General features: G+C 74.6%; 52 protein-coding genes (2 of these 52 only partly in view). 33 read left to right on the top strand and 19 right to left on the bottom strand.

Annotated elements, in window-relative coordinates; all coding sequences use genetic code 11:
• The 7 genes in view from Ae717Ps2_RS03885 to Ae717Ps2_RS03915 are tightly spaced (at most 28 nt apart) and all read left to right on the top strand, a layout consistent with a single transcriptional unit that may run on beyond the window.
• A protein-coding gene (locus tag Ae717Ps2_RS03885; protein ID WP_075333039.1) for an acyltransferase domain-containing protein crosses the window boundary here: on the top strand, positions 1-781 show its 3' portion. It extends 668 nt beyond the left edge of the window; only the last 781 of its 1,449 coding nucleotides appear in the window; its start codon lies off the left edge, out of view; it ends in the stop codon at positions 779-781.
• Complete coding sequence (locus tag Ae717Ps2_RS03890) at positions 778-6,543, top strand: SDR family oxidoreductase (protein WP_075333040.1); 5,766 nt, start codon at positions 778-780, stop codon at positions 6,541-6,543. The genes Ae717Ps2_RS03885 and Ae717Ps2_RS03890 overlap by 4 nt, the downstream gene beginning before the upstream one ends.
• 10 nt (positions 6,544-6,553) lie before the next feature.
• Positions 6,554-7,546, top strand: coding sequence for a 3-oxoacyl-[acyl-carrier-protein] synthase III C-terminal domain-containing protein (locus Ae717Ps2_RS03895; protein ID WP_075333041.1), 993 nt, complete (start codon positions 6,554-6,556; stop codon positions 7,544-7,546).
• On the top strand, positions 7,543-8,754 hold the full coding sequence (locus Ae717Ps2_RS03900; RefSeq protein ID WP_075333042.1) for a cytochrome P450: 1,212 nt from the start codon (positions 7,543-7,545) through the stop codon (positions 8,752-8,754). Before Ae717Ps2_RS03895 ends, Ae717Ps2_RS03900 begins: the two co-directional genes overlap by 4 nt.
• Positions 8,755-8,782: 28 nt before the next feature.
• Positions 8,783-10,138, top strand: coding sequence for a cytochrome P450 (locus tag Ae717Ps2_RS03905; RefSeq protein WP_075333043.1), 1,356 nt, complete (start codon positions 8,783-8,785; stop codon positions 10,136-10,138).
• Entirely contained in the window at positions 10,135-10,920 is a 786-nt protein-coding gene (locus Ae717Ps2_RS03910) for a class I SAM-dependent methyltransferase (RefSeq protein WP_075312292.1), read from the top strand. Before Ae717Ps2_RS03905 ends, Ae717Ps2_RS03910 begins: the two co-directional genes overlap by 4 nt.
• 28 nt (positions 10,921-10,948) lie before the next feature.
• Positions 10,949-12,016, top strand: coding sequence for an aromatic ring-hydroxylating dioxygenase subunit alpha (locus Ae717Ps2_RS03915; RefSeq protein ID WP_075308022.1), 1,068 nt, complete (start codon positions 10,949-10,951; stop codon positions 12,014-12,016).
• Positions 12,017-12,169: 153 nt separating this feature from the next.
• Here Ae717Ps2_RS03915 and Ae717Ps2_RS03920 read toward each other — a convergent pair whose 3' ends face one another.
• A complete protein-coding gene (locus Ae717Ps2_RS03920; RefSeq protein WP_075333044.1) occupies positions 12,170-12,994 on the bottom strand; it encodes a helix-turn-helix domain-containing protein in 825 nt (274 codons plus the stop codon).
• Between the two features lie 102 nt (positions 12,995-13,096).
• Between Ae717Ps2_RS03920 and Ae717Ps2_RS03925 the strand changes: the two genes are divergently transcribed.
• From Ae717Ps2_RS03925 to Ae717Ps2_RS37220, 4 genes are all read left to right on the top strand, one after another.
• Entirely contained in the window at positions 13,097-13,816 is a 720-nt protein-coding gene (locus Ae717Ps2_RS03925; RefSeq protein WP_075334158.1) for an SDR family oxidoreductase, read from the top strand.
• A gap of 316 nt (positions 13,817-14,132) precedes the next feature.
• Positions 14,133-15,659, top strand: coding sequence for a Re/Si-specific NAD(P)(+) transhydrogenase subunit alpha (locus Ae717Ps2_RS03930; RefSeq protein ID WP_083702540.1), 1,527 nt, complete (start codon positions 14,133-14,135; stop codon positions 15,657-15,659).
• Positions 15,660-15,662: 3 nt separating this feature from the next.
• Positions 15,663-17,072: a Re/Si-specific NAD(P)(+) transhydrogenase subunit beta gene (pntB, locus tag Ae717Ps2_RS03935; protein ID WP_075329747.1), complete on the top strand. Its 1,410-nt coding sequence runs from the start codon at positions 15,663-15,665 to the stop codon at positions 17,070-17,072.
• A gap of 94 nt (positions 17,073-17,166) precedes the next feature.
• Entirely contained in the window at positions 17,167-17,316 is a 150-nt protein-coding gene (locus tag Ae717Ps2_RS37220) for a hypothetical protein (RefSeq protein WP_158071455.1), read from the top strand.
• A gap of 137 nt (positions 17,317-17,453) precedes the next feature.
• On the opposite strand, the gene Ae717Ps2_RS03940 is transcribed toward Ae717Ps2_RS37220, so the two are convergent.
• Positions 17,454-17,900: an ATP-binding protein gene (locus Ae717Ps2_RS03940; RefSeq protein ID WP_075308018.1), complete on the bottom strand. Its 447-nt coding sequence runs from the start codon at positions 17,898-17,900 to the stop codon at positions 17,454-17,456.
• Positions 17,901-18,058: 158 nt separating this feature from the next.
• On the opposite strand from Ae717Ps2_RS03940, the gene Ae717Ps2_RS03945 reads away from it, so the two are divergent.
• The 7 genes from Ae717Ps2_RS03945 (at position 18,059) to Ae717Ps2_RS03975 (ending at position 23,276) form a co-directional block, all read left to right on the top strand.
• Entirely contained in the window at positions 18,059-18,874 is an 816-nt protein-coding gene (locus tag Ae717Ps2_RS03945; RefSeq protein WP_020626265.1) for a SigB/SigF/SigG family RNA polymerase sigma factor, read from the top strand.
• Positions 18,875-19,158: 284 nt separating this feature from the next.
• Complete coding sequence (locus tag Ae717Ps2_RS03950) at positions 19,159-19,671, top strand: hypothetical protein (RefSeq protein ID WP_075308016.1); 513 nt, start codon at positions 19,159-19,161, stop codon at positions 19,669-19,671.
• 135 nt (positions 19,672-19,806) lie between these two features.
• A complete protein-coding gene (locus Ae717Ps2_RS03955) occupies positions 19,807-20,565 on the top strand; it encodes an energy-coupling factor ABC transporter permease (RefSeq protein WP_075308014.1) in 759 nt (252 codons plus the stop codon).
• On the top strand, positions 20,562-20,852 hold the full coding sequence (locus Ae717Ps2_RS03960; RefSeq protein ID WP_020626268.1) for an energy-coupling factor ABC transporter substrate-binding protein: 291 nt from the start codon (positions 20,562-20,564) through the stop codon (positions 20,850-20,852). The genes Ae717Ps2_RS03955 and Ae717Ps2_RS03960 overlap by 4 nt, the downstream gene beginning before the upstream one ends.
• A complete protein-coding gene (cbiQ, locus tag Ae717Ps2_RS03965) occupies positions 20,852-21,583 on the top strand; it encodes a cobalt ECF transporter T component CbiQ (RefSeq protein ID WP_020626269.1) in 732 nt (243 codons plus the stop codon). The genes Ae717Ps2_RS03960 and cbiQ overlap by 1 nt, the downstream gene beginning before the upstream one ends.
• Positions 21,580-22,428, top strand: a complete 849-nt coding sequence (locus Ae717Ps2_RS03970) for an energy-coupling factor ABC transporter ATP-binding protein (protein WP_020626270.1) — start codon at positions 21,580-21,582, stop codon at positions 22,426-22,428. The genes cbiQ and Ae717Ps2_RS03970 overlap by 4 nt, the downstream gene beginning before the upstream one ends.
• Positions 22,429-22,433: 5 nt before the next feature.
• Entirely contained in the window at positions 22,434-23,276 is an 843-nt protein-coding gene (locus Ae717Ps2_RS03975) for an SAM-dependent methyltransferase (protein ID WP_020626271.1), read from the top strand.
• Between the two features lie 6 nt (positions 23,277-23,282).
• Here the strand turns inward: Ae717Ps2_RS03975 and Ae717Ps2_RS03980 are convergent, their stop codons facing one another.
• The gene (locus Ae717Ps2_RS03980; protein ID WP_075308012.1) at positions 23,283-24,098 is read right to left on the bottom strand and encodes a crotonase/enoyl-CoA hydratase family protein; all 816 of its coding nucleotides are present in this window, start codon (positions 24,096-24,098) and stop codon (positions 23,283-23,285) included.
• 79 nt (positions 24,099-24,177) lie between these two features.
• On the opposite strand from Ae717Ps2_RS03980, the gene Ae717Ps2_RS03985 reads away from it, so the two are divergent.
• Positions 24,178-24,966, top strand: coding sequence for an RNA methyltransferase (locus Ae717Ps2_RS03985; RefSeq protein ID WP_020626273.1), 789 nt, complete (start codon positions 24,178-24,180; stop codon positions 24,964-24,966).
• Here Ae717Ps2_RS03985 and Ae717Ps2_RS03990 read toward each other — a convergent pair.
• Positions 24,954-26,546 (bottom strand): AMP-binding protein, encoded by a 1,593-nt coding sequence (locus tag Ae717Ps2_RS03990; protein WP_083695615.1) that lies wholly within the window; start codon positions 26,544-26,546, stop codon positions 24,954-24,956. The two genes, Ae717Ps2_RS03985 and Ae717Ps2_RS03990, sit on opposite strands and share 13 nt — an antisense overlap.
• Positions 26,547-26,650: 104 nt before the next feature.
• The gene (locus tag Ae717Ps2_RS03995; protein WP_075308010.1) at positions 26,651-27,859 is read right to left on the bottom strand and encodes an MFS transporter; all 1,209 of its coding nucleotides are present in this window, start codon (positions 27,857-27,859) and stop codon (positions 26,651-26,653) included.
• Between the two features lie 45 nt (positions 27,860-27,904).
• Here Ae717Ps2_RS03995 and Ae717Ps2_RS04000 point away from each other — a divergent pair, with 45 nt between their 5' ends.
• The gene (locus tag Ae717Ps2_RS04000; RefSeq protein WP_198932130.1) at positions 27,905-29,125 is read left to right on the top strand and encodes an ROK family transcriptional regulator; all 1,221 of its coding nucleotides are present in this window, start codon (positions 27,905-27,907) and stop codon (positions 29,123-29,125) included.
• 10 nt (positions 29,126-29,135) lie between these two features.
• On the opposite strand, the gene Ae717Ps2_RS04005 is transcribed toward Ae717Ps2_RS04000, so the two are convergent.
• Positions 29,136-30,872: a pyruvate dehydrogenase gene (locus Ae717Ps2_RS04005; protein ID WP_075333046.1), complete on the bottom strand. Its 1,737-nt coding sequence runs from the start codon at positions 30,870-30,872 to the stop codon at positions 29,136-29,138.
• Positions 30,873-31,068: 196 nt separating this feature from the next.
• On the opposite strand from Ae717Ps2_RS04005, the gene Ae717Ps2_RS38085 reads away from it, so the two are divergent.
• From Ae717Ps2_RS38085 to Ae717Ps2_RS04040, 8 genes are all read left to right on the top strand, one after another.
• Positions 31,069-31,224: a hypothetical protein gene (locus tag Ae717Ps2_RS38085; RefSeq protein WP_020622688.1), complete on the top strand. Its 156-nt coding sequence runs from the start codon at positions 31,069-31,071 to the stop codon at positions 31,222-31,224.
• Between the two features lie 202 nt (positions 31,225-31,426).
• The gene (gene aroQ / locus Ae717Ps2_RS04010) at positions 31,427-32,026 is read left to right on the top strand and encodes a gamma subclass chorismate mutase AroQ (RefSeq protein ID WP_083695616.1); all 600 of its coding nucleotides are present in this window, start codon (positions 31,427-31,429) and stop codon (positions 32,024-32,026) included.
• Between the two features lie 98 nt (positions 32,027-32,124).
• On the top strand, positions 32,125-33,171 hold the full coding sequence (locus Ae717Ps2_RS04015; RefSeq protein ID WP_075308008.1) for a leucyl aminopeptidase: 1,047 nt from the start codon (positions 32,125-32,127) through the stop codon (positions 33,169-33,171).
• Positions 33,168-33,914, top strand: coding sequence for an aspartate/glutamate racemase family protein (locus tag Ae717Ps2_RS04020; protein ID WP_075333047.1), 747 nt, complete (start codon positions 33,168-33,170; stop codon positions 33,912-33,914). The genes Ae717Ps2_RS04015 and Ae717Ps2_RS04020 overlap by 4 nt, the downstream gene beginning before the upstream one ends.
• A gap of 203 nt (positions 33,915-34,117) precedes the next feature.
• Complete coding sequence (locus Ae717Ps2_RS04025) at positions 34,118-34,822, top strand: GntR family transcriptional regulator (RefSeq protein ID WP_020622692.1); 705 nt, start codon at positions 34,118-34,120, stop codon at positions 34,820-34,822.
• 20 nt (positions 34,823-34,842) lie between these two features.
• Positions 34,843-35,820: an ADP-ribosylglycohydrolase family protein gene (locus Ae717Ps2_RS04030; RefSeq protein ID WP_075333048.1), complete on the top strand. Its 978-nt coding sequence runs from the start codon at positions 34,843-34,845 to the stop codon at positions 35,818-35,820.
• Positions 35,821-35,832: 12 nt separating this feature from the next.
• Positions 35,833-37,275: a cytosine permease gene (locus Ae717Ps2_RS04035; protein ID WP_075308004.1), complete on the top strand. Its 1,443-nt coding sequence runs from the start codon at positions 35,833-35,835 to the stop codon at positions 37,273-37,275.
• Positions 37,272-38,189 carry a PfkB family carbohydrate kinase gene (locus tag Ae717Ps2_RS04040; protein WP_075308002.1) on the top strand — a complete coding sequence of 306 codons (918 nt, stop codon included), beginning with the start codon at positions 37,272-37,274 and terminating at the stop codon, positions 38,187-38,189. The genes Ae717Ps2_RS04035 and Ae717Ps2_RS04040 overlap by 4 nt, the downstream gene beginning before the upstream one ends.
• A 203-nt stretch (positions 38,190-38,392) precedes the next feature.
• Here Ae717Ps2_RS04040 and Ae717Ps2_RS04045 read toward each other — a convergent pair whose 3' ends face one another.
• The 10 genes from Ae717Ps2_RS04045 to Ae717Ps2_RS04090 form a co-directional block, all read right to left on the bottom strand.
• Positions 38,393-38,878: a hypothetical protein gene (locus tag Ae717Ps2_RS04045; RefSeq protein WP_075308000.1), complete on the bottom strand. Its 486-nt coding sequence runs from the start codon at positions 38,876-38,878 to the stop codon at positions 38,393-38,395.
• 62 nt (positions 38,879-38,940) lie between these two features.
• Complete coding sequence (locus Ae717Ps2_RS04050; RefSeq protein WP_075333049.1) at positions 38,941-39,798, bottom strand: alpha/beta fold hydrolase; 858 nt, start codon at positions 39,796-39,798, stop codon at positions 38,941-38,943.
• Complete coding sequence (locus tag Ae717Ps2_RS04055; protein WP_075307996.1) at positions 39,795-40,448, bottom strand: isochorismatase family protein; 654 nt, start codon at positions 40,446-40,448, stop codon at positions 39,795-39,797. Before Ae717Ps2_RS04055 ends, Ae717Ps2_RS04050 begins: the two co-directional genes overlap by 4 nt.
• On the bottom strand, positions 40,445-41,005 hold the full coding sequence (locus tag Ae717Ps2_RS04060) for a (2Fe-2S)-binding protein (RefSeq protein ID WP_075333050.1): 561 nt from the start codon (positions 41,003-41,005) through the stop codon (positions 40,445-40,447). The genes Ae717Ps2_RS04055 and Ae717Ps2_RS04060 overlap by 4 nt, the downstream gene beginning before the upstream one ends.
• Positions 41,002-43,356, bottom strand: a complete 2,355-nt coding sequence (locus Ae717Ps2_RS04065) for a xanthine dehydrogenase family protein molybdopterin-binding subunit (RefSeq protein WP_075307992.1) — start codon at positions 43,354-43,356, stop codon at positions 41,002-41,004. The genes Ae717Ps2_RS04060 and Ae717Ps2_RS04065 overlap by 4 nt, the downstream gene beginning before the upstream one ends.
• Positions 43,349-44,134 (bottom strand): xanthine dehydrogenase family protein subunit M, encoded by a 786-nt coding sequence (locus tag Ae717Ps2_RS04070; protein WP_075307991.1) that lies wholly within the window; start codon positions 44,132-44,134, stop codon positions 43,349-43,351. Before Ae717Ps2_RS04070 ends, Ae717Ps2_RS04065 begins: the two co-directional genes overlap by 8 nt.
• Positions 44,131-45,537, bottom strand: a complete 1,407-nt coding sequence (locus tag Ae717Ps2_RS04075) for an MFS transporter (protein WP_075307989.1) — start codon at positions 45,535-45,537, stop codon at positions 44,131-44,133. The genes Ae717Ps2_RS04070 and Ae717Ps2_RS04075 overlap by 4 nt, the downstream gene beginning before the upstream one ends.
• Before the next feature lie 12 nt (positions 45,538-45,549).
• Complete coding sequence (locus tag Ae717Ps2_RS04080; RefSeq protein WP_075307987.1) at positions 45,550-46,818, bottom strand: FAD-dependent monooxygenase; 1,269 nt, start codon at positions 46,816-46,818, stop codon at positions 45,550-45,552.
• A gap of 135 nt (positions 46,819-46,953) precedes the next feature.
• Entirely contained in the window at positions 46,954-47,478 is a 525-nt protein-coding gene (locus Ae717Ps2_RS04085; protein ID WP_075307985.1) for a MarR family winged helix-turn-helix transcriptional regulator, read from the bottom strand.
• A gap of 88 nt (positions 47,479-47,566) precedes the next feature.
• Positions 47,567-48,145, bottom strand: a complete 579-nt coding sequence (locus Ae717Ps2_RS04090) for a TetR/AcrR family transcriptional regulator (RefSeq protein WP_075307983.1) — start codon at positions 48,143-48,145, stop codon at positions 47,567-47,569.
• A 175-nt stretch (positions 48,146-48,320) separates the two neighbouring features.
• Between Ae717Ps2_RS04090 and Ae717Ps2_RS04095 the strand changes: the two genes are divergently transcribed.
• Positions 48,321-49,274: an SDR family NAD(P)-dependent oxidoreductase gene (locus tag Ae717Ps2_RS04095; RefSeq protein WP_083695618.1), complete on the top strand. Its 954-nt coding sequence runs from the start codon at positions 48,321-48,323 to the stop codon at positions 49,272-49,274.
• Positions 49,275-49,355: 81 nt separating this feature from the next.
• On the opposite strand, the gene Ae717Ps2_RS04100 is transcribed toward Ae717Ps2_RS04095, so the two are convergent.
• Entirely contained in the window at positions 49,356-51,008 is a 1,653-nt protein-coding gene (locus Ae717Ps2_RS04100) for a glycoside hydrolase family 13 protein (protein ID WP_075333051.1), read from the bottom strand.
• An 83-nt stretch (positions 51,009-51,091) separates the two neighbouring features.
• Here Ae717Ps2_RS04100 and Ae717Ps2_RS04105 point away from each other — a divergent pair, with 83 nt between their 5' ends.
• Positions 51,092-52,129 (top strand): LacI family DNA-binding transcriptional regulator, encoded by a 1,038-nt coding sequence (locus Ae717Ps2_RS04105; RefSeq protein ID WP_075333052.1) that lies wholly within the window; start codon positions 51,092-51,094, stop codon positions 52,127-52,129.
• On the opposite strand, the gene Ae717Ps2_RS04110 is transcribed toward Ae717Ps2_RS04105, so the two are convergent.
• A complete protein-coding gene (locus Ae717Ps2_RS04110) occupies positions 52,122-54,176 on the bottom strand; it encodes a copper-translocating P-type ATPase (RefSeq protein ID WP_075333053.1) in 2,055 nt (684 codons plus the stop codon). The two genes, Ae717Ps2_RS04105 and Ae717Ps2_RS04110, sit on opposite strands and share 8 nt — an antisense overlap.
• A gap of 126 nt (positions 54,177-54,302) precedes the next feature.
• On the opposite strand from Ae717Ps2_RS04110, the gene Ae717Ps2_RS35960 reads away from it, so the two are divergent.
• From Ae717Ps2_RS35960 to Ae717Ps2_RS04125, 3 genes are read left to right on the top strand one after another with little or no spacing between them, the layout of a single operon-like run.
• A complete protein-coding gene (locus Ae717Ps2_RS35960; RefSeq protein ID WP_143510301.1) occupies positions 54,303-54,521 on the top strand; it encodes a hypothetical protein in 219 nt (72 codons plus the stop codon).
• A 17-nt stretch (positions 54,522-54,538) separates the two neighbouring features.
• On the top strand, positions 54,539-54,913 hold the full coding sequence (locus Ae717Ps2_RS04120; protein ID WP_060714438.1) for a cupin domain-containing protein: 375 nt from the start codon (positions 54,539-54,541) through the stop codon (positions 54,911-54,913).
• A 38-nt stretch (positions 54,914-54,951) separates the two neighbouring features.
• The gene (locus Ae717Ps2_RS04125) at positions 54,952-55,392 is read left to right on the top strand and encodes an META domain-containing protein (RefSeq protein WP_075307973.1); all 441 of its coding nucleotides are present in this window, start codon (positions 54,952-54,954) and stop codon (positions 55,390-55,392) included.
• 141 nt (positions 55,393-55,533) lie between these two features.
• Here Ae717Ps2_RS04125 and Ae717Ps2_RS04130 read toward each other — a convergent pair whose 3' ends face one another.
• Positions 55,534-55,797, bottom strand: partial view of an alpha/beta hydrolase family protein gene (locus Ae717Ps2_RS04130; protein ID WP_233147435.1) — the 3' portion only. 549 nt of this gene lie beyond the right edge of the window; only the last 264 of its 813 coding nucleotides appear in the window; its start codon lies off the right edge, out of view; it ends in the stop codon at positions 55,534-55,536.

The following is a 55,797-nucleotide window of genomic DNA, read 5'->3' on the forward strand; positions in this document are numbered from 1 at the left end:
CGGTGGCCGGGTGCGGGTGTGCTCGCCGTGGCTGGGCCGTGACGTCGCCGACGACGACCCCGTGGAGCTCATGGCCGGTGCCCTCACCGCCCGCGTGCGCATCCTGGACACGATCCGCGAGCTGCACGCTTCCGGCGCGGACGTGTTCGTCGAGTGCGGCGAGCGTGCGGTCGTCGCGAAGATGATCCAGGCGAGCGTTCCGGGCGTGCGGTGCACCGTGCCGTTGGCCGAGCGCGACGCCCCCGCCGTCCTGGCCGGGCTCACGACCGGCACCCCGTCACGGAACGGCGCGCACCCGGGTGCCCCGGTCGTCGTGCGCCCCGAGCCGACCGTCGCCGTACCCACCCCCGCGACGGACCCGCCGGCCGCGGTCCGGCCACCGTCGCCGGCCGCGGTGGCCACACCGGCGGCGCGTCCCGAGCCGGTCGAACCCGCCCCGGCCCCCTCCGCCCCGGCCCCCTCCGCCCCGGCCCCCTCCGCCCCGGCCCTCTCCGGCAGAGCCCCCTCCGCCGGGGCCCGCGACTACGACGCCGTCCTGGCGCAGTTGCGTGACCTCTACGGCGGCTACCTCGGCTACCCGCCGGACCTCCTCGGCGAGGACGACAGCCTGGAGGCCGACCTCGGCGTCGAGTCCCTCAAGCAGGTCGCACTGCTGGGTCAGGTCGCGGACCTGTTCAACCTGCCCGACCTGCGCTCGAACGCCTCGTTGCTGGGCTTCGGCTCACTGCGGCGCATCGCGGACGCCGTCGTGGCCGGCGGAGCGGTCGGCGAGGCTGCATGAACGGGCACGAGGGCTCCCCGGACGACCTGACGGGGCGGATCGCGCTGGTCACCGGCGCGGCACGCAGTCTGGGTGCCGACATCGTGCGGAGCCTGGCCCGCCGGGGTGCGCACGTGATCGTCAACTACTTCCACTCGGTCGAGGCGGCCCGGGAGCTGGAGGCGGAGCTGCGTGCCGCAGGCCGCTCCTGCGAGTTCATCCGCGCCTCGGTGGCCAAGACCGCCGAGGTGGACCGGATGTTCGACCTCGTCCGGGAGCGGCACGGTGGCCTCGACATCCTGGTGAACAACGCCGCGGCCGGCGCCTTCCTCCCGCTGCTCGACGTCGACGACGTCTACTGGGAACGGGCCTGGCGCACCAACGTCATGGGGCCCTACCACTGCGCGCGGCGGGCGGCCGAGCTGATGGACGGCCGTCCGGGCGCGGCGGTGCTGTGCCTGTCCGCCGTGGGGTCCCACCTGCCGGTGCCCGGCTACGGGCCCGGGGGCGTGACGAAGGCGGCCGCCGAGTCGCTGGTCCGCTACCTGGCGCTGGAGCTGGCCCCGCGGGGGATCCGGGTGAACACGGTCCTGCTGGGCTCGGTGGCGAGCGACATCGTGAGATCACTCGCCGACCCGGACACGATCGGTGACCGCTCCGACGACGAGCGGCTGCTCCGGCGCACGATCTCGACGCCGGACGCGGCCGACCTGATCTGCCACTTCCTGCACCCGCACGCCGGGTTCGTCACCGGGCAGACCCTCGTCGCCGACGGCGGCATCGGCCTCACCGGGATGCAGACGCTCTCGTTGCACAGCAACCTCGCCGCGCACGCCGCTCCCGTCCGGGGGACGTCGCCCGCACCCGCCGGACCGCCGAGCGGGGACCCCGAGCCGGCGGGGACCGTGGCCGGGTCCCCCTCCGAGGAGACCCGCACCGACACCGACACCGTCGCTGCCGACGACGACGCCGTCGCCGTCGTCGGGATCGGGGTGGCACTGCCCGGCGCGAACGACCGTCGCGAGCTGTGGGACCGGCTGCGCGAGGCCACGCTGCAGGCGAGCGAACCGACCGGCTTCGCGCTCGAGCACTTCCACGCCTCCGACCCCACGGTGCCCGACCGCTTCCACGCCCGCCGGGCCGGCTATCTCACCGGCTTCGTCCCGGATCCGCGCTCGCTCAGCGAGCCACACGGACTGCGCGACCACCCCGGGGTGGCACCGACCGCGCGCTGGTTGCGGCACTGCGCCGTCCAGGCACTCGACGGGGTGCGCCGCGGAGCGGGTGACCGGTGGCTCGCCGTCACCACGGGAGCGCACGACCACATCGGGCTCGGCGGCCAGGCCCCGGTGCTGGGGGCGCAGTACGCGAGCATGCTCCGCGGGGCCACGGCAGCCGACCCGGACGGTGACTGGCTCGGTGAGATGGCCGAGCACGCGGTGCTCGCCCACTACTCCGGCAGCGGTGCCGACCCGCTCATGCACCAGCCCGCGTCCGTCTCACGGATGGCACTCGGCGGGCTCGTGCCCGACGACGCCCGCCACCTCACGCTCGATGCAGCCTGCGCCAGCGGCCTCTACGTGCTCGACGCCGCCGTGAAGGCACTGCGGGAGGGCTCCTGCGACGTGGCGCTCGCCGGCGGCACCTCGGTGGCCGAGCCGACCCTGCTGACCCTGTTCTGCAAGGCCCAGGGCATCACCCCCAGCGGCCGGGTGCGCCCGTTCGACCGGGACGCGGACGGGACGCTGCTCGCCGAGGGTGCGGTGGCGCTCGTGCTGAAGACCCACGCGAGGGCCGTGGCGGACGGCGACGAGATCCTGGGGCTGGTGCTCGGCACCGGCCTGGCCGCCGACGGCCGGGGCAAGGGCATCCACGCCCCGGCCGAACGCGGTCAGGAACTGGCGATCTCCCGCGCCTGGTCCGACGCCGGTGTCGGAGCGGACGACCTCGACTGGGTCGTGGCCCACGGCACCGGCACACCGACCGGTGACGAGGTCGAGGTCCGAGCCCTGCTGGCGCGGCTCGGGCAGGGCCCGCGCACCTGCCTGCTCAGCTCCAACAAGCAGGTCTTCGGCCACACCGGTGTGCTCGCGGGGCTCGTCTCGGTGGCGCACGCGCTCACCGCGATCGAGCACGGGGCGATCCCGGCCCAGACGGACCGGATCGTCCCGCACGCGCTGCTGGACGGGGAGGAACGGCTCGGGGTGCCCGTCACCGAGGTCGACTGGCGGCCCTCGGACCGGCCACGTGTCGTCGGCGTCTCGTCGTTCGGGCTCGGTGGCGCCGACGCGCACGCCGTGCTGGCCGACCGCGTCCCGACCCCGCGGCCCGCCAGGGCGATCCCGGAGGACCTCGTCGTCGTCGGCTGGAACACACACCTGCCCGGCTCCGACCGCGACGCGACCGCTGCCTGGCTGGCGGGTACCGGGCCCGGTCCCTCGGCGGGGTTCGGCGACCCGTTCCCCGTCCCGTCGCCGCGCGAGGTGCGGATCCCGCCGCGCACCACCGCGCACATGGACCCGAGCCACCTGATGATGCTGCAGGCGGTGGACCCGCTGCTGGCGCAGCTGGGCGACGCGGCCGCTGACCTGCGTCCCGACACCGCGCTGCTGATCGGGTCGGCGCTGCCCAGCAGGCACGCCACCCGGATGGCCGTGCGGGTGCACGCCGCCGAGTGCGCCGACGCGCTCGGGCTGCTGCCCGACCCCGGCATGGTCGCGACGCTGCGTGAGCGGCTCGCGGCCGCCGTCGACGCGTCCGCTCCCGACATCAGCGAGGACGACTTCACCGGTGCCGTCTCCTGCATCGCGGCCGGCCGGGTGACCAACTACGACGACCTGCAGGGATTCGGCGTCGCCGTCTACGACCACCGGGACTCCGGCACCGCCGCACTCGACCTCGCGATGCGTCAGCTCCGCCACGGGGCCTGCGAGCTGGCGCTGGTGGGGGCCGTGAGTGTGGCACCGGTCCGGGGCTGGGACGGACATCTCGGTCCGCTCGTACCGGACGGGGCGACGATCGCGGAGGGCGCCGCCGTCGTGGCACTGGCCCGGCGCTCGACCGCCGAGCACCACGGTCTGCCGATCCTGGGAACGGTCGCGACGGCCGGTCCGGCGGCGGTGCCGCCCGCGCCCCCGGCGCCCGATCGCACCTACCTCGCCGTCGACGCGCTGTTCGCGCTGCTGCACGGTGTCGTCACCGGCCGCGGGACGATCGTCGGCGCGAGCGACCCGGCCACACCGGGCCTGCGCTTCACCGGTGTACGGCCCGCCGACGCACCGGAACCCGACATCGGTACCCGGGGCACGGTGGACCTCGTCGACATGGCCGTCCCGACCGGGGCGACCCCGCCGCACCCGGTCCCGCCGGGCACCGTCGTCGTCACCGACTCCACGGACGTCGTGGCCGCGCTGGAGGGCTGCGTCGACGTCGCCGTGTGGACGACCGACGCCGTCGCCGCGGAGGACGCGGCCGGCGCGCTCGCGGAGCTCCCGTTCGTCCCGGCCCACGTGCGGGTACTGACGCGGTTCACCGACCGCGGTGACGCCCCCACCGACGCCCTGCGCGCCGAGACGCTGCAGGACCTGCTCCTGACCACGACCCAGGCCCTGCTCCCGGCCCTGCGCAACGGCGGAACCGTCGGCGCCGCGCTGCTCGACGCCCTGCCCGGCGACCGTCCGCACCCGCTCGCCGGTCTGTTCACCGGGTTCGTCCGCTCGGTCCGGGCCGAGATCACCCAGTGCGGGGGAGCCGCGCTGCTCACCGCGTCGCCCGACGCGCTGACCGCGCTGCACCAGCTGGTCCGCGCGAGCGGCGACGCCGGTCCGCTGCACACGGTCGCGGCCCGCGGGGACGGGAGCTGGGCCCGGATGGACATTTGCCCGGACGGCGTGCCCGCCGGCCCGGGCGCGACCCCGCTGGCCCCGGGCTCGGTCGTCGTCGCGTTCGGCGGCGCACGCGGGATCACGCCGGAGCTGCTGCACGCGCTCGCCGTCCGCGTCGAGCGGCCGCACGTCTACCTGATCGGCCGCACCCCGGTCCCGGACGGCCCGCCCACCGAGCCGGCACCCCAGGCGGAGTTCATCGCCGAGCAGCGACGCCTGCATCCCGAGCTGAGCCTGCGCGAGCTCAAGGCGCGGTACGACCGTCTCGACGCCGCCCGGGAGGTACGGGCGACACTGCGGCGGCTCACCGAGGTCTGCGGTCCCGACCGCGTGCACCACCGCGTCTGCGACGTGCTCGACGGCGAGGCCACCACCGCCGTCCTCGACGAGATCCACGACCGGCACGGCCGGGTCGACCTCGTGGTGAACGCCGTGCTCGACCTGCGTCCCCGCGCGCTGCACGCCAAGGCGCTCGCCGACTTCCGGGCCGTGCGGGCCACGAAGGCCACCGGCTACCGCAACCTGAAGCACGCCCTCGCCGGACGACCACCGACGATCCTCGCCACCTTCAGCACCCTCGCCACGGTCGCGCCGGCGCCCGGCGACGTCGACTACTGCGCGGTGAACTCCTACCTCGAGTACGCCACGGCCGCCGCCGACCGGGACCTGCCCACCGGGCACCGGGAGATCGCGATCCTCTGGAGCGGCTGGAAGGACGTCGGTGTGGCCAGCAGCGTCGCCATGGAGGAGACGCTGCGGCGCAACAACATGGACGCCTACATCACGCCGGCCCAGGGGTGCGCGCAGTTCCTCTCGTCGCTGGCCCACCCGCCGGCGAACGGGCTGACGTTCTTCTTGCGCGGGCCGGAACGGGCCATGCTCGCCCGCCGGGGCATCGGACCGGACGCCCCGCCGATGCCGCCCCCCGACGTCCCGGACCCCGCCGTACCGGGTCCGGAACCGGCCTCGCCGCTCCTCGACGGCATCACGATGGAGGGCCGGTCCTGGGTGGTCGCGACGAAGACGTGGGACCCCCGCACGCTCGACGAGCGGGACGGGCGGTGGATGCGCCACCACCGGGTCAACGGCGCCGTCGTGCTCCCGGGCACGTTCGCGCTCGAGGCCGCCGCGGCCGCCGCGACCCGGCTGCGACCGGACATGGTCGTCACCGGTTTCCGTGACCTCGCCTGCCACGCCTCGGTGACGGTGCGGCCCGACGGTCCTCCCCGCACCGTCACGGTCTCCGCGCGGGTGACCACCGAGGATCCCGCCGGGGCCCGGGTCTCGGTCCGGGTCACGACGAACCGGGTCAGCGCGACCGGGAAGGTGCTCCGGTTCGGCGACCTCTGCTACGAGGCGGACGTCCTGCTCGCCCCGGTCCGCCCCCACCTCGGCCCGGCGCCGGACCTGCGGGGGCACACCCCCGTCCCGGGGTTCCGGATGCCGATCTACGACGGACATCCCGTACTGGCGCTGAGCGGGCCGTTCGCCGGGACCTCGGCCCACGCCCACGGGCCGGGCGGGACGAGTGCACTGTTCTCGTTCGACCACGCGGGGTTCTCGGCCGAGCTCGGCGGGACGACGGTGCCCTCGATCCTGATCGACGCGCTCGCCCACCTGCTGCTCGTGCCGCGGGACGGGGCCGAGGGCGAACCACCGGTGCCGGGCCCCCTCGCCGGTATCGCCGAGGTCGATCTGGGGTGTGCCGGCAACGACTGCGACCTCGCCGCTCGCCACCCGGTCGTCCGGCTCGGCCACGACACCGCGTCCGGAGTGCTCACCGCGGCCGCCGACGGCCGGGTGCTGGTCCGGGTCCGCGGCGTCACCGCCTTCTCGAGCGGCGAACCGGGGCGCCTGGTCCGTCCGGGCGCCGACGACCACCGGCCCGTCCCCGCCTGAGGAGGCACTCGTGCTCTGGTCCGACGTGAACATCGCGGGCAGCGGGTCGTGGATTCCGCCCATCCGGCCGCGGGCAGGTGCCCGGCCGGACACCCCCTCGGCGGCCGACGCCAACGGGTTCGGCTCCGCCGCCGTGGCCGCGGGCGACACGGCCGTCGGGATGGCGGCACGCGCGGCGCTGAAGGCCCTGCGGCACGCCGGTGCCGTCGGCTCCGACCTGAGCCTGCTCGTGCACGCGAGCTTCCAGGACGTCGACCACTACACCCCCTCGCCCTACCTGCTGCGCGCCCTGGGCACCACGGTGGCGACGGGGATGGAGATCGGCGCCGCGAGTGACGGCGGTGCGGCCGCGCTGGTCACGGCGGCCGAGCACCTCACCGCACGTCCGGACGCACGGGCGGCGATGGTCACCGCGGGGTCCCGCTTCCCCGCCGAACGCTGGGACTTCGTCCACGAGATCGGCTACCTCGCCGGTGACGCGGGCGGGGCCGCGGTGCTCACCCGCGCGCCGGGCCGGGCCCGGCTGGTGGCGACCGCACACGCCGCGGTGCCCCGTCTGGAGGAGATGAGCAGGGCCGCGGCCGGCGTGGCGGGCGGGGCGACGGGCCGGCGCATGGCGGTCGAGGAGACGGGGCTCGCCCCGCACGTCACCTCCCTGCAGGAGGCCACGCGCTCCTGCGTCGAGCAGGTGCTGGACGAGGCCGGTCTCGCACCGGCGGACGTCGCGCACATCGCCGTCGTCGCGATCGGGTCGGCGGTGCTGGACGTCCTGCTGTCGGGGCCACCGTTGCACGCCCGTGCGGCCGACACGAGCTGGACGTTCGGACGCCACGTCGCCCATGCCGGACCGTGCGACCTGCTGCTGGCCGTCGACCGGCTGCTCCGCGGCGGAACGGTCGTGCCCGGCGACCGCGTGCTCGTGGTGAGCTTCGGGCTCGGGTTCCGCTGGACCGCCGCGGTCCTGGAGATCACCGCGCCCGTCCCCGGACGGACCGCGGCATGACCGCCCCGATCCCCGAGTTCCCCCTGCCGCGTGCGGCCGGCTGCCCGTTCGACCCGCCGCCGGAGCTGCTCGGACTGCATGCGCGCGGACCGGTCGGCCGGGTCCGCATCTGGGACGGCAGCACGCCGTGGTTCGTCACCGGACACGCGCTGCAGCGCGAGCTGCTCAGCGACCCGCGGGTCAGCGCCGACCCCACCCACGACGGCTATCCGCACGTCACGGCAGGGATCAAGGCACGCCACGCCGACGCGCGCTCCTTCATCACCATGGACGATCCGGAGCACCGGCGGCTGCGCCGGATGCTGACCAGCCTGTTCGCCGTACGGCGGGTCGAGGCCCTCCGGCCCACGATCCGGCGGATCGTCGACGAGCGGATCGACGCGATCCTCGACGGACCGCGTCCCGTCGACCTCGTCACGGCCTTCGCACTGCCCGTGCCGACGATGGTGATCTGCGAGTTGCTCGGGGTGCCCTACGCCGACCACGAGTTCTTCCAGCGGTCGAGCCACGTGCTCATCCACCGGTACTCGACGGTGGAGCAGGTGCTCGCGGCGCAGCGCGGGCTGGTCGGGTACCTGGAGGACCTGATCGCGCGGCGGCTCACCGACCCGGCCGAGGACATCCTGTCGCGGATGGCCTCCCGGCACGTCGCCACTGGGGAGCTGACCTCGTCCGAGCTGGCGTCGATGCTCCTGCTGATCCTCGTCGCCGGTCACGAGACCACGGCCAACATGATCGCGCTGGGCACGCTCGCGCTGCTCGGCCACCCCGAGCAGCTCGCGGCGTTGCGCACCACCGAGGACCCCGCGCTGGTGGTGGGCGCGACCGAGGAGCTCCTGCGGTACCTGCCCATTGTGCACTCCGCGCGGCGCCGGGTGGCGCTGGCCGACATCGAGCTCCCCGACGGGACCACGGTCCGCGCCGGCGACGGCATCGTGCTGCCCAACGACGTCGGCAACCGCGACCCCGAGGCCTTCCCCGACGCCGAGCGGCTCGACATCCGCCGCGACGCCCGGCACCACGTCGCGTTCGGCTTCGGCCCGCACCAGTGCCTCGGTCAGCCGCTCGTGCGGGTCGAGCTGCAGGTCGTCTACGGCACGCTCTACCGCCGCATCCCCACCCTGCGCCTCGCCGTCGAGCCGTCCGAGGTGCGGTTCAAGCACGACGGCCTGATCTACGGCGTCCACGACCTGCCCGTCACGTGGTGACCGGACCCTCCGAGACAACGAGGTGACCATGCCCCGCCCCCCGTCGATCCCGCTCGCACCCGGCGCGCTGCCGGTGCTGGGCCACGCGGTGCCGCTGCTGCGGGACGCGCTCGCGTTCACCTCGTCGCTGCCCGCGCTCGGGCCGCTGGCGCGGATCCGTCTGGGCCCCTTCTCGGTCGTGATGGCCTGCGACCCGGACGTGACCCGCCAGGTCCTGCTCGACGACCGCACCTACGACAAGGAGGGCCCGGTGATCGAGCGGATCCGCGAGGTCGCCGGCAACGGCCTGTCGACCTGTCCGCACAGCAGCCACCGCCGGCAGCGGCGGTTGTGCCAGCCCTCGTTCCAGAACGACCGGTTCCCCGGCTACGCCGAGGTGTTCGCCGCGACGGCCGAGGCGAGCAGCAGCGCGTGGCACACCGGGCAGCACCTCGACGTCACCCGCGAGATGATGACTCTCACCGCCCGCGCGACCATGGAGACGATCTTCAGTGGTGAGCTGCCCGCGGATGTGGTCGACCGGAGCATCGACGACACGACGACGCTCGTGCGGGGTGTGTTCCGGCGGATGCTCACGCCGCCGCTGCTGAGCCGGCTGCCCATCCCGTTCAACCGCCGGTTCGACGAGGCCCGCGCGCGGCTCCTCGACGTCGTCGCGACGATCGTGGCGAACCGCCGCGCCGACCCCACCGATCACGGCGACCTCATGTCCTCGCTGCTGGGGGCGGTGGACGACGGCGCGACCCTCACCGATGCCGAGCTGGCCGACCAGGTGCTCACGTTCTTCATCGGCGGCACCGAGACCGCCGCGAACACGCTCGCGTGGGCGCTGCACCTGCTGGCCACCCACCCCGACGTGCAGGAGCAGGTCACGGCGGAGGCGCGGGCAGCGGACGGAGTCCGGCCGCCGCCGCTCGACGGTGTCACCGGCCGGGTCCTCACCGAGACCCTGCGGCTGTTCCCGCCCGCGTGGCTGTTCACCCGCACCCTGACCGCGGACACCGAGCTGGGCGGGGTCGAGCTGCCGCGCGGGACCGTGGTGGCCGTCAGCCCGTACCTGATCCAGCACCGCGGCGACCTCTACCGCGATCCCGATCGGTTCGATCCCGGCCGGTGGGTCGGCCGGGCTCCCGACCGCAGTGCCTACCTCCCCTTCGGCGCCGGGGCCCGCAAGTGCATCGGCGACCGCTTCGCACTGACCGAGATGGTCACCGCGCTGCACGCGGTCCTCCGGCGGTGGCGCGTCGAGCCGCTCTCCCCGGAGCCGTTCCGGCCCGCGGTGGAGGCCACCATCACCGCACGCGGCCTGACCCTGCGGGTCGTGGCACGGGACGCCGCACCGGCGGTCGGCGAGCCCTCGGCAGGGGCCGGGTGCCCGGCATGACGGCGGGCTACGGAGCGGGTCACCTCGACCACGACGAGCCGCTGGAGCTGCGCAGACTCCGGGCCCACGAGGAGTTCGCCGACGCAGGTTCCCGACGGGCCCTCGACGGACTGGACCCGATGCCCGGCTGGCGATGCCTGGAGCTGGGCGGGGGGACCGGGTCGGTGGGGCGCTGGCTGGCCCGGCGCTGTGCGCCGGGCGAGGTGGTGGTCACCGATCTCGACACCACCCTGCTCCCGACCGACGTCGCGAACCTGACGCCGTTGCGGCACGACGTCCTGCACGACGACTTCCCGGCCGCCTCGTTCGACCTCGTGCACGCCCGCGCCCTGCTGGAGCACCTGCCCGACCGGGCCGCCGCGCTGGCCAGGATGGTGGGGTGGACCGCGCCGGGCGGGTGGGTCTGCGTCGACGCCACGCTCCGCATCACCCCGCCCGGCGGCAGCCGCACCGCCTTCCACCGCTGCCTGGAGGGGCTCTCCCGGCTCGCGTCCGGCCGGATGGGCGCCGACATCGGGTGGGCCACCGGCCTGCCGCTGATGCTCGCCGAAGCCGGGCTGGTGGAGGTCGGCGTGCTCTGCACCCCCGGCGTCGTGGGGTCGACCGGCAACGCCACCAGCCTCGTGCGTGTCTCGCTGGCGCAGTTCGGCCCGCTGCTACGCGAGCACGATCTCGTCTCCGACGACGACATCTCCGACTGCCTCGCCCTGCTCGACGACCCCGGGCATGCCGACCTGCCGTTCCTGCTGATCTCCGCCTGGGGCCGGCGGCCCCGCCCGTGAGCACCCCCACCACCACGGAGGACCTGCGATGTCCGGTCTCACCCGCTACGTCCACGACGACTCCGGTCCCGCCCGCGCCGATGCGCTGACCGCGACCGCCACCGCGACCGCGCTGCCCTATCCCGACGGCTGGTTCTGCCTCGCCTTCTCCGACGAGCTCCCGCCCGGTGGCGTCCTCACCCGCACGCTGATGGGGGAGGAGGTGGTGCTCTTTCGCACCCGCGGGGGAGTGCTGCGGGCCGTGCGGCCCTACTGCCCGCACCTGGGAGCACATCTGGGGGCGGGCGGCGCGGTCGAGGGCGAGAACATCGTCTGCCCGTTCCACCGGTTCGCCTTCGACACGAGCGGGACCTGCGTGGCGACCGGCTACGGGCTGCAGCCGCCGAAGGCCGCGCTGACGCGGTACGACGTGTGCGAGGTGAACAGCTCCGTCTACGTGTGGCGGCATGCGCTGGGAGAGCCGCCGACCTGGGAGGTGCCCGCCCTGCACGGCCCGCGGCCCAGCGTCTTCCGGCACACCACGGTCGACCTCGCGGGCCATCCGCAGATGATCGTCGAGAACGCGTTCGACTTCGGGCACCTCACCCAGCTGCACGGCCTGAGCGGGCTCACCATCGACGCCGATCCGGTGATCGGGGAGCCCACCTGCACGATCCCGGTGACCGCGGGCGGGCGGGCGTTGGTCCCCAGCGCGTCCTACGAGCTGACCGTCGTCGGCCTCTCGACGTTGGCGGCCGTGGCGCGGCTCGGCCCGCTCGGTGACATGTACGTCCTGCTGCACGCGACCCCCACGGCGCCGGGCAGGCTCCACCTTCGCCTGGGCGCCACCGTGGCGCTGGAGAAGGTCCCGTTCGTGCCCGACGTCCTGGGCCGGCTGATCACCGACCCGCTCTCGCAGCTGTTCAGCCGCCTGGCGCACCACATCACCCTCCGGGACGCCGCTCCCGACTTCCCGGTGTGGAACCACCAGATCTACGTCGAGCACCCGAAGCTCGCCCCCGGTGACGGGCCCGTCGGCCGCTACCGGCGGTGGGCCCGGCAGTTCTACTCCGCTCCGGCCGGCGGGGACGTTCCGGTGGCCCCGCCCCGGACCTGACCCGGCCGACCGGCCCGGCGCCCGCCTGCAGTCGGGGCGGCTCGGCCTCGACGGGCCGGTCGGTGTCCCCTCCTGCGACGGGCGGGGTCGGCCGTCACGGGCGGAACAGCGGGCCCGCCGAGGCCGGGGGACGACGTCGAGCGGGGAGCCGCCTCAGCCCCGTGCCCGGTCCGTGGCGGCCAGCGAGCCGAGCAGCCGCAGGGCGTCGCCGGAGGCGCCCGGCTCACCGTGGTAGACGACGAGCTGCTGGCCTGGGGCCGAGCGGACGTCGAAGGTCTGCACGGTCAGGGTCAGCGGCCCCACCCGGGGATGCCGGAGGCGCTTGCGCTCCAGCGACTTGCCCCGCGCGTCGTGCGCCGCCCACAGCGCCTCGAACTCCGGGCCGCTCGAGAGCAGCCGGTGCAGGACCGCCCTGATCCGCGGGTCCTCCGGGGCGCGGCCGTGGTGGAGCCGGAACCCCGCGACGGTGTTCGCCGCGACGGCGTCCCGGTCGACGTAGAAGCGGCGGGCGGCCGGGTCGCAGAACACGATCTCCATCAGGTTCCGCGAGAACGACCAGCCGTCGAAGAGCGCATCGGCGATCTCGTTGGTCGCCAGGACGTCGAAGGCCCGGTTGTGGACCAGCGCCGGGTTGTCCGGCCACGCGTCCATCAGCTGCCGCAGCGCGGGGTCCACCCGGTCCGTCGCGACGGCCGTGGCCTTCCTGGGTGTGGCCCCCGCCAGGGCGAACAGGTGCGAGCGCTCGTCGGCGTCGAGCTGCAGGACCGTCGACAGCGACTCGAGGACCTCCGCCGACGGGCGGCGCTCGCGCCCCTGCTCCAGGCGGACGTAGTAGTCCACGCTCATCCCGGCGAGCATCGCGACCTCCTCCCGGCGCAGCCCCTGGACCCGGCGTAGCCCCGCCGAGGGCAGACCGACCGCGTCCGGGGTGATCCGGGCGCGCCGGGTGGCGAGGTACGCGCCGAGCTCCGAAGCCATGGCGCACACGGTAGGAGGTCCGCCGCGGCCGTGGGTGGGTGTGGCACACCCCCGGACGACCGGGGCCTGCCGGTGCGTGCGCGCACCGGCGACGGTGGGCCCATGACCACACAGAAGATCATCTTGGTGACGGGGGCCAGCAGCGGGATCGGGGAGGCGGTGGTGCGCCGGCTCGCGGGCGAGGGGCACGTCGTCGTGGCCGGGGCGCGCCGTACTGACCGGCTCGCCGCGCTGGCCGACAGCGCGGAGGGCGCTGTGGAGGCCGTGCGCGTCGACGTGACCGACCGCGACGACGTCCGGGCGTTCGTCGACTCCGCCCGGGAACGACACGGCCGGGTGGACGTCCTGGTGAACAACGCGGGCGTGATGCCGCTGTCCCGGCTCGACGCCCTGCTCGTCGACGAGTGGGACCGGATGGTCGACGTGAACCTGCGCGGTCTGCTGCACGGCATCGCCGCGGCCCTGCCGGTGTTCACCGAGCAGGGTGGCGGGCACTTCGTCACGACCGCGAGCATCGGCGCGCACCAGGTCGTCCCGACGGCGGCGGTGTACTCGGGCACGAAGTACGCGGCGTGGGCGATCACCGAGGGCCTCCGCCTGGAGAGCGACCCCTCGATCCGCGTGACCACCCTGACCCCCGGCGTGGTCACGTCCGAGCTCGCGGACTCGATCTCCGATCCGGACGCCGCGGGCGGGATGCGCACCTACCGCGCCCACGCGATCGACCCCGATGCCATCGCCCGCGCGGTGTCCTTCGCCCTCGCCCAGCCCGAGGACGTCGACGTCAACGAGATCGTGGTGCGGCCCGCCAGTCAGCGCTGACCGCTCGCCCCGGCGCGGGCCCGCGCCGGCCCGGTGCCGCCCGCGCCGTGGTCGCGCGCCGGCGGCGCCGGGACCGGGTCCGCGTTCCCCCCGCCCAGCACATCGGAGGGGCTGCGAGCTTCTTCCCGGCGCTACGCTGCCGCCCACGTCAGCCGTGCCTCGCCGGGGTACCGGTCCGGCCTGTGACGTAGTCGTGACTGCACGCGCCCGCTTCCGGCATTACCTTCCGAAAGACCCACGACCGGTGCGAGCGACGAGGCACGCGCAAGATCGAGGAGAGTGCATGAGCGACAGCCCTGAGCCGTCGGGACCGGTGATGCGGATCGGTGTGGCCGCGGAGTCCGAGCCCGAGACGCGCGTGGCGATGAGCCCCGAGACGGTCGCGAAGGTGGTCGGTCTCGGCTACGCCGTCACCGTCGAGTCCGGGGCCGGTGCCCGGGCCGGGTTCACCGACGAGGCCTACGCCGAAGCGGGCGCCGACGTCGCCGACGGCCCCGTCTGGGACACCGACGTCGTGGTGCGCATCAACGCCCCGCAGTCCGACGAGATCGGCAAGCTGCGCGAGGGCTCCGTGCTGATCGCGATGCTCGCGCCGCGCTTCGAGGAGGAACGCACGGCCGCGCTCGCCGCCCAGGGCGTCACCGCCCTGTCGATGGACGCGGTGCCCCGGATCTCGCGGGCCCAGTCGATGGACGTGCTGTCGTCGATGGCGAACATCGCGGGCTACCGGGCGGTGATCGAGGCGGCCCACGTGTTCGGCCGGTTCTTCACCGGTCAGGTCACCGCCGCGGGCAAGGTCCCGCCGGCGAAGGTGCTCGTGGCCGGGGCGGGCGTCGCCGGGCTCGCCGCCATCGCCGCCGCCAACAGCCTGGGCGCGGTGGTCCGGGCGACCGACCCGCGCTCCGAGGTCGCCGACCAGGTGCGGTCGCTCGGCGGGGAGTACCTGGCCGTCGAGGTGGAGCAGGAGGCGTCCACCGACGGCTACGCCAAGGCGACCTCGGCGGACTACGACAAGCGTGCGGCCGAGATCTACTCCGAGCAGGCCGCGGACTGCGACATCATCATCACCACCGCTCTCATCCCGGGGCGGCCCGCGCCGAAACTGATCACCGCCGCGGACGTGGCGTCGATGCGCCCGGGCAGCGTGGTCGTCGACATGGCGACCTCACAGGGCGGCAACGTGGAGGGGTCGGTGGCCGGCGAGGCCGTCGTCACCGACCACGGCGTGACGATCATCGGCTACACCGACCTCGCCGCCCGGTTGCCCGCGCAGGCGTCGCAGCTCTACGGCACGAACGTACTGAACCTGCTCAAGCTGATGACCCCGGAGAAGGACGGGCGGCTCGCGCTCGACCTGGACGACACGGTGGTCCGTGGCATCACGATCGCGCATGCGGGGGAGACGCTCTGGCCCCCGCCCGAGGTGAAGGTGAGTGCGGCGCCCGCGGCCCAGCCGGCCGCCGAGCCCGTGGCGACGGAGCCGGAGAAGCCACGGTCCCCCTACACGGGGCTCGCCGCCGGCGTCGTCGGCGCGGTGGCGCTGTTCGCGGTCACGGCACTGGCCCCGGCCGAGCTCGCAGGGCACCTCACGGTGTTCGTGCTGGCGATCGTCATCGGCTTCTACGTCATCGGCAACGTGCACCACGCGCTGCACACGCCGCTGATGTCGGTCACGAACGCGATCTCCGGGATCATCGTCGTCGGCGCGATCCTGCAGATCGGCACCGGCGGCGACGCCCTGGTCATCGGGCTCGCCGCGGTCGCGGTGCTGCTCGCCGCCATCAACATCGTCGGTGGCTTCGCGGTGACGCGCCGCATGCTGCAGATGTTCACGAGGAGCTGAGCCGTGCAGACGTGGACCACTGCGGCGTACCTGATCGCCGCCATCCTGTTCGTGATCAGCCTCGCCGGGCTGTCGAGGCACGAGACCGCCAAGTCCGGTGTGCTGTTCGGCATCACCGGCATGACCATCGCCCTGGTCGCCACCGCCGTCGTCGCGCTGGGGCAGGCGTCCGGGCTCGGCGTCGCGCTGCTGCTCGCGGCCGTCGTCGTCGGTGCGGCGATCGGGCTCTGGCGGGCACGCGTCGTCGAGATGACGGGCATGCCCGAGCTCATCGCGCTCATGCACAGCTTCGTCGGCCTCGCCGCGGTGCTGGTCGGCTGGAACGGCTTCCTGGAGGTCGAGGCCGGGCACCTGGTGCTGGAGGGGCCGCTGCTGGGCATCCACCACGCCGAGGTCGCGGTCGGGGTGTTCATCGGGGCGGTGACCTTCACCGGCTCGGTGATCGCCTACCTGAAGCTGTCGGCGAAGATCAAGTCGGCGCCGCTGATGCTGCCCGGCAAGAACGTCCTCAACCTCGGCGCGCTCGTCGCGTTCGCGGTGCTGACGGTGTTCTTCGTCATCACGCCGCAGATGTGGATCCTGGCCGTGCTCACGGTGCTGGCGCTGCTGCTCGGCCTGCACCTGGTCGCCTCGATCGGCGGCGGTGACATGCCGGTCGTGGTGTCGATGCTGAACTCCTACTCCGGATGGGCCGCCGCGGCGGCGGGCTTCCTGCTCGGCAACGACCTGCTGATCATCACCGGCGCGCTCGTCGGGTCCTCCGGTGCCTACCTGTCCTACATCATGTGCAAGGCGATGAACCGGTCGTTCATCTCGGTCATCGCCGGCGGCTTCGGGGCCACCTCCTCGGCGGCCGCGGCGGTGGAGGGCGAGCACCGCGAGATCGACGCCGACGGCGTCGCCGAGCTGCTCGCGAACGCCGAGAGCGTCGTGATCACCCCCGGCTACGGCATGGCGGTCGCCCAGGCCCAGTACCCGGTGGCGGAGCTGACCCGGTCACTGCGCGACGCCGGCGTGAACGTGCGCTTCGGTGTCCACCCGGTCGCGGGACGGCTCCCCGGCCACATGAACGTGCTGCTCGCCGAGGCCCAGGTGCCCTACGACATCGTCCTGGAGATGGACGAGATCAACGACGACCTCGCCGAGACCGACGTCGTGCTGGTGATCGGCGCCAACGACACGGTGAACCCGGCCGCCTCGGAGGACCCGGGCTCGCCGATCGCCGGGATGCCGGTGCTGCGGGTGTGGGACGCCAAGGACGTGATCGTCTTCAAGCGGTCGATGGCCACCGGCTACGCGGGCGTCCAGAACCCGCTCTTCTTCCGGGACAACACCCAGATGCTGTTCGGCGACGCCAAGGAGCGCGTGCAGGACATCCTGGCCTCGATCAAGAGCCTCGCGAGGACGGGCTGACCGTCGGGCGTCTTCACCCGGGCGGGGCGCAGGTGTTACCGAGCCGACTCCTGCGCTCCGCTTGCCCGGAACGTCCGGTGGGCACCCTGTGACCATGAGTGAGAGCAGCACGCAGCACGCGAACGAGACCTGGCCCCACCCCGAGAGCGAGCAGGCCCGACACGACGGGCGCTACACCCCGGTCGCCCGCGGGGGCCACCGCGGCCACCGGTCCGACGACCCGTCGACCGCCATGTGGGACTGACCCGACCCCACCGCCCGGTCCGCGACGGATCGGGCCCGATGAGAACCGGTCGCCGTCACCCGCCCTCGGGCGTGGGGTGCGGCGACCCTGTCGTTGCGGGGCCTGTCGTTGCGGGGCCCGTCGTAGGCCCGGGCGTCTCAGGACGCGGGGGTGCACAGCCCCGGGCAGCGGCCGATCCGGCCCCGGAACGTGACGGTGGTCCCGTCAGGACCCGGCTCCACCCGCACGTCCTCCGCGACCGCCTCGATCATCCCGATGCCCCGTCCACGGTGGCCGGGGTCGGTGGGCGGGTCGCGCCAGCACCCGCGGTCGCTGACCTCCATCCGCACCCGGTACCCCTCGGCCTCGCCGTGCAGCAGGACCGTCGCGGCGCCCTCCGAGCCCGTGTCCTCCGAGCCGGCGGCCCCGTAGGCGTGCTCGATGCAGTTGGACACGGCCTCGTTCACCGCGAGGACGAGGTCCTGCACGGTCGGGCACTGCTCGTCGGTCCCGCACAGCGACGCGAGCCACCTGCCGGTCTCCCGGCGGGAGCGACCTGCCGACGCGGGTTCGACGGGCAGCTCGACACGCAGAGTCGGGGGCATGGGGCAGCAGTACCCACCAGGTCGCCGTGCAACTCATCGGAGTGACCGCCGATCGAAAATGTCGACCAGGTCACGCGAAGTTCGACGTGCGGGCCCGCGGCCCGCGGCCTACCGTCGATCGGTGATGGCAGTCGATCGTTGCCGGCCGCGGAGACGGCATGGCTGAGCCGAGTACGGACGCGGACACCCGCCCCGACGAGTACACCCACCTCGTCGAGCCTCTCCGTGCCTTCGCGGCCGCCGGCCCCGGGGACCCGGAACGGGAGCGGCTGCGCTCCGAGCTGGCACAGGGCTTCCACCCGGTGGTCCGACACATCGCCGGGCGCTACCGGCACCGCGGCGAGCCCGTCGAGGACCTGGAGCAGGTCGGCGCGATCGGTCTGCTCAACGCGCTGGACCGGTTCGACCCGGACCAGGGCACCCCGTTCCTGGCCTACGCCGTCCCCACGATCACCGGGGAGATCCGCCGGTACTTCCGCGACCGCACCTGGTCGATGCGGGTGCCGCGGCGGCTCAAGGACATCCAGAGCCGCATGACCCGCGCCCAGGAGGAGCTGGCCTCGCGGCACGGCCGCGCCCCGAAGGTCTCCGAGCTCGCCGAGCACCTCGACATCAGCCGGGAGGAGGTCATCGAGGGGCTGCAGGCCCAGGACTCCTACCGGTCGGACTCGCTCGACAAGCTCGTCGGCGACACCGACAACCCGCTCGGCGAGATCGTCGGGGGGATCGACGCCGGGATGGACGCGGTCGAGGCCCGCGAGTCGCTGCGCCCGGCCCTGCGCAAGCTCCCCGAGCGGGAGCGGACCATCCTCATGCTGCGGTTCTTCGGCAACCAGACCCAGACCCAGATCGCCGCCCAGGTGGGGCTGTCGCAGATGCACGTGTCGCGGCTGCTCGCCCGGGCCCTGGTGACCCTGCGCGGTCATCTCGCCGACGACCAGGACCAGCACGACGGGGTCCCCGAGGCGGGCTGACCGCCCTCCCGCTACGACGGTCGGGTGCCCGCGATGGTCCGACCGGGGCAGCCGGGCCGGTCGTCGTTGCCTCGCCGTCACCTAGGCGTTTCCCCGCCGGTCTCCGGGGGCACCCTGTCGTGTTCCGCGCACGCCGCCGCCCGTTCACCGGGTCGCGGTGCCGCGCATCCGACGATGTCGGCGAGACCGTCGTCCCGCGACCCTCACCTCAGCGCCCGGCCGGTGTCCCCGTCGGCCGGTCCCGCGTGGTGCCGTCGGTCGCGAGGACAGGAGAGGACCCGGGTATGGCCGTGCAGGAGAAGAAGTCCGTGAGCAAGAAGAGCACGAAGAGCAAGAAGGGCAAGAAGAGCGGCCGGGAGGCCGTCGAGGCCGCGAAGGCCGAGACGAAGAAGGCCCGCCGCGCGGAGGAGAAGGACGCGGAGAAGGCCGTCCGCGCCGCCCGCAAGGCCGAGAAGAAGGCCCGCGAGCAGGCGAAGGCCGCGCGTGCTGCGCAGAAGAAGGCGGCGGCTGCCGAGAAGAAGGCCGCCGCGAAGGCGAAGGCCGCGCGGCTGGAGAAGGTCGCCCAGCGCGACGCCGCCGCGAAGGCGGAGAAGAAGGCCCGGAAGCTGGCGAAGGAGCGGGTCGTCGCCGGGCAGCCGGGCAGCGGTGTCGGTACGCCCGAGACCACGCCCGCCGAGCGGGAGCAGCGCCGTCGTGAGGCCGAGCAGGCGGCCGGCCGGCTCGCCGCCGCGGCCGAGCACAAGGCCACCGCCGAGCGCCCCGCCGAGGTGCACCACACCAACGGCGCGCGCGTCTGACCACCGAACAGGACACCGCAGCACCGGCGACGCCCGGACCCGGCCGGGTCCGGGCGTCGCCGTATGTCAGATCCTGCACACCTGTCCGGATATTCAGGCTTGCACGAGCCAACGGCGGGACCGTAACGTTCGCCCGTGCACATCGCCGAGGGCTATCTCCCGCCGCTGCACGCGGCGGCCTGGACCGTCGTCGCCGCGCCGTTCGTCGTGCACGGCGCCCGGGCCGTGGTACAGCGCGTGCGCGAGGATCCGGACACCAAGCTGCTGCTCGCCGCGGCCGGCGCGTTCACCTTCGTCCTGTCCGCGCTCAAGATCCCGTCGGTGACCGGGTCGTCGTCGCACCCGACCGGCACCGGGCTGGGCGCGGTGCTGTTCCGACCACCGGTGATGGCGCTGCTCGGGACGGTGGTGCTGTTCTTCCAGGCCGTCCTGCTCGCCCACGGCGGGCTGACCACGCTCGGCGCCAACGCGTTCTCGATGGCGATCGCCGGGCCGTGGATCGCCTACGGCGCCTACGTCGTGGTCCGCAGGCTCGGGGGGTCGCTGGGGCCCGCGGTGTTCGCCGCGGCCTTCCTCGGTGACCTCGGCACCTACACGATCACCAGCGCGCAGCTGGCGCTCGCGTTCCCCGACCCCACCTCCGGGTTCGGCGGAGCCTTCGTCACCTTCGCCTCGATCTTCTCGATCACGCAGATCCCGCTGGCCGTGGCCGAGGGGCTGCTGACCGTGCTCGTCGTGCGGCTGCTCGTGCGCATCACCCCGGACGAGCTGCGCCGCCTCGGCGTGCTGCGTCCGGCCACGAGCACGGCCACGACGACGAGCACGACCACCGACACCGGTGGCGCCGCCCCGGCCGCGACCGCGCAGGGCCCGGAGAAGGAGGCGTCGGCGTGAGTCGCTCGACCGTCGTGAACATCCTGCTGGTCGTCGCCGTCGTCGCGTTGTTCGCGGTGCCGGTGCTGTTCGTGCCCGGCGAGTACGCCGGGTCCGACGGCCAGGCGGGTGAGGCCATCGAGGCCACCGGCTACCAGCCGTGGTTCAGCCCGGTGTGGGAGCCGCCGTCGGGCGAGATCGAGTCCGGGATCTTCGCGATGCAGGCCGCGGCCGGCGCGGGTGTGCTCGGCTACTGCATCGGCGTCGCCCGCACGCGCAGCCGGGAGAAGGCCGCCCGGCAGACCTGATGCTGCTGATCGACGAGACCGCCCACGCCAACCGCTGGCGGTCCCGGCACCCGGGGGAGAAGGCGTTCCTCGCGCTGGGGCTCCTGCTGCTCGCGGTCGTCCTCCCGCCGTGGCCCGGTGCCGTGCTGACCGGTGGCGCGGCGCTGGTGCTGCTCCTGGGTGGGGCCCGGGTGCCGTGGCGGACCGCGCTGCGGCTGCTCGCCCTGCCGCTCGGGTTCGTCGTCGTGGGGGCGCTGCCGCTGCTGGTGACCGTGGGCGGGGACCCGTGGCTCGCACTCGCATCGGGCGGACCGGCCCGGGCGGCCGCGCTCGTCGGACGCTCGCTGGCGGCGGTGGCCTGCCTGATCCTCTTCGCCGCGACGACGCCGCTCGCGGACACCCTGCCGCGGCTGCGGTGGGTGCCACCCGCCGTCCTGGAGATCACCCTGCTCGTCTACCGGATGCTGTTCCTGCTGCTGGACTCGCTGACCGCGGTCCGGGAGGCCCAGTCCCTCCGGATGGGGTTCCGGACGCGGCGGACCACCTTCCGGTCGCTGGCCGCGCAGGGGAGCGCGGTGTTCGTCCGGGCCTTCGACCGTGCCCGCCGCCTCGAGGCGGGCCTCGCCTCCCGCGGCTACGACGGATCGCTGCGCGTCCGGGTGCCCGCCCGCACCGTCTCGCCCGCCTTCGTCGCGGCGAGCGCGGCGCTGCTCGTCGCCGTCCCGCTGACGGCACTGGTGGTCCTCCCGTGACCGCGGTCCTGGAGGCCCGCGGACTGGTCTTCGCCTACCCGGACGGGCCGGTCGTGCTCGACGGGGCGGACCTCGCCGTCGACCCGGGGCGCAGGCTCGCCGTGCTCGGACCCAACGGCGGCGGCAAGACCACCCTGTTCCGGCTGCTGCTCGGGCTGCTCGCCCCGGCGGCCGGAGAGGTACTGCTCGACGGTGAGCCGGTCCGGCGCACCCGCCGCGGGCTGGTGCGGCTGCGCGAGTCCGCCCAGCTCGTCCTGCAGGACCCCGACGACCAGCTGTTCTCCGCCGACGTCGCGCAGGACGTGTCGTTCGGGCCGCTCAACCTCGGTCTCGACGGGGCCGAGGTCGACGCCCGGGTGCACGACGCGCTGGCCGCCGTCGGCATCGCCGACCTCGCCGACCGGCCGACGCACCGGCTGTCGTTCGGACAGCGCAAGCGGGTCGCGATCGCCGGTGCCCTCGCCGTCCGGCCCCGGGTGCTGGTGCTCGACGAGCCGACCGCGGGCCTGGACCCGGCCGGGGTGGAGGAGCTCGTCGTCGTGCTGGAGGACCTGCAACGCGCCGGGACCGCGGTCGTGCTGTCCACCCACGACGTCGACCTCGCCCACCGCTGGGCCGACGACGTCGCCGTCGTCGCGCGGGGGCGGGTGCGGCGCGGTCCGGCGGCCGAGATCCTCGGCGACGCCGCGTTGCTCGCGGACGCCCGGCTCGGCCCGGCGTGGGCACCGGCCGTCGCGCGGCTGCTCGCGCTGGTGGGCCTCCCGGGCACGACCCCGGCCACGGCGGCGGAGCTGCACGAGGTCCTGTCGGGACTTGCGGCCAGGGAGACACCGGCGGGAGGGTGAGGTCCATGACCGTCCCGGAACCCGCACCCGTCCCGGTGGACGAGATCGACCTGACGCTGCCCAACCCGGCGCGGATCTACGACTACATGCTCGGCGGCGGCCACAACTTCGCCACCGACCGGGAGTTCGCCGAGCGCCTGCTCGTCGCGCTGCCCGACACGCGGGAGCTCGCGCTCGCCAACCGGGCCTTCCTCGGCCGGGCCGTGCGTGCCTGTCTCGGCCGGGGGGTGCGCCAGTTCCTCGACCTCGGCTCCGGCATCCCCACCGCCGAGCCGGTGCACGAGATCGCCCACCGTGCCGACCCGACGGCGCGTGTCGCCTACGTCGACGTCGAGCCGGTGTCGGTCGCGATGAGCCGCCAGCTCCTGACCGGTGTGGAGGGTGCCTCGATCACCGCGGCCGACCTCACCGACGTCGAGGCCGTGCTCGCCGCCCCGGGCGTGGCGGGCCTGCTCGACCCGGCCGAGCCGGTCGCCGTGCTCGCGGTCTCGGTGCTGCACTTCGTCGGCGACGACGACCTGCTCGGCGCCCTGTTCGACCGCTACGCGACGGCGTTCGGACCCGGCAGCATGCTCGTCGTCTCGCACGGCAGCACCGATGTCGACGACCCGCGCATCGCCGAACGGATGCGCACGGTCGAGCGGTTCACCCAGGACACCGCGCAGCCGGCCCGGTCCCGGGACCGGGCCCTGCTGCGCAGGCTGCTCGTCGACCGGCCCGGGCACCGGCTGGAGCTGCTGGAGCCGGGCATGGTCGACGTCGCCGACTGGCGGGCCGAGGCCGGGCGGTCGCCCGCCGGCCCCGCCGGGATGTACGCGGTCGTCGGTGAGGTCGTCCCGCGACGGTAGGGCGGATCAGTCCCGGAAGACGCCCTGGCGCTTCTCCATGAACGCGGTGACGGCCTCGGTCAGGTCGGCCGACACGAGCTGCCCGCCGTTCCAGGTGGCGATCTGGTCGAGCCCGTCGGCGACGGAGTGGTCACGGGCGTAGGTGATCGCGTACTTCGTGCCGCGCAGCGCCAGCGGGGACTTCGCCGCCAGCGACGCGGCGAGCTCGGCGACACCGTTCTCCAGCGCCTCGGCATCGTCGTACACGCCGTTGACCAGGCGCAGCTCCTTCGCCTCGGTGCCGGACACCGGGCGGCAGGTGTAGGCCAGCTCGCGGGTGACGCCCTCGCCGACGATGCGTGGCAGCCGCTGCAGGACGCCGACGTCGGCGGCCAGGCCCATGTCGACCTCCTTCAGCACGAACGACGCGTCGGCGGTCGCGTAGCGCAGGTCGCAGGCGACGGCCAGGTCCAGGCCCGCGCCGAGGCAGACGCCGTGGATCGCGGCGATCACCGGTGTGCGGCAGCGCTCGATCGCGGTCAGGCAGTCCTGCAGATCGAGGATCGTGCGGCGCAGCGCGTCGGCGCCGTGACCCACCGAGTCACCCGAGGCCTTCTCACGCAGCCCGCCCAGCATCGACACGTCGATGCCCGAACAGAAGTGCCGCCCGTTGCCGCTGATCACCACGACCCGCACGGCGGGGTCGGCGTCCAGCTCGCGCACCGCGTCACGCAGCCCGAACCACATCGGCTCGTGCAGCGCGTTCGCCGCCTTCGGGCGGTCCAGGCGCAGCCGCGCGACCCCGTCCGTCACCTCGACCGCGATCCCCGTCGGCTCGCCCATCGGTCCCACCCTCCACGTGTCCAGCCCGGTCACCGGGAGGTTACCCCGGAGTAGGACGGCGGTGTCCTAGGCTCGTCCGGTGCCCGACCTGACCAGCACCGCCAACCCGCGCGTCAAGAACCTGGTCCGGCTGCGCACCCGTCGCCACCGCGACGCGGCGGGCGTCACCGTGATCGAGGGGCACGACGAGCTGGCGCTCGCGCTCGACGCCGGCGTCGAGCCGAGCGAGGTGTACTGGGCGCCGGAGGTGGTGCGGTCCGACGCGCTGCTGGCCCGGATGCCGTCGGCGCGGGTGTTCTCGGTGAGCCGGGAGGTGTTCGCCCGGATCGCCTACCGTGAGTCCCCGGACGGCTGGCTCGCCGTCGCACCGGCCCCCGGCCGCCCGCTCGACGAGCTGGACCTCGGGCCGGACCCGCTCGTGCTGGTCGCCGAGGGCGTCGAGAAGCCCGGCAACGTCGGGGCGATGCTGCGCACCGCCGAGGCGTGCGGGGTGGACGCGGTGGTCATCGCGACGCCGGAGCGGGGCGGCACCGACTTCGCCAACCCCAACGTCGTGCGCGCGTCCAAGGGGACGGTGTTCGCGGTGCCGGTCGCGTCCGCGTCGACCCCCGAGGTCCTCGACTGGCTCGACCGGCGCGGCATCGCCACCCTCGTCACCACTCCTGCGGGGACGACCGGGCTCGCCGCCACCGACCTGACCGGGCCGAGCGCGCTGGTCATCGGGACCGAGGCGACCGGGGTGACCGACGCGTGGCTCGACCGGGCCGACGCCACGGTGGTCATCCCGATGCGCGGGCGGGTCAACTCGCTCAACGCCTCGATCGCCGCGGCCGTGGTGCTCTACGAGGCGGTCCGTCAGCGCGGCTGACCGGCGAGCTCGGCGCGCAGCCGCTTCTTGTCGGTCTTGCCGATCCCGGTCAGCGGGATCCGCTCGACGAACTCCACGGTGCGCGGCACGTACATCGCACCGGCGCGGTCGGCGACCAGCTCGGTCAGCTCGTCCGCGCTCGGGGACGGGGAGTCGGTGACGACGGCGGCGTGCACGGTCTCGGTGCCGTCGTCGTCGGGCACCCCGAAGACCGCGGCGTGCCGGACGGCCGGGTGCTCCATGAGCAGGTCCTCCAGCTCGGAGGTGTACACGTGCCCGCCCACGACGACGATCATGTCCTTCACGCGGTCGAGCAGGTGTAGGTAGCCGTCGCCGTCCTGGCGGGCGACGTCACCGGTGCGGACCCAGCCGTCGACGACCGTCGCGGCGCTCAGCTCCGGCTGCTTCCAGTAGCCGTCCATCTCCATGCCGGTGTGCACCCACAGCTCGCCGCGCTCGCCCGGGGCGACGGGCCGGCCGTCGGCGTCGGTGATGGCGATCGTGGTGGTGGGGATCGGCCGCCCGACGGTGCCGAGCAGGTCGGGGTTCCGGTGCTCCTCGGCGGTGAGCACGCTGATCCCGCCGGCCTCGGTCTGGCCGTAGAACTGGGTGAACACCGGGCCGATCCGGCGCAGCGCCTCGGCGATGCGGCGCGGGTTGGCGGGGGCACCGCCGTAGACCAGCGACCGCAGCGACGACAGGTCGGTCCGGTCCAGGTCGGGGTGGTCGAGGAGGCGGTAGATCAGCGGCGGCAGCAGGAAGGTGTGGGTGATCCGCTCCCGCTCGATCGCGGCGAGGAACGCACCCGGCTCGAAGGAGTCCTGCAGCACGACGGTGCCGCCCTCGGCCAGCGTGCGGTCGGCCATCGAGCCGCCGACGTGGGCGACCGGGGTGGCCACGAGCAGCCGCCCGCCGGTGGCGCCCGCGCCGAAGTTGCCGGCCCGGCGGCGCATCTCGGCGCCGCGCCGGTGGTGGTCGAAGGTGTAGGTGATGCCCTTCGGGTGCCCGGTGGTGCCGCCGGTGTGGCGGATCTGCTCGACGTCGTGCGGGCGGGCCCGGCCCCGGACCGGCTCGGCCGACGCGGCCGCGGCGAGCTCCAGCAGGTCGGTGCCGCCGTCGTGGGCACCCAGCCAGAGGACCTCGACGCCGTCGACGAGAGCCAGGACCGCCTCGGCGGACGCGGCGGCGTCGGCGTCGGCGAGCACCATCGGCGCCTCGACGTCGGCGACGATCCGGGCCGTGGCGGCGGCCGACAGGCCCTCGTGCGGCTGGGTGATCCCGGCACCGAGCAGGGTCACCGCGAGCCGCGCGACGACGGCCTCGGGGGTGTTGCCCGCCAGCAGCGCGACGACCGATCCCCGCTCGACCCGCCCGTCGAGGACGTGGGCGAGCCGGTGCACCGTGTCCACCAGCTCGCCGGCGCGGATCCGGCGGTCGCGGTGCACCAGCGCCTCGCGGTCGCGGTCGGCGGCGAGGGCGTCGAGCAGCTCCTCGACGTCGCTGTACAGGCCCCCGCCGTCCGGGACGGCGCCGTCAGGGACAGCGCCGTCCAGGACGTCCTCGTGCAGACCGGTGGTCATCGCGGGTCTCCTCCCGTCGGGATCGTTGTTTAACGCAACGATCAACTCGGAGGCAGGCTTCCCAGAGGTGATCCGATCGACACCTCTCGTTTACACCGGAGTGCTCAGGCGGCCAGGGCGAGCTCCGCGCGCCGCTCGGCGCGCTCCATTCGCACCGCCTGCCACAGGGCGACCAGGCCTAGCAGCGGCAGCACCGTCGCGACGGCGGCGGGCGAGGTCCAGCCCCACCCGGCGGCCAGGACGAGTCCGCCCAGTGCGGCACCGAGGGCGTTCGCCACGTTGAACGCCGCGTGGTGCAGCGCCGCGCCCAGCGTCGGGCCCTCGCGGCCGGCGTCCATCAGCCGGGTCGCGAGCGCCGGGGTGGTCGCGGTGGTGGTGAAGGCCAGGGAGAACAGCGCCAGCAGCGCGAACACCGGCGAGGACGCGGTGAGCGCGAACAGGGCCATCGACACCGTGGCGGCGCCGAGCCCGGCCGCGATCGTGCGCACCGGTGCCGCCTCGGCGAGCCGGCCGCCGACCTGGTTGCCCAGCGTCATTCCGAGGCCGAACACGGCGAGCGCGAGCGGCACGGCCGCGGCGGCCAGGCCGGACACCTCGGTGAGCACCGGGGTGATGTAGCTGTACACCGCGAACGACCCGCCGAACCCGGTCGCGATCACCGCCATGGTGATCCACACCTGGCCGCGGCGCAGCGCGGAGAGCTCACCGAGGATCGAGCCCCGGCGCTCCTCGCGGACGTCGGGGACCAGGCGCCACACGGCCAGCATCGTGACCACCGCGACGACGCCGACGGTCAGGTAGGCGGCCGGCCAGCCCGCCGCCTGCCCGAGCCAGGTCGCCCCGGGCACACCGACGATGTTGGCGATCATCAGCCCGCTCATGACGGTGGCGATGGCGCGCGGGCGCCGCTCGCGCGGCACCAGCGAGGCCGCGAGCACCGACGCGGTGCCGAAGTAGGCGCCGTGCGGCAGTCCGGCCAGGAACCGGGTCACGACGAAGGTGCCGAAGGTCGGGGCGAACGCCGACGCCACGTTGGCCACCGCCAGCGCGCCCGCCAGGGCGAGGAGCAGGTGCTTGCGCGGCCACCGTGCGCCGAGCACGGCGAGGACCGGCGCGCCGACGACGACGCCGATCGCGTAGGCACTGATGGCGGTTCCGGCCTGCGGCACGGTGGCGCCGAGGTCGGCGGCGAAGGCGGGCAGGAGGCCCATCGAGGCGAACTCGGTGGTGCCGATGGCCAGGCCGCCGAGGGCCATCGCGGCGAGCGCGAGCCCGGTGGTGGGAGACTGGGGCGAGGTGAGAGCCTTTTTCATCGTGACACGAGGATAAATCGTGGCAGGCCGGAGGTGTCAACGACGATGACCGCGATGTCGGCGGGTTCACGTTCCGGGCCCGCCGCCGATCCGGGTGAACGCCCCGGACGGGCCGAGACCGACCGCTGGCGTGCCACCGCCGAGGTGCTGGCCGAGGTCCGGCGCGAGCCCGGCCTGACCCGTGTCGAGCTCGCCCGGCGGCTGCGCCTGGCCAGCGGTTCGGCCACCGAGATCGCGGCCCGGCTGCGTGACCTGGGCTGGGTCACCGAGGAGCGCGCCCCCGGCGGTGGGCGCGGGCGGCCGACCACCACCCTGACACCCAACCCGGACGGGCCGGGCGTCGTCGCCGTCGACGTGCGGTTCGAGGGATGGCGGGCCGGACTCGCCGGGCTGGACGGCGTGCCGTTCGCGGTGCGGTCGGGCCCGCACCGGCGTCGCGACCCGGACTCCGTCGCCACGGAGCTGGACGGGGTGGTCGGTGAGCTGGTCGCGCAGGCACCCGGACCGGTGGTGGCGGTCGGGGTCGGTGTGGCCGCGACGGTCGTCGACGAGCACTTCGCCGAGACCGGTGGCGGCCAGGGCTGGAGCCCGCTGGACGTGCGCCGGATCGGCGCCGGGCCGGGCCTGCCCGTGCTGGTCGGCAACGACGCCAACCTCGCGGGCATCGCCGAGGTCCGCGACGGTGCCGCGGCCGGTGCGGGAACGGCGCTGTTCCTCACCGTCGAGGTGGGCATCGGCGGGGCGCTGCTGCTCGACGGGCGCGCCCAGGCCGGTGCCCGTGGCGCGGCGGGGGAGCTGGGGCACCTGCCCTTCGGTGACCCGGCGGCCCGCTGCGCCTGCGGCGCGCGGGGCTGCTGGACCACCGGCGTCGACGGCCGGGCGCTGGCCAGGATGCTGGGCGAGCCCGAGCCGGACGCCCCGTACAGCTACGCCCGCGCCGTGCTCGACCGTGCCGCGGCCGGTGAACCCGGCCCGGCGGCCGCGGTCACGAGCGCGTCGGCGTCGCTGGCCCGTGGGACCGCCGGGCTGGTCAACGCGCACGACCCGGAGGTCGTCGTGCTGGCCGGGCTCGGCCCCGCGCTGCGGGCCGCGGCGCCCGAGGCGTTCGCCGTCGCCTACGACGACGGGCTGATGGCCTTCCGTCGCGCCCTCGCGCCGCCGGTGCACGACGACGCGCACGGCGAGGACGGCGTGCTCCGGGGCGCCGCCGCGATCGCGCTGGACCACGCGGTCTCGGCCCCCGGGCTCGCCGCCCGCGCCGGCTGACGCGCCCCGCTCAGGGGCGCGGGATCGACCGCAGGTTGCTGCGCGCCAGCTCGACCATCCTCCCGACGCCGCCGTCGAGCACCGTGCGGGTCGCGGCGAGGGCGAACCCGCGGACCTGCGCGGCGGTGATGTGCGGCGGGATGGACAGCGCGTTCGGGTCGGTGCGCACGTCGACCAGCGCCGGGCTGCGGTGGTCCAGCGCCCGGCGCAGCGCGGCGCGCACGTCCGACGGGTCGTCGACGGCCTCGGCGTACAGGCCGGCGGCGCGGGCGATCCCGGCCAGGTCGGCCGGGCCGTGGTCGGTCTGGAACGACGGGTAGCCCGCGACCATCATCTCCAGCCGGATCATGCCCAGCGACCCGTTGTTGAACGCGACGACGGTCAGCGGCAGGTCGTGCTCGGCCGCGGTCAGCAGCTCGCCGAGCAGCATGGTCAGCCCGCCGTCGCCGGACAGGGACACGACCTGGCGGTCCGGGTACGCGAACTGCGCACCGATCGCGTGCGGCAGGGCGTTGGCCATCGTCCCGTGCCGGTAGGAGCCGATGATCCGGCGCCGGCCGTTGGGGGACAGGTAGCGCGCCGCCCACACGTTGCACATGCCGGTGTCGACGGTGGCGATCGCGTCCTCGGCCATCTCCTCGTCGAGGACCGCCGCGACGTGCTCGGGGTGGATCGGGCGAAGGTCGGAGACCTTGCGGGTGTAGGCGCCGACGACCTTCTCCAGCGCCTCCGCGTGCTTGCGCAGCATCCGGTCGAGGAAGGAGCGGTCGGTCTTCTCCGCGATCCGCGGCAGCAGCGCGTCCAGGGTGGACGCGGCGTCGCCGTGCACGCCCAGCTCCAGCAGGGTGCGACGCCCGAGGCGTGCGGGGTCGACGTCGATCTGCACGGTGCCGCGCTGGGGCAGGAACGAGTCGTAGGGGAAGTCGGTGCCGATCAGGATCAGCAGGTCGGCCTCGTGCGTCGCCTCGTAGCAGGCGCCGTAGCCGAGGAGTCCGGACATGCCCACGTCGTAGGGGTTGTCGTACTGGATCCACTCCTTGCCGCGCAGCGAGTGGCCGATCGGCGCCTTCACCCTGTCGGCGAGTGCGAGCACCTGCTCGCGGGCGCGCTCGATGCCGGCCCCGACGAACAGCGTCACGGTGTCCGCGGCGTCGACGAGCCGGGCCAGCTCGGCCACCTGCTCCTCGGACGGTCGCACGACGCCGGTGGGCGGGGACAGGTGCGAGGAGCCGGTGTCGTTCGGGGCATCGAGCGCGCTGACGTCGCCCGGCAGGACCAGCACCGACACGTCGGACTCGGCGAGCGCGGTCTGCATCGCGATCCGCTGCATCCGGGGCATCTGCTCGGGCCGCGAGATCAGCTCGCAGTACGCCGAGCACTCGGTGAACAGCCGTTCCGGGTGGGTCTCCTGGAAGTAGCCGGTGCCGATCTGGACCGACGGGATGTGCGAGGCGATCGCCAGCACCGGCGCACCGGTGCGGTGGGCGTCCATCAGGCCCTGGATCAGATGCGTGTTGCCGGGGCCGCAGCTGCCGGCGCAGACCGCGAGCCGCCCGGTGAGCTGGGCCTCCGCCGCGGCCGCGAGCGCCGCGGCCTCCTCGTTGTGCACGTGCACCCACCGGATGCGGCCGTCGCGGCGGATCGCGTCCGCGATCGGGTTGAGGCTGTCGCCCACCAGGCCGTAAATCCGTTCGACGCCGGCCTGGTGCAGCAGCTCGATCATCTGGTCGGCCACGGTGCGGCCCATGTCGTCCTCCTCGCGCTCGGGTGCGAGAGCCGTGTTCCCCCTCCGGCGCCGGGCCGAACCGTTCCGGCGTGTGACGGTCCCCGCGTACCGCCCGGCGCACGGCAGGTCACGAATCGGGCATCGGAATCGATTCCCGCGCTGCGGAACCATCCGGACGTGAGTACTTTCCCCTCACATTCCTGGGAGGGGACGCGAAATGATCATTCTTGGTCTGATCCTGCTGCTGGTGGGCTATTTCACCGGTATCTCCATTCTCTACTACCTCGGCGGCCTGCTGGTGATCGTCGGTGTGGTCCTGCTGATCCTGGGGGCGATCGGACGGCCGGTGGGAGGACGCAAGGCCTGGTTCTGACCGGGCCGGCCGGACTCGGTCACGGGAATCCGCGGACCGGGTGACGGCCGGCGTCGTTGCATTCTCCGCGGGGGTGCGTGTCCGGGGGACCGGAACGCACCCCCGCGGTGTGTCGTGGCGAAAGGATTACCGGGTGGGCCGGATTCCGGGAATGTCGCGGGCGGCGGGGGGCCACGACCGCTGCGGTCGTAGGCTCGCCGCTGTGATCGGCAGACGCGGTACCGCACTGGCCGGGGCCGTCCTGGCCCTGGGGCTGTTGGCCGGGTGCGGCGACCAGCCCCTCCCGCTGACCGAGGGTCCGCCCGGCGCGTCCCCGGCCGACGGGCTCATCCGGATCGTGGAGCTGTCCGCGCAGCGCGCCCGGATCTCGGACCAGGTGGCCGCGGCGAAGTTCGGCACTGCAACGGCCGTCACCGACGCAGGCCGGGAGGCGGCCGTCGTCGCCGAGACCCGGGCCGACGCGACCCGCGACGGCGTCGACCCCGACTGGGCGGCCCGGATCGTCGCCGACCAGATCGCGGCGAGCACCCAGGTGCAGAACGACCTGATCCGGCAGTGGACCGACCGGCCCGACACCCGTCCCGCGCAGCGGCCCGAGCTGGCCCGGGTGCGGCCGCAGCTGGACCGGATCGGCGACGAGCTGGTGGCCGCGCTGAAGCTGGCCGGCCCGGCCCGGGCGAACGAGGAGTGCCCGTCGACCCTGGCCCAGGCCGCGGTCGAACAGGCCCGTGGGCTCGACGAGGTCCACCGCAACGCCCTCGGGCGGTCGCTGAAGTCCGTCTGCGACGGCGCCCCCGGCTGATCCGTCCCGTGTGACGGTGCCGTTTCCGCTCGTCGCAAGGTATTGCGTATCCGGATAGTACGTGCTCGGATTAATCGGACGAGACACGGAGGTGCGCGATGGACCAGAACCTGTTCAACGACATCTGCCTGCAGCAGCTGACGCTGTCGGGCGTGCACGAGGGGGAGACGGTCGTCGTCCTCACCCGGGGCGCGGAACGGACCGAGTACGCCGACGCCTTCCTCTGGGCGATCCAGAAGCTGGGTGCGACCGGCTACCACATGCGGCTGCCGTCGCCGGCGAGCGCGGGCGGCGCCTGGGCGGTCGGCGACTCCGGCCTGGGCAACATCCCGCTGGCCGTGGACGCGCTCAAGGCCGCGGACATGGTCGTGGACTGCACGTTCCTGCTGTTCAGCAAGGAGCAGTTCGCGATCCAGGACGCGGGCACCCGCATCCTCACCGCCGTCGAGCCGCCCGAGCTGCTGGCCCGGCTGATGCCGACCACCGGGCTGCGCGAGCGCGTCGAGACCGGCGCGGAGCTGCTGGCCAAGGCGTCGACCATGCGGATCACCAGCCCGCACGGCACCGACGTCACCTACCGGCTCGGCATGTACCCGACGATGAGCGAGTACGGCTACACCGACACCCCCGGCCGCTGGGACCACTGGCCGGCCGCGTTCGTGTTCACCGGCGGTGCCGACGACGGCGTCGACGGGAAGATCGTCCTCGCCCCCGGCGACGTGCTGCTGCCGTTCAACACCTACGTGCAGACCCCGGTCGAGATCACCATCGAGGAGGGCTTCATCCGCGACATCCGCGGTGGCGCGGGCTCCTCCGGGCTCGACGCGGACCTGCTGCGCTCCTACATCGAGAGCTTCGACGACCCGCGCGGCTACGGCATGAGCCACGTCGGCTGGGGCCTCGACGAGCGCGCCCACTGGCACGGCCTGACCCAGTTCGGCGGGGGCATGGGCATGGAGCTGCGCAGCTTCTACGGCAACGTCATGTTCTCGATCGGCCCGAACAACGAGCTCGGCGGCCCGAACGACACCGCCTGCCACTTCGACATCCCGATGCGCGGCAACTCGCTGTTCCTCGACGACGAGCTGATCGTCGACGCCGGGGAGCTGACCGTCCCGGAGATGCGCCCGGTGGGGAAGCGATGACCGACCACCACGTGGGGATGATCGTCCCGAGCTCGAACCTCACGATGGAGACCGAGCTCCCGCGGATGCTGCGCGCCCGCGAGGACGTGCTGCCCGACGACCGGTTCGTCTTCCACGCGGCGCGGGCCCGGATGCAGCACGTGACGCCCGAGCAGCTGCGTGCGATGAACGCCCAGGCCCGGCGGGCCGCGGCCGAGCTGGCCGACGCCCGCCCGGACGTCGTCGCGACCGCCTGCCTGGTGGCGATCATGGCGCAGGGCCCCGGCTACCACTGCACCGCCGAGGACGACATCACCGCCGCGCTGCGGGCCGAGGGCTCGTCGGCGCCCGTCGTGTCCAGTGCGGGGGCGCTGCTGTCCGGGATCGCGGCGCTGGGTGCGACCCGGGTCGCGATCATCACGCCGTACCTGGAGCCGCTGACGAAGGCGGTCGTGGACTACATCGAGGACGCGGGGGTGCGGGTCGTCGACTCGCTGTCGCTGGAGGTGCCCGACAACCTCGCCGTCGCCCGGCTCGACCCGGCCGACCTGTGCGAACACTGGCGCAGGCTGGACCTGGCCGGTGCCGACGCGCTGGTGCTCAGCGCGTGCGTGCAGATGCCGTCGCTGCCCTCGATCGAGGCCGTGCAGGAGGAAGTGGGGATCCCGGTGCTGTCCGCGGCCACCGCGACGGCGCACCGCATCCTCACCGAGCTCGGGCTGGAGCCGCGGGTGCCCGGGGCGGGGGCGCTGCTCGCCGGCTGAGCCCCGTGGGGCCGGGACCCGCGTGCCGCACCGGCACGCGGGTCTCCGTCGTGTCCGCGGCCCGACCGCCTCCGTAATCGCCGGGTGTGGAGCGCGGGGGTCGCCGGGCCGGCGTCCGCACTCCCCACCCGGCGATCACGAGATCGGGACCGGTGCCGACGTGGGGGTGGACGGGGACGCCCTGCTGCTGTACATGTTTGTACATGTCTGAACAGGGTGGCCGCTCCAAGAGGGCGCGCCTCGTCGAGGACCTCGCCGGGCGGATCCGCTCCGGCCGGTTGCCGAACGGTGAACAGCTCCCGGGGGAGAACCAGCTCGCCCGCACCTACGCCGTCTCGCGCGGCACGGTCCGCAGCGCGCTGGCCGAGCTCGCGCGGCGCGACCTCATCACCACCGAGACCGGTGTCGGCTCGTTCGTCACCTTCGACGGGTCGCCCCTGGACCAGCGGCTCGGCTGGGCGCAGGCGTTCGCCGCGTCCGGCGCGGCCGTCCGCACCGAGCTGCTCGGCATCGCCGCCGGCGGCGACCCCGGTCCCACCGGGTACGAGGGGCCGCTGGTCACCGTGCGCCGGCTGCGGCGGGCCGGGTCCGACCCGGTCTCGCTGGAGACCGCCTCGCTGCCCGCCACCGGTGACCTCGCCCGGCTCCCGGAGACCGGTCTCGTCGACGGATCGATCACCGCCACCCTCGCCGCGGCGGGCCTGCTCGGCGTCGCGGGGGAGCAGTGGATCTCGGTCGCCCCGCTCGACACCGCCGACGCCGTCACCCTCGAACGCGAGCCCGGCGAGCTGTTCCTGCGCGCCGTCCGGGTCACCCGCGACGCCCGCGGCGGGCTCGTCGAGCACGTCGTCAGTCTGCTGGATCCGCAGCGCTTCCGGTTCCACCTCGCGTTCGGGGAGCAGCGGTGAGCGACCCGCACGACCGCGCCATGGGCGCGCTGCTCGGCCTCGCCGTCGGCGACGCCCTCGGGATGCCCACCCAGTCGCTGTCCCGGGCCGCGATCACCGAGCGCTACGGCGTCGTCGACCGGCTCCTCGACGGCGCCGACGACCAGCCGATCGCCCCGAAGCTCCCGGCGGGCACCGTCACCGACGACACCGAGCAGGCGCTGCTGCTCGCCCGGATCCTGCTCGACCACGGGGGCCACGTCCCGGCCCGGGTGTTCGCCGGTGCCCTGGAGGCGTGGGAGCAGGACATGATCCGGCGCGGGTCGCTGGACCTGCTCGGCCCGTCCACCCGCCGGGCCCTGACCCGGCTCGCGGACGGTGAGCCGCCGGAGCTCGCGGGCCGCGACGGCGTCACCAACGGCGCCGCGATGCGCGTCGCGCCGGTCGGCATCGCGCACACCGGTCCGCGGCTCCTCGACGCCGTGGTGGAGTCCGCGGTCGTCACCCACCACACCGCACCCGGGATCGCCGCCGCCGCCGCGGTGGCCGCCGCGGTGTCGGCCGGGGTGTCCGGCGCGGGGCTCCCTGCCGCGCTGGACGCCGCGCTCGACGCCGCCCGGGCCGGTGCGCGACGTGGCGGCTGGGCGGCGGGCGCCGACGTCGCCGCCCGCCTCGACGTCGCGTTCCGGGTCCTGCCCGGGCTCGACCGCGCCGCGCTCGCCGACACCGTCGTCGACGTCGTCGGCACCTCGGTCACCGCGACCGAGTCCGTCGTCGCGGCCCTCGGGCTCGCCGCCGCCCTCGGCGACGAGCCCCGGGCCGCGCTGGTCACCGCCGCCTCGCTGGGCGGTGACACCGACACCGTCGCCGCGATCTGCGGCGCGGTCCTCGGAGCGGTGCACGGCGCCGCCGCACTGCCCGCCGACCTCGTCGGCACCGTTCGCCGGGTCAACGCCGCCCTGCTCGATCCCCTCGACGACGTGGTCGAGGGGCTGCTCCGCCTCCGCCTTCCATCCTGACAGGAGGCCGACATGGCCACCAGCACGACCGACACCGGCACCGCCGGGACCGGCACGCTCGAGACCCGCGGCATCGAACCCGTCCCGGTCGCCGAACGGCACGGCCGCCCGGGGCAGCTCTTCTGGGTCTGGTTCGCCGCGAACATCTCCATCCTCGGTCTCCCGCTCGGCGCGACGCTGGTCGCCTCCGGGCTGAACATCACCCAGGCGGTGATCGCCGCGGTGCTCGGCAGCGTCGGGTCGTTCGCGATCGTCGGCGCCGTCTCGATCGCCGGGCGGCGCGGCGGGGCCCCCGGGCTGACGCTGTCGCGTGCGGTGTTCGGCGCCCGCGGCAACATCGGCCCGACCCTGGTGTCGCTGCTGTCGCGGCTGGGCTGGGAGACGGTCAACACCACCACGGCCGCGTTCGCGCTGCTGTCGCTGGTCACGATCATCGCGGGCACCAGCCCGTCGGCGAAGGACCACCCGGTGATCACGATCGTCTGCATCGCGGTGTTCGTGCTGTGCACGGTGCTCGTCGCCGGGCTGGGGCACGCGGTGCTCGTCGCGGTGCAGCGCTGGGCGACCTGGGTGTTCGGCGCGCTGAACATCGTCGTCGGCGGGTTCCTGGTCGCCACCGTCGACTGGGCCGCGGTCGCCGCGGCCGCCCCCGCGCCGTCGGGTGCGGTCGTCGCCGCGGTCGGGGTGATCGCGGCGGGCACCGGCATCGGCTGGGCCAACGCCTCGGCCGACATGTCCCGCTACCAGTCCCCGTCGGTGCGGGCCGGCTCCCTGGTCGCCTCGGCCGCCGCCGGTGCGGGCATCCCGCTGGTGCTGCTGATCTCGCTGGGCAGCCTGCTCGCCGCCGGTGACCCGACCCTGGCCACCGCCGAGGACCCGGTCGCCGCGATCCGCGACCTGCTCCCCGCGTGGATGGCGATCCCGTACCTGGTCGCCGCGTTCGGCGGGCTGCTGCTGTCCAACCACCTGTCGGTCTACTCGGCCGGGCTGACCACGCTGACCCTGGGCGTGCGGCTGCCGCGGGTGTACGCCGTCGTCGTCGACGTGCTCGTGACCTTCGTCGGCGCGATCTACTTCATGCTGATCGCCGACGGCTTCTACCCGCCGTTCATTGCCTTCATCAGCGCCCTCGCCGTGCCGATCACCGCCTGGGTCGGGGTGTTCGCCGTCGACATGCTGCGTCGCCGTCACTACGACCCGGTGGCCCTGATGGACACCTCGCGCAGCAGCGGCTACTGGTACCGCGGCGGGATCGAGCCGCGGGCGACGGCGGCCTGGGCGCTGGCGATCGTCGTCGGCTACCTGTTCGCCACCGTCGGGCCGTCGTCGGAGCCGTGGTTCACCGGGCCGCTCGCCGGCACCTGGTTCGGCGAGAACGGGCTGGCCTGGGTGATCACCTTCGTCGTCGCGGCCGGGGTGTACGCCGCGCTGGGCGGGGCCCGGGAGCAGCGGTGACCGGCCAGCTCGTCCACTCCGGACAGGTCCTGGTCGACCTGGTCATGCAGGTTCCCGCGCTGCCTCCGCCGGGCGGTGACGTGCTCGCCACCGGCACCACGATGCTGCCCGGCGGCGGGTTCAACGTCGTCGCCGCGGCCGCCCGGGCCGGGGCCGAGGTCCTCTACGCCGGCGGGCACGGCACCGGTCCGCACGGTGACCTGGTGCGGACCGCGCTGGCCGCGGAGGGTGTCACGGTGACCGCGCCGCCCGACCTCGGTGGCGACACCGGGATCTGCGTGACCCTGGTCGACCCGTCCGGGGAGCGGACCTTCGTCACCGGCAGCGGTGTCGAGACCGCGCTCCCCGCCGGGCTCCCCGCGACCACCGCCGACGACGTGCTCTACGTGTCCGGCTACAGCCTGCTCGTCCCGGACAAGGCCGGGGCGCTGCTCGCCGCGGCCGAGGAGTCGTCGGCGACGGTCCTGCTCGATCCGGGGCCGCTGGTCACGGACGTGCCGGACACGCTGTGGGAGCGGATGCTCGCCGCGACCGGGGTGCTCAGCACCAACGCGCGGGAGGCGCGGCTGCTGACCGGGGAGCCGACCGCGGCGCGCGCCGCCGAGGCGCTGGCACGGCAACTGCGCGACGACGCGGCCGTGGTCGTCCGCGACGGAGCCGCGGGCTGCGTGGTCGTCCGCGACGGGGCGGTGGAGGCCGTCCCGGCGCCGGTGGTGGACGCCGTCGACACCAACGGCGCCGGGGACGCGCACTGCGGTGTCCTGGCCGCGGAGCTGCTGCGCGGCACCGCGTGGTCCGAGGCGGTCGCCCGGGCCGGTGCGGCCGCGGCACTCGCGGTCACCCGGCACGGGCCGGCCACGGCGCCGACCCGGGCGGAGCTGGACGCGTTCCTCACCGGGGCTGCCGCGGGGTGAGGGTGTGCGCCGTCGCCGCGGGACGGCGGTGTGCTCCGTCGCCGCGGGATGGCGGGGCCGCTCCCGCCGCGGGCTCGCCGGTCGACGCGCCGGGGCCGGCCGGGGTGCGCGTCGCCGTTCCATGATCGCCAGGAGTGGAGCGTGGAGGTGGGCGGACTGCGCTCCGGACTCCACTCCTGGCGATCATGGACGGCGCAGGGCCCTCAGGTTCCGGCGCCCGCCGCCGTCGCCATGCCCTGGACGGTCTCCTGGACCGCGCGGAACGCCGGGCCGCAGACGGTGGCCTCGCCCTCGGCGAGGGTTCCCGGGTCGGCCTGGCAGCCCTTCGCGGCGAAGTCGTCCAGCGCCTTCCCGACGAGGTCGGCCTGCGTGGCCGCGGCGGGTGCGTCGTGGCGGACCTGGGGCAGCACGTTGCGGATCTCGGTGGTGAACCGGCCGCAGCGCGGGAAGACCTTCGCCGCGTCGCCCGTCCAGCAGGGGTCCTGGGCGTAGAAGCGGAACTTGGTCCGCAGCGCCTCCAGCCCGGGGGCGCCGACCCGCTCCGAGGCGGTCTGTCCCGGCCAGGGCTCGGTGTCCTGCGCCGACGAGGCGGCGGGACGGTCGGCGGAGCAGCCTGCCAGGAGCAGGGCGGCCACCAGCAGGACGGCCGCCCGCAGCAGGGACGTGATCGGGCGCGGGCACGGTTGCACACCGAGACGGTAGGCCCGCGCCGATCGCCCCGGGAGCCGGGGCGGCGTAGGGCGGGGCGGGGTCAGCCCCGGAGGAGCCCGGTGAGCGTCGTGCGCAGCAGCTCCAGCGCCTCGGCCGGGTTGTCCCAGAACACCATGTGCCCGGCGTCCGGGACGGCGACGAGCCGGGAGCCCGGCCGGGCGGCGGCGAGCTCGGCGACCCCGGACGCGGGCACGACGGGGGAGTCCGCGCCGTACAGCAGGGTCACCGGCGCCGGGACGCTCGGCCAGACGTCGAAGAAGTCCTCGGACTCGAACCCGGCGTGCGTCGCGGCGATCGCGGCCTCGTCGCAGGAGGACAGCCAGCGTGCGCGCAGCTCCTGCTCGCGGCGGGGCCAGCGAGGCCAGGACCGCGCGACCCCGTCGGCGTCGGTGCCGTGCTGTGCCTCGTGCAGCTGGCCCAGGAACGCCTCCAGCGTCGTCGGGTACGGCGCGCGGCCGGGTCCCGACAGCGGCGGGTCGACGAGCACGGCGCCGCCGACCAGCCGTCGCGTGGCGGCGACGGCGGCGATCCGGGCGCCCATCGAGTGCCCGAACAGCACCGTGTCGGGGCCCAGGTCCAGCGCGTCGAGCACGGCCACGGCGTCGCCGGCGTAGTCGTCGAGGGTCCAGGAGCCGCCGGTGTCGGACAGCCCGCGACCGCGGACGTCGAGCACCACCGGGCGGCACAGGTCGACGAGCTCGCGGGCGACGAAGTCCATCGTCACCGCGGGGCTGGTGATGCCGGGCAGGACCAGGACGGCGACGCCGTCGCCGCCGTAGTCCAGGGCGTGCAGCGCCAGGTCGCCGTGCCGCACCCAGCGGGACACGGCGGGGACGTCGGCGAGGTCGGCGAGCGCGTCCTGGCGGACCTGCCGGAGGCGGGTGGACGTGACGGTCACAGGAGTCCCTTCAGGTAGGCGAGCGCGTCGTCGAGACCGATCACGTCGCCGTACTTGGCGTGGATGTCGAACAGGTTCGCCTCGTGCGGCCCGGCCGCGCGGTCGCCGACGCACTCACGCGGCACCAGTACGCCGAACCCGGACTGGACGGCGTCGACGGCGGTCGCGCGGACACAGCCCGAGGTGGTGGCCCCGCACACCAGCACGGTGTCCACACCGGAGGACTGCAGCAGGGTCGCGAGCCCGGTGTCGAAGAACGCCGAGGCACCCTTCTTGGTCAGGGTGTGGTCGGTGCCGCGGACGTCGAGCCGAGGGTCGAAGCCGACGGCGGCCGAACCCTCGACGAGCGAGCGCATGCCGGGCGCCTTCACCAGCCAGGGCAGGGTGTCGAGCTCGGCGGGGGTGTAGGCGATCGTCGTCCACACCACCGGGGCGTCGAGGGTGCGGGCCGCCCCGACCAGGGTCGACGTCGCCGCGACGACCTCGGACAGCTCGCTGCCGGTGGGCAGCGCGGGGTCGGTGAACCCGACCGTCAGGTCCACGACGACGACCGCGGGCCGGGTCCCGCGCCGCGCGGCCGCGCCGAACCCGGCGGTCGCATAGGTCGCGTCGGTGCCGGCCCCGTGCGGACCGGTGGCGTGCGGGCTCATGCGGATGCTCCGTCCAGTGCGGACTGCGGGGCGGACTGCGGGGCGGAACGGGGTGCGGAGTCCAGTGCGGACTGCAGCGCGGCGCGGCGCCGGCCCGCGCAGTCCTCCACGGCGTCGACGATGGTCTGGTAGCCGGTGCACCGGCACAGGTTCGACGCCACGACCTCGCGGATCTCCTCGCGATCCGCGTCGGGGGACTCGGCGAGGTAGCCCTCGGCCAGCATCAGGAACCCGGGGGTGCAGAAGCCGCACTGCAGACCGTGGTGCTCGCCGAAGCACTGCTGCAGGTCCGACAGCCCGCCGTCGGGCCCGGACAGCGACTCGACGGTGCGGATCGCTGCGTTCTCCACCTGCACGGCGAACAGCAGGCAGGCGCGGGCGGGCGCGTCGTCGACGAGCACGGTGCACGCCCCGCAGATCCCGTGCTCGCAGCCGACGTGGGTGCCGGTCAGCCCCAGGTCGTGGCGGAGCACGTCGGCCAGCGTGCGGCGCGGCGGGATCGCCAGCTCGTGACGCTCGCCGTTGACGGTCAGCTCGACCAGCTGGACGTCGGTCACGATGCCTCCTGGTTCAGGGCCGCGAAGAGGGCGGCGCGGGGGATCGGGGTGGAGTCCAGCTCGACGCCGGTCGTGCGCAGCGCGTCGTTGACGGCGTTGAGCACGGCCGCGGGGGCGCCGATCGTGCCGCCCTCGCCTGCGCCCTTCGCGCCGTCGGCGGTGAACGCGCACGGTGTCTCGAGGTGCTCGATGCGCACGTCGGGGATCTCGGCGGCGGTCGGGACCTTGTACTCCATGAAGCTCGGCGCGAGCGGCTGGCCGAGCTCGTCGTAGACGACCTGCTCGAACAGCGCCCCGGCGATGCCCTGGGCGATGCCGCCGCGGGCCTGCCCCTCGACCACGCGCGGGTGGATGGCGACGCCGCAGTCCTCGACGCAGACGTAGCGCAGGATCTCCACGCCGCCGGTGCCCGGGTCCAGCGCGACGACGCAGCCGTGCGTGGCGTTGGAGAACGTGCCGTCGCCGCCGACGTCGAAGCTCGCCGTCGCGGTCAGGCCCGGCCCGACCTCCTTGGGAAGCAGGTGCGCGCGCAGGTAGGCGACGTCGGCCAGCTCGGCGTAGGAGAACGTGCGGTCCCCGGCGCGGACGCCGCCGCGGCCGTCGAGCTCGGCGGAGTCGACGTCGCTCCCGGCGAGGTGCGCGGCCAGCGCACGGAGCTGGTCGCCCAGCTTCACCGCCGCCGCGGCCGCCGCGGACCCGCCGATCGTCACCGAGCGGGACGCGAACGAGCCCCAGCCGTAGGTGATCCGGTCGGTGTCGCCCTGGACGATCGTGACCTTGTCGTAGGGCAGGCCGAGCCGGTCGGCGACGATCTGGGCGAAGGTCGTCTCGTGGCTCTGGCCGTGCGAGAGCGTGCCGGTGGTGACGGTGACCGTGCCGTCCAGGTCCATCGTGATCTGGGACAGGTCGAACCCGGGGACGACCTGCATCTTCCGCGCCGCGAACGCGCCGGAGCCGTAGCCGGTGCGCTCGGAGAAGCAGGAGTAGCCGATGCCGAGGACCCGGCCGTCGGACAGGGTGCGCCCGGGCCAGCCCTCGTCGCGCAGCACCTGCTCGCACAGGTCCAGCGACTCCCGGTAGGACCCCGGGTCGTAGGTGATCGCGTTGACCCCGCGGTAGGGGAACTCGGTGATCAGGTTGCGGCGGCGGACCTCCAGGGCGTCGAGCCCGAGCTCGCGGGCGGCGCGCTCCATCAGCCGCTCCATCACCATCACGTACTGCGGCCGGGACACCCCGCGGTACGGCGCGGTCGGCGCTTTGTTCGTGGTGACCGCGCGGCCGCGCACCCGGTAGGCCGGCACCCGGTAGACGCCGGGCATCTCCGCCGAGGCCATCAGCGGCTCGATGCCCGCGGTGAACGGGTAGCAGGAGTAGGCGCCCATGTCGCAGACGACGTCGGACTCCAGGGCGAGGATCTCCCCGTCGGCGGTGAACGCGGCGCGGGCGGTGTAGTGCTGCTCGCGGGCCAGGAAGCTCGCGGTCAGCGCCTCGCGCCGGTCCTCGATCCACTTCACCGGACGGCGGAGCCGCTTCGCGGCGGCCGCGGCGGCGATCTCCTCCCGGCCGACGACGCACTTCTGCCCGAACCCGCCGCCCATGTCCGGCACCAGGACCCGGACCTGTCTCTCGTCGAGCCCGGCACAGCGGGCCAGGACCGTGCGGACCTGGTGCGGGACCTGGGTGCAGGTGCGCACGACCAGCTGCTCGTCGCGGTCGTCCCAGTCGGCGACGACGCCGCGGGTCTCCAGCGGGAGCGCGTTCTGCCGACCGGTCCGTGCCTCGACCGAGACGACCGTGTGCGCGTCGGCGAACACGTCGTCGATGCCCTCGGTCGCGAACAGCGACACGTCCACGAGCACGTTGCCGGGGGCCTCGTCGTGCACCGGCGGGCCGGCCGCGGCCAGCGCGGCGGCCTCGGTGACCACCGGGTCGAGCGGGTCGAGCTCGACGACGGCGGCCTCCACCCCGTCCTCGGCGGCGTAGGGGTCGGTGGCGAGCACGATCGCGAGCGGTTCGCCGACGTAGCGGACCTTCTCCCCGGCCAGCACCGGCATCGAGGTCGGGACGAACTCCTCGATCGGCCGGTCGAGCAACGCGGTGATGTCGCGCAGGGCGAGGTCGGCGGCGGCGAACGCGGCGACGACGCCGGGGACCGCACGGACCTCGGACAGGTCGACGTCGACCACCCTGGCGTGTGCCTCGGTGCTGCGCACGAACGCGGCGTGCAGCATCCGGGGCAGCGTGATGTCGTCGACGAACCGGCCGCGGCCGGTGAGCAGCCGCGGGTCCTCCCGGCGCGGGACGGACGCGCCGACCCAGCTGCCGTCGCGGCGGAATCCGGGCTCAGCCACCGGCGGCCTCCTCCCGTGCCCGGGCGACGAGGGTGCGGACCAGGCCGCGGCGGTACGCCGCGGGGATCCCGGCCTCGTCGCGCAGCTCCAGCCCGTCGGCGACCTCCGACGGCGTCCCTGCCGGGCCGACCAGCACCGGGACGGCGCCGACCCCACCGAGCACGACCTCCTCGGTGTCCAGGTCCACCCCCGCCGCGACGACGGCGAAGTCGCCACGCCGGTCGGCGTACTCGGTGAGCGCCGCCCGCGGCGCGGGCCGGGGGAACACGACCTCGACGATCACCTCGTCGGGGGCCAGGGCGGTGGTGAACGGGCCGAGGAAGAACTCCCGCGCCCGGATCTCGCGGCGCCCGCCCGGCCCCTCGGCGACGACCACGGCGTCGAGGAGCACGGCCAGCAGACACCACTCGGCGGTGGCGTCGCCGTGCGCGATCGACCCCCCGACGGTGCCGCGGGTGCGGATCGGCAGGTGCCCGACCCAGCGCATCGCGGCCGACAGGACCGCGAAGTCCGGCCCGAGGTCGGCCCGCTCGACGGCCCGGTGCGTGGTGAGTGCGCCGATCCGGAGTGCACCGCCGGTGCGGCGGATGCCGGCCAGGCCCGGCACGTGCGTGAGGTCGATCAGGTGCCCGGGGCGGGCCATCCGGTAGTTCATCATCGCGACCAGGCTCTGCCCGCCGGCGAGCAGCTTGGGCTCGTCGTCGGCCAGCTCGGTCAGCAGGTCGACCGCCCCGCGCACCGACGACGCCCGGTGGTAGGTGAACGCGGCGGGCTTCACGCCTTCTCCACCCGCTCCACGGCCGGCGCGTCGAGGGTCTGCTCGTCGCCGGTGATGCGGTCCAGCTCGCGGCCCCGGGTCTCGGGGGCGCCGAGCGCCATGAACGTCACCGCGGCCAGCACCAGCAGCGCCATCAGCGTGAAGGTCAGCGGCAGGCCCAGCACCGGCCACAGCAGGCTGCCGAAGATCAGCGGGACGAAGCCGGTCACCGCCCGGCTCGACGACGACGCCCAGCCGAAGCCCGAGGCCCGCAGCTCGGTGGGGTAGAGCTCGGAGACGTAGGCGTACATGACCGGGATGACGACCAGGGCGAAGAACCCGAACACCGCGATCATCGCGACCGCCGCCGTGGACGAGCCCATGACCAGCGAGAACACGACCAGCGACAGTGCGGCGCACGGTCCCGCGACGCCGATGACCCACTTGCGGCCGACGACCTCGACCAGCAGCACCGAGGTGATGACCCCGAGGATGCCGACCGCGTTCATGACCGTGGTGGAGGCGAACGCGGCCACCTCGCCCATGCCCTGGGCCCGCAGGATCGACGGCATCCAGGACAGCGCGGCGTAGTAGACGACCATGACGGTGATGAACAGCGACCAGGCGACGCCGGTGATGCGCGGGTTGAACGACCACACCATGCGCAGCTGCTCGGCCAGCGCGCCGAGACCGCGGCGGCGCGAGGTGGTCGGCTCCGGCGCGGCGGCGGTGATCGTGTACTGCTCGACGGGGGCGCCGGTGCGGCGGACCATGTCGTCGATGACGGCGCGGGCCTCGGCCTCGCGGCCGGTCCGGGCCAGGTAGAGCGGGGACTCCGGGACGCCGCGGCGGACCCAGACCAGCAGCAGCGCGGGCAGCACCATCAGCGCGAGCATCCAGCGCCAGTTGCCCTCGACGGGCACCAGCAGGGTCGCCGACAGCCCGGCGAGGGTGGCGCCGATCGGCCACCAGCCGTCCATCGCGGCGAGCACCTTGCCCCGGTAGCGCCGGGGTGAGAACTCACTGACGATCGCGTAGTCGACGGGGATGCAGCCGCCGAGCCCGATGCCGGCCAGGAAGCGCAGCGCCAGGAAGACCTCCCAGCTGGGGGAGAAGGCGCCCAGTACGGAGAACAGGGCGAAGATCAGCAGCGTGATGCTGAAGACCCGCTTGCGGCCCATCCGGTCGGCGATGGTGCCGAACGCGACGGCGCCGACGGCCATGCCGATGAGGTTGGCCGTCGCGACGAGGCCGCGCTGGCCGGTCGAGAGGTCGAACTCGACGCCGAGCAGTGGGGTGAGGAAGCCGTTGAGGGCGACGTCCCAGGCGTCGAACATGTAGCCGAGGCCGCCGATGAGGAAGATCTTCCCCTGGACGCCCCAGCGCCAGGGCAGGTCCTGGACGACCTGGTCTCCGGTACGCATGTCGGTGCTCCTCTATCGGGCGAAGGGGTAGGTGACGGACTCGTCGTCCGGATCGTTCAACGGGGAACCCCGCCACAGCCAGTCGTAGGACACGTCGGACTCGCCCTGGAAGCGGCGCAGCTTCTCGTCGCGTTCGCGCTGCTCGGGGCCGTCGGGCAGGTGGTAGAAGTCCATGTTCTGCAGCGAGGCGTCCTGGACGACGCCCGCGTGCTTGGCGCGGCGCTGCACGTACCGCGCGAGCGCGGTGTCGATCCCGCCGCGGCCGGCCGCGCCGAGCTCCTCGGCCAGCACGGCGGCGTCCTCCATCGCCTGCGAGGCGCCCTGGGCCTGGTAGGGGAGCATCGCGTGGCAGGCGTCGCCGAGGAGGACGACCCGGCCGTCGAGCCAGACCGGGTCGCGGCGGCGCCGGTACAGCGCCCACACCGAGACGTCGTCCTTGGCCTTGGACAGCATCGCCGGGACGCGGTCGTCCCAGTCGGCGAAGTCGGCGACGAGGTCCTCGGCGGTGGCGGGGGCGCTCCAGTCGCGCTCGACCTGCTCGGTGCAGGGCACGATCGCGACGACGTTGAGGTACTCGCCGCGGCGGATCATGTAGTGCACCAGGTGCTTGCCGGGGCCGTACCAGATCGTGGAGTGGTAGCGGTCGAGCAGGAACCGGGTCGCCGGGTCCGCGGCGATCAGCTCGCCGGGGATCAGGGCGCGGTAGGCCATCTCGCCGGAGAAGGCGAGGGTGTCGTCGAACCCGGCGAGGTCGCGCACCCCGGACCGGATGCCGTCGGCGCCGACCAGCACGTCGCCCGCGACGCGCAGCCCGCGCGCGGTGACCGCCACCGGGCGGTCCGGGTCGCTGCGGTCGAGCTCGACGACCTTCGCGTCGGTGTGCACGGTCACGGCGGGGCCGGGGCCGTCCGGGTCGAGGCAGGCATCGAGCAGGACGCGGTGCAGGTCGGCGCGGTGGTAGTGCCAGTACGGCGCACCGTAGGCCTCGACGACCTGCTGCCCGAGCGGGAGCTGGGCGATGATCGAGCCGTCGGCCCAGCGCCGCCGCACCTGGTCCTGCGGGGCGGTGTGGATCCGCTCCAGCGACCGGCGCAGCCCCAGGCCGAACAGGATGCGGCTGGCGTTGGGGGCGGTCTGGATCCCGGCGCCGACCTCGCCGAGCTGCGGCGCGGCCTCGAGCACGGTGGCCCGGAAGCCCTGGCGGCGCAGGGCCAGTGCGGCGGTCAGCCCGCCGAGGCCGCCGCCCGTGACCGTGATCTCCAGGGACTGGCTGGGTGCCACGACTACCTCCTCGCATCCGGCGGACCTGTGACGTGGCCCGCACGAGAAGTAATCCGAGCACGTACTATCCGGATACGCAAGGTTCTCGCGGGAACGACCCGGAAGGGAAACCGGGACGTAACGGGGCGGGCGGGTTCAGTCGTCGCCGGGCAGCGACGTCCGCTCCGCGACCGCCTCCCAGTGGGCACCGAGGGTGTTGAGCAGGCCGGCGATCTCCGAGCGCCGGTCCTGCGGGACCGCGGCCAGCAGCTCCGCGTCCAGGCGCCGCGTACGGCGGGTGACCTCGGCGAGGGCAGCTGTGCCGTCGTCGGTGAGGGAGAGGATCTTGCGCCGGGCGTCGCGGGGGGACTCGGTGCGCTCGATGAGTCCTCGGCGCTCCATCCGGCGGCAGACGTCGGCCATCGTGGAGGTGTCCAGGGCGACGGCGCCGGCCAGTGAGCTCTGGTCGGACTCCGGGTAGGCGCGGATCGCCGACAGCACCGCGAACTGCGGGCCGGTCAGCACCGGGTCGACGTGGCGGCTCCAGGCGGCGAGGTACGCCTGGTACATGCGGCGCGCGCCGTAGCCGGGGGCGGCGACCAGGTCGGCCGGCGGAGCGGTCGCGACGGCCGGGCGGCGGTGTTCCCCGCGGTCCGTTCCGCGGCGCAACGGCTCGCCCATGATGCCTCCGTGCTCGTCCGGGCCGGTGCCCTCGTCCGGGACGGATCCTACGTGTCCGGACGATCACCCCGGGTGCCCGGGCCGGGGCTCAGCGCGGACGCAGGCCGTCGACGAGCAGGTCCAGCAGCCGTCCGGCCTGCTCGCGAGCCTGTGGGTCGGCGACGGCCATGCAGATCCCGCTGGTGCCGACGAGCACGTCCGCGGCGTCGACGTCGTCGCGCAGGGTGCCGTCGGCGACGCCGGCCTGCTGGAGCAGGCGGACGGCCTCGACCATCCGCTCGCGACTCTGGGCGAACGGGTTGTGCCCGCAGGCGACGAGGGCGTGCAGCGAGTCCGCGAGATGCTTCTTGGTGATCACGTAGTCGACGAAGCGGTCCATCCAGGCCCGTAGTGCCTGGTCCGCGGGCAGCTCGGTGCGCAGCTGTTCGGCCGCGGCGCAGAGCCGGTCGAGCTCGTTGCGGTAGACCGCCTCGACCAGGGAGTCCCGGTTCGGGAAGTGCCGGTAGAGCGTGCCGATGCCGACGCCGGCGTCCTTCGCGATGCCGTCGAGGGTCGTGGCGGGGCCGCCGCGGCTCTCCGCGGTGAACGCGCGCACGGCCGCGGCCAGCAGCAGCTCACGGTTGCGCGCGGCGTCCGCGCGCAGGCCGGAACGTGTGCTGGTGCCCATGACGGTGCCTCCTCGGGTGGACTGACGATCCCACGATACGTCTTGCGATCCGGAGGATGCTCCGGATAGAGTCCCGAGTCATGCGGAGGATCCTCCGCTTACTTGTCCCCGGGGACACGGCGACGCAACGACGACGTCACCGACCGCGTACCCGGTGCTCAGAAGGGATCACGCCATGCTGTTCCGCTCCACGACCGACCGATCCCGTCCCGTCTCCACCATCACCTCGACCACCTCGACGGCGGCCGCCGTCCTCCCGGTCGCACCGGCCGCGGCCACCGCCGCCGACGTCCTCGCCGGCGTCGACCTCACCGGGCGGCGCGCCGTCGTCACCGGTGCCACCACCGGGGTCGGCCTCGCCACCGCCCGCGCACTGGCCGCCGCCGGGGCCGAGGTCACCCTCGCCGTGCGCGACGCCGAGGCCGGGGCCGTCGCCCGCGACGGCATCGTCGCCGACACCGGCAACGAGCGCGTCGCCGTCGGCGAGCTCGACCTGTCCGACCAGCGCTCGGTCGCCCGCTTCGTGCGGCTGTGGGACGGCCCGCTGCACATGCTCGTGCACGCCGCCGCCGTCGCCGGTGCCCCGCTGACCCGCACCGTCGACGACTGGGAGCTGCACCTGGCCGTCAACCACCTCGGGCCGGCGTCGCTCACCTCGGGGCTGCACTGGGCGCTCACCGCGGTCGACGGCGCCCGGGTGGTCACCGTGACCTCCGCCGCCCACCGGGACGCGGCGTTCGACCCGGAGGACCCGCACTTCTCCGACCAGCGCTACGACGCCCACCTCGCCCACGCCCGGTCCCGGAGTGCAGCGCTGCTGCACGCGGTCGAGGCCGCGCGTCGCTGGTCGGGCGACGGGATCGCGGTGAATGCCGCCGACCCCGGCCCGGTGGGGGTCGACCCCGAGCAGGGGGCCGCGACGGTCGTACTGGCCGCGGCGTCACCGCTGGTCGGGGGGATCAGCGGGCGCTACTTCGCCGGGCTCGCGGAGGCGGGACCGGTCGGGCCGGGAGTGGCGGGCGGGGTCGCCGCCCACGCGCTCGACCCGGTCGTCGCGCGGCGGGTCTGGCGCTGGACCGAGCGCACGCTGCGCGAGGTCTGGTTCGCCGGGCTGCCCATCGTGGCCTGAGCCGCCGACGGCCGGGCCGGGCACCCGCCCGGCCCGGCCGTCGTGGTGTGGACGGTCAGTGACGCAGCTCAGTGCCGCAGCTCAGTGGCGCAGCCACACCGCGGTGTCGGAGGGGACCTCGCCGCGCGCGGTGAGCGGGCCGCTGGCCAGCATCACCTCGGCGTCCTCGGGCAGTGACACCGGCGCGGAGGAGACGTTCACCAGGCAGGTGAAGCCGCCGTCGCCGGCGTCGGAGGTACGGGTCAGGGCCAGCGTGCCCTCCGGCGACTCCTGCCAGGCCAGGGTGCCGCCGCCGAGCGCGGGGTGGGCGCGGCGGATGGCCAGCGCGTCGCGGTAGAGGTGCAGCACCGAGTCCGGGTCGGCCTCCTGGGCGTCCGCGGCGTGCCGGGCGAAGACCGCGGGCTGGGGCAGCCACGGTTCGCCGGACGGGCCGAAGCCGAAGCCCGGCGCGTCCGCGACCCACGGCAGCGGGACGCGGCAGCCGTCGCGTCCGCGCAGGGTGTGCCCGGACAGCTCCCAGGTCGGGTCGTCGAGCCGGTCGGTCGGGATGTCCTCGACCTCCGGCAGCCCGAACTCCTCGCCCTGGTAGAGGTACGCGGTGCCGGGCAGCGCGAGCATCAGCAGCGTCGCCGCCCGGGCCCGGCGCAGCCCGAGCTCCGGGTCGGCGGGCAGGGCGATCACGTCGTCGAGGTTCCAGCCGCGTCCGGCCTCGGGCTTGCGGGCCAGCCGGCTGGGGTGCCGGCAGACGTCGTGGTTGGACAGCACCCAGGTCGCCGGTGCGCCGACCCGGGTGTTCTCGGCGATCGCGTCGTCGATGTTGGCGCGCAGGTCGTCGGCCAGCCAGGCGGCGGTGAGGAAGTTGAAGCTGAACGCGGTCTGCAGCTCGTCCGGGCGCAGGTAGCGGGCCAGCCGCTGCGGGTCCGGCACCCAGGCCTCGGCGACGAACACCCGCGGCGGGTCGTAGGTGTCGCCGATCCGGCGCCACGACCGGAAGATGTCGTGCACGCCGTCGCGGTCGAGGTAGGGGTGGCTGCCGTCCTGGACGTCGTTGACGCCCTCGACGATGTCGGGCAGCCCGGGTTCCTTCACCATCGAGTTCGCGACGTCGACGCGGAACCCGTCCACACCCCGGTCGAACCAGAAGCGCAGTGTCTCCTCGAAATCGGCGCGGATCTCCGGGTGCTCCCAGTTCACGTCCGGCTGCCGGATGTCGAACAGGTGCAGGTACCACTGCTCCGGGGGCCCGTCGGGGGAGACGACCCGCTCCCACGCGGACCCGCCGAACATCGACTGCCAGTTGTTCGGCGGCAGCGCGCCGTCGGTGCCGCGGCCGTCGCGGAAGATGTAGCGCTCGCGCTCCGGCGAGCCGGGGCCGGCGGCCAGCGCCTGCCGGAACCACACGTGCTCGTCGGAGTGGTGGTTCGGGACGATGTCGAGCAGCACCTTGATGCCGCGCTCGTGCGCCTCGGCGATCAGGGCCTCGGCCTGCGCGGTGTCGCCGAACATCGGGTTGATCGCGCGGTAGTCGGCCACGTCGTAGCCGCCGTCGGCCAGCGGAGACGGGTACCAGGGGTTGATCCAGATCGCGTCGACGCCGAGCCGGTCGAGATGGTCGAGCCTGCTGCGCAGGCCGGTGAGGTCACCGGTCCCGTCGCCGTTCCCGTCGGCGAAGCTGCGGATGTAGACCTGGTAGACGACGGCGTTGCGCCACCAGTCCTGCTCGTGCACGGACATGATGCTCCCGGGGACGGATCGTGGGCGGGGCGGTGTTGCAGAGTGTTTCATCCGGTTGCAACCGCTGTCGAGAGGCGGGCACGATGACCCCCGTGACGGACGAGCCGGTGCGCGAGGTCGTACGCCGGGTGGGTGTCCGGCGGGTCGCCGAGCTCGCCGGGGTCTCGCCGGCGACGGTGTCGCGCGCCCTGCGCGAGGGCACCCCCGTCTCGCACGACACCCGCGAACGCGTCCGGCGGGCGGCGGCCTCCCTCGGCTACTCCGTCCCGGTCCGGCCGCTGACGGTCGCCGTGCTCGCCCGCTTCCCGACCCGCTGGTTCTTCGCCGAGGCCGTCGCCGGGGTGGAGGGCGTGTTGTCCGCGGCCGGGCACGTCACCCAGCTGCACAACCTCGGCGACCCGCAGGCGCGGGCGCACTTCTTCGCGACGCTGCCGGTGCGCGGTCGCGCCGACGGGCTGATCGTCGTCGCCTCGGCCATCGACACCACCGAGGCCGCGGCGCTGGACGCGCTGGGGATCCCGGTCGTCGTACTCGGCGGGGACATGCTCGGGCGGCCGCGGATCGGCATCGACGACCGCGCCGGTGCCCGGACCGCCGTCCGTCACCTGCTCGGGCTCGGCCACCGCGGCGTCGCGCTGGTGTCGTTCGACCCCGACGAGGCCAACGGCCGCGCCACGACGACCGACCGGCGCGACGGCTGGGCCGACGCGCACGCCGAGGCCGGGCGCCCCCGAGGCCCGGTCGTCGCCACCGGGGCCGGGGTGGCCGACGGCGACGCCGCGGCCGCCGAGCTGCTCTCGCTGCCGGTGATGCCGACCGCGGTGTTCGCGATGTCCGACGAGCTCGCAGTCGGCGTGCTGCGCACCCTGCGCCGCGCCGGCGTGACGGTGCCGGGACAGGTGTCGGTGGTCGGGTTCGACGACCACGACTCGGCCGCCGTCGCCGAGCTCACCACGGTCGCCCAGCCGGTTCGCCGCCAGGGTGAGCTCGCCGCCCGGGCGCTGCTCGCCGCGCTGGGCGGCGGCGTCCCCGGCGGCGTCTCCGGTGATGTCCCCGGTGATGTCGAGGTGCCGACCCGGCTGGTGGTCCGGGCGACGACGGCGCCACCGCGGGTCAGCTGACCAGCCGGTCCGGGCGCAGCTCCACCCGGCGCAGCAGCTGCGCGTTCAGCGCGACGACGACCGTCGACAGGCTCATCAGCAGCGCACCGACCGCGGGCGGGAGCACGAACCCGACCGGGGCGAGCACTCCGGCCGCGAGCGGCACCGAGACCAGGTTGTAGCCGGCCGCCCACCACAGGTTCTGCAGCATCTTCCGGTACCCGGCGCGGGACAGTGCGATCACCGACAGCACCCCGCGCGGGTCGGACGAGGCGAGGACCACCCCGGCCGAGGCGACGGCGACGTCGGTTCCGGCCCCGATCGCGATGCCGACGTCGGCCCGGGCCAGCGCCGGGGCGTCGTTCACGCCGTCGCCGACCATCGCCACGACCGCGCCGCGGGCCTGGAGCCGGGCCACCGCCTCGTCCTTGCCCTCGGGCAGCACCTCGGCGACCACCTCGTCGACGCCCAGGTCGCGGGCGACCGCCTCGGCGACCGGGCGCGCGTCGCCGGTGAGCATCACGACCCGCACACCGCGGGCGTGCAGTGCGTCGACCGCGGCCCGGGACTCCGGGCGGACCGCGTCGGCGAGCGCGAGCGCGCCCACCACCTCGCCGGGTTCCGCACCGGTCACCACGTACAGCACGGTGGCGCCGTCGTCGCCCCACCGGCGCACGTCGCCGGCGAGCTCCGCGGGCACACCGAGACCGCGCTCGCGCAGCAGCGCCGGGCCGCCCACCGCGACCGGCCGCCCGTCGATGGTCGCGGAGACACCGCGTCCGGTGTACGAGCGGAACCCCTCGGCGACCGGGACGTCCCGCCCGCCGGCCGCGGTGACGACCGCCCGGGCCAGCGGGTGCTCGCTGTCGGCCTCGACGGCGGCGGCCAGGGCCAGGGTCTGCTCGGCGCCCGCGGTCCCGACGACCCGGGGGCTGCCGGTGGTCAGCGTGCCGGTCTTGTCGAACAGCACCGTGTCGACGGTGCGGGTGCGCTCCAGCGCGAGCCGGTCGGTGACCAGCACCCCCGACCGCGCCGCGCGGGCCGTGGAGATGGCGATGACCAGCGGGATCGCCAACCCGAGCGCGTGCGGGCAGGCGATCACCAGCACGGTGACGGTACGGGTGACCGCCTGCGCGGTGTCGCCGAGCAGCGTCCACGCGGCGAAGGTCGCCACCCCGGCACCCGCGGCGAACCAGAACAGCAGCGCCGCCGCGCGGTCGGCGAGTGCCTGGGCCCGGGAGCGCGAGGCCTGCGCGTTCGCGACCAGGCGGCGGATGCCCGACAGCGCGGTGTCCTCGCCGACGGCGTCGACCCGGACCCGCAGTGCGGAGTCGGTGGCGACGGTGCCCGCGACCACGCGGTCGCCGGTCCCGCGCGCGACCGGCCGGGACTCGCCGGTGATCATCGACTCGTCCACCTCGGCAGCACCGTCGACGACCGTGCCGTCGGCGGGCACCCGGGCGCCGGACCGGACCAGCACGACGTCGCCGACAGTCAGGTCGGCCGGTGCGACCGCGCCGATCGTGCCGTCGGCCCCGATCCGCTCGGCGGTGTCGGGCAGCAGCGCGGCCAGTGCGTCGAGGGCTCCGGACGCCTGGCCGAGCGCACGCATCTCGAGCCAGTGCCCGAGCAGCATGATCACGACCAGCAGCGCCAGCTCCCACCAGAAGTCCAGCCCGCCGACGCCGAGCGAGCTCAGCAGGCTCGCCACCCACGCGACGCCCACGGCCATGCCGATCAGCAGCATCATCCCGGGCCGGCGCGCCCGGATCTCGGCGACGGCGCCGGACAGGAACGGCCACCCCGGCCAGAAGAGGATCACGGTGCCGAGCACCGGTGGGGCCCACGCCGACCACGTCGGTGGCGTGTACCCGAGCAGCATCCCGGTCATCGCGCTGAACCCGACGACGGGGACGGCGAGCACCAGCGCGACGACGAACCGGTCCCGGAACGCCGCCGCGTGGTCGGCGTGTCCGTGTCCGGTGTGGTCGGCGTGCCCTCCGTGACCACCCCCGGGGTGCGTCCCGTGCTCCTGCGGGGCCGAGGCCGCCCGTGGCTCGCCGTGCATCGTCTACCTCCCGACGTCGTGGACGCCCGCTGGAGCGCTCATACCCCCCCAGGGTATTCCCCCGGGGCGGTTCCCGCGGGGTACGGTCGCGGTCGTCCCGCGGGGACACCACGGGAGGTGGTCGGCGTGGTCCGGGTCGAGGGGCACTGGCGCAACCGCAGCTGGGTCGCCGCGCACTACCGGCACCCGATGCGGCCCGGTGCCGACCAGACGGTGCTCGTCGCGCCGCCCGCCTGGTCGGTGTGCATCGACCTGTCCGCACACGGCGGACCGTTCCCCGCCGAGCCGGTGGACGGGCGCCCCGCGCCACCGCTGCCCGCACCCCGACCGCCCGCCGAGCACTGAGGCGGCAGGATGGTGCGGTGCCGAAGCTGATCGAGAACGCCAGCCGGGTCACCGCCGCCGGGACCCCGCCCAAGACCATCGACGAGTACGTGGGCCGGGTGAACTCCGGCGACGACGCGGTGTCGGTCGCCCACATGCGCAGCCCGTCCGGCTGGGCCGAGCCCGGCCAGACCCCGGAGTTCGACGAGTACACCCTGGTCCTGCGGGGCGCGCTGCGCGTCGAGTACGACGGCGGCGAGCTCACCGTGGCCGCCGGGCAGGCCGTGCACACCGCGCCGGGGGAGTGGGTGCGCTACAGCTCGCCCGGTCCGGAGGGGGCGGAGTACGTGGCCGTCTGCCTGCCCGCCTTCGAGATCGGTGCCGCGCACCGCGACGACGAGGCCGGGAGCTGACCGCCCCGGCCGGGGCCGCGATCCGGTACACCGGGGAGGTGACGAACCGGACAACTGCACTCGCCGCACTCGCCGCCGCCGCGCTCGTCCTGTCCGGCTGCGGTGCGGCCGGCGATCCCGACGGCGATCCCGACGGCGCGGCGGACCGCGACGGCCCGCGCGCCGCCGAGGCCTCCGACCTCACCGGCGTGCGCTGGCTGCCCGCCGACGGCACCGCGCAGGGCCGCGCGTTCGCCGAGTTCGCCCCGGACGGCACCTGGACCGGCTCGGACGGCTGCAACGGGCAGAGCGGCGAGTGGACCCTCGGCGGCGACGGCGCCCTGCGCGCGACGGCGGGCCCCAGCACGCTGATCGGCTGCGAGAACGTGCCGGTCGCGCGCTGGGTCTCCGGGGCCGTCCGCGTCGAGACCGACGGTGAGGCCCTGCTCCTGCACCCCGCGGCGGGCGAGCCCGTCCGCCTGGTCCCCGCGCCCCGCTGACGCCCCGCCCCGCCCTGCCCTCACCGCGCCGAGGCCCGCACTCCGGCCGACGCCGAGTCGCACGTTTCCGCCCCGCGCAGGGCGGAAACGTGCAGCTCGACGCCGGCCGCGACGGTCGAACGCCGCGGGACCGGGGCGGGGTCAGCGGGGGAGCGGCAGCCAGTCCAGGACGTCGCGGATCCGGGCCTCCCAGTAGCCCCACTCGTGCTCGCCCGGGCCGAACGAGGAGGTCACGGCCACCCCGGCGGCCCGGGCCCGCTCCGCGAACCGCACCGACTGCGGGTGCAGCGGGTCCTCGGTCCCGGCACACACGTACAGGGCGGGCGCCGCTCCCGGGGCGAGCCGGTCGAGCAGCGCGAACAGGTCGGCGTCGCTCCCGGCCACCGGGGCGCCGTCGAAGATCCG

The organism is Pseudonocardia sp. Ae717_Ps2 (assembly GCF_001932475.1).
GTDB lineage: Bacteria > Actinomycetota > Actinomycetes > Mycobacteriales > Pseudonocardiaceae > Pseudonocardia.

Coding starts and splice junctions, on each gene's coding strand:
- Ae717Ps2_RS04105 (WP_075333052.1), top strand. CDS start 51,092: ATGACCCCCGTGACGGACGAGCCGGTGCGCGAGGTCGTACGCCGGGTG.
- Ae717Ps2_RS04055 (WP_075307996.1), bottom strand. CDS start 40,448: ATGAGCCCGCACGCCACCGGTCCGCACGGGGCCGGCACCGACGCGACC.
- Ae717Ps2_RS04035 (WP_075308004.1), top strand. CDS start 35,833: ATGGCCACCAGCACGACCGACACCGGCACCGCCGGGACCGGCACGCTC.
- Ae717Ps2_RS04085 (WP_075307985.1), bottom strand. CDS start 47,478: ATGGGCGAGCCGTTGCGCCGCGGAACGGACCGCGGGGAACACCGCCGC.
- Ae717Ps2_RS04095 (WP_083695618.1), top strand. CDS start 48,321: ATGCTGTTCCGCTCCACGACCGACCGATCCCGTCCCGTCTCCACCATC.
- Ae717Ps2_RS04025 (WP_020622692.1), top strand. CDS start 34,118: ATGTCTGAACAGGGTGGCCGCTCCAAGAGGGCGCGCCTCGTCGAGGAC.
- Ae717Ps2_RS03900 (WP_075333042.1), top strand. CDS start 7,543: ATGACCGCCCCGATCCCCGAGTTCCCCCTGCCGCGTGCGGCCGGCTGC.
- Ae717Ps2_RS03910 (WP_075312292.1), top strand. CDS start 10,135: ATGACGGCGGGCTACGGAGCGGGTCACCTCGACCACGACGAGCCGCTG.
- Ae717Ps2_RS03920 (WP_075333044.1), bottom strand. CDS start 12,994: ATGGCTTCGGAGCTCGGCGCGTACCTCGCCACCCGGCGCGCCCGGATC.
- Ae717Ps2_RS03950 (WP_075308016.1), top strand. CDS start 19,159: ATGGCCGTGCAGGAGAAGAAGTCCGTGAGCAAGAAGAGCACGAAGAGC.
- Ae717Ps2_RS37220 (WP_158071455.1), top strand. CDS start 17,167: ATGAGTGAGAGCAGCACGCAGCACGCGAACGAGACCTGGCCCCACCCC.
- Ae717Ps2_RS04030 (WP_075333048.1), top strand. CDS start 34,843: ATGGGCGCGCTGCTCGGCCTCGCCGTCGGCGACGCCCTCGGGATGCCC.
- Ae717Ps2_RS03945 (WP_020626265.1), top strand. CDS start 18,059: ATGGCTGAGCCGAGTACGGACGCGGACACCCGCCCCGACGAGTACACC.
- Ae717Ps2_RS04110 (WP_075333053.1), bottom strand. CDS start 54,176: ATGCACGGCGAGCCACGGGCGGCCTCGGCCCCGCAGGAGCACGGGACG.
- Ae717Ps2_RS04005 (WP_075333046.1), bottom strand. CDS start 30,872: ATGGGCCGCACCGTGGCCGACCAGATGATCGAGCTGCTGCACCAGGCC.
- cbiQ (WP_020626269.1), top strand. CDS start 20,852: ATGCTGCTGATCGACGAGACCGCCCACGCCAACCGCTGGCGGTCCCGG.
- Ae717Ps2_RS04000 (WP_198932130.1), top strand. CDS start 27,905: ATGACCGCGATGTCGGCGGGTTCACGTTCCGGGCCCGCCGCCGATCCG.
- Ae717Ps2_RS03905 (WP_075333043.1), top strand. CDS start 8,783: ATGCCCCGCCCCCCGTCGATCCCGCTCGCACCCGGCGCGCTGCCGGTG.
- Ae717Ps2_RS04020 (WP_075333047.1), top strand. CDS start 33,168: ATGACCGACCACCACGTGGGGATGATCGTCCCGAGCTCGAACCTCACG.
- Ae717Ps2_RS03890 (WP_075333040.1), top strand. CDS start 778: ATGAACGGGCACGAGGGCTCCCCGGACGACCTGACGGGGCGGATCGCG.
- Ae717Ps2_RS03930 (WP_083702540.1), top strand. CDS start 14,133: ATGCGGATCGGTGTGGCCGCGGAGTCCGAGCCCGAGACGCGCGTGGCG.
- Ae717Ps2_RS04100 (WP_075333051.1), bottom strand. CDS start 51,008: ATGTCCGTGCACGAGCAGGACTGGTGGCGCAACGCCGTCGTCTACCAG.
- Ae717Ps2_RS04090 (WP_075307983.1), bottom strand. CDS start 48,145: ATGGGCACCAGCACACGTTCCGGCCTGCGCGCGGACGCCGCGCGCAAC.
- Ae717Ps2_RS03940 (WP_075308018.1), bottom strand. CDS start 17,900: ATGCCCCCGACTCTGCGTGTCGAGCTGCCCGTCGAACCCGCGTCGGCA.
- Ae717Ps2_RS03980 (WP_075308012.1), bottom strand. CDS start 24,098: ATGGGCGAGCCGACGGGGATCGCGGTCGAGGTGACGGACGGGGTCGCG.
- Ae717Ps2_RS03995 (WP_075308010.1), bottom strand. CDS start 27,859: ATGAAAAAGGCTCTCACCTCGCCCCAGTCTCCCACCACCGGGCTCGCG.
- Ae717Ps2_RS03915 (WP_075308022.1), top strand. CDS start 10,949: ATGTCCGGTCTCACCCGCTACGTCCACGACGACTCCGGTCCCGCCCGC.
- Ae717Ps2_RS38085 (WP_020622688.1), top strand. CDS start 31,069: ATGATCATTCTTGGTCTGATCCTGCTGCTGGTGGGCTATTTCACCGGT.
- Ae717Ps2_RS04075 (WP_075307989.1), bottom strand. CDS start 45,537: ATGCGTACCGGAGACCAGGTCGTCCAGGACCTGCCCTGGCGCTGGGGC.
- Ae717Ps2_RS04015 (WP_075308008.1), top strand. CDS start 32,125: ATGGACCAGAACCTGTTCAACGACATCTGCCTGCAGCAGCTGACGCTG.
- Ae717Ps2_RS03925 (WP_075334158.1), top strand. CDS start 13,097: ATGACCACACAGAAGATCATCTTGGTGACGGGGGCCAGCAGCGGGATC.
- Ae717Ps2_RS03990 (WP_083695615.1), bottom strand. CDS start 26,546: ATGACCACCGGTCTGCACGAGGACGTCCTGGACGGCGCTGTCCCTGAC.
- Ae717Ps2_RS03975 (WP_020626271.1), top strand. CDS start 22,434: ATGACCGTCCCGGAACCCGCACCCGTCCCGGTGGACGAGATCGACCTG.